Source organism: Streptomyces sp. 2A115 (assembly GCF_052245575.1).
In the GTDB taxonomy this organism is placed as follows: domain Bacteria; phylum Actinomycetota; class Actinomycetes; order Streptomycetales; family Streptomycetaceae; genus Streptomyces.
In genome coordinates, this window is sequence record NZ_JBQQCG010000025.1 from 56,206 (window position 1) to 112,949 (window position 56,744).

Consider the following 56,744-nt stretch of genomic DNA (forward strand, 5'->3'; position numbering starts at 1 on the left):
CGGATCCGGCGAGGGACCGGTTCCTGTTGTCCAAGGGGCACGGGCCGATGGCGTACTACGCGGTGCTCGCCGCCAAGGGCTTCTTACCGGTGAGCTGGCTGCCCGGTTTCGGCACGTACGACTCGCCGCTCGGCCATCATCCGGACCGCGTGCTCGTGCCGGGTGCCGAGATCGGCAGTGGGTCGCTCGGGCACGGCCTGCCGATCGCGGTGGGGACAGCACTGGGTCTGCGAGCCCAGGCGCTGCACGACCCTGCCGTGTGGGTGCTGGTCGGAGACGCCGAGCTGGACGAGGGCAGCAACCATGAGGCGATCGCGTACGCCGGTCCGGCCGGGCTCGACCGGCTGCACACCGTCGTGATCGACAACTCCTCCGCCACTTACGCGCTGCCGGGCGGGATCGCCGCGCGGTTCGAGGCCGCCGGCTGGTCCGCCGAGACCGTCGACGGGCGGGACCACGAGGCCCTGTACGCCGCGTTCAGCGCACCTCACCCGGGACGACCGCGCGTGGTCGTCGCCCAGGTGGCACCGAAGTCGGTCTGAGCCGGTCACCCCACACTCCCCCCAACGCGCACCTTCCCCCTGTCTCTCCCCCTCCTCCCTCCCCCTCCAAAGGATTCTTCGACATGGACACCATGCGTGACCGTTTTGCCCCCGTCGTCTCGCAGCTGATCGACGAGGACCCACGCGTCGCAGTCGTCCTCGCCGAGATCGGACGGACCGATTTCGAGGAGACTCGGCACCGGCACCCGGACCGTGTGATCAACGTCGGCATCCGCGAACAGTTGCTGATCGGGACGGGCGCGGGCCTGGCGCTGACCGGGCTGCGACCCGTCGTACACACCTTCGCGAGCTTCCTGGTCGAGCGGCCCTTCGAGCAGGTCAAGCTCGATCTCGGCCATCAGGACGTCGGCGCGGTGCTGGTCAGCGCCGCGGCGTCCTTCGACTGGCCCTCGGGCGGTTACACCCACATGGCGCCCGGCGATGTCGCCCTGCTCGACACGCTCGACGGCTGGACCGTGCACGTTCCCGGCCACCCGGACGAGGCGGAGACGCTACTGTGGCACGCCGTCACGGCAGGTGACGACAAAGTGTACGTACGGCTGTCCGTGCAGTCGAACACGGAGGCCCTCGCCGTCGACGGCGCACGGTTCCTCACCGTCCGCGAAGGGCGAGCCGGTGTCGTCATCGCGGTCGGGCCGATGCTCGACGCCGCACTCGCCGCCACCGAGGGGCTCGACGTCACCGTGCTGTATGCGACAACCGTGCGCCCCTTCGACTCGGCTGCGCTGCGCCACGCCACGGAGACGGCCGGCACCGACGTCGTACTCGTCGAGCCGTACCTCGCCGGCACATCGACCTCCGCCGCGAACGACGCCCTCGCGGACCTTCCCCACCGCGTGCTCGGCCTCGGCGTCGGCCGCCGTGAGCTGCGCCGCTACGGCGAGATCGAGGAACACGTTGCCGCGTACGGGCTGGACGCGGGGGCGTTGCGGGAGCGGATCGGTGGGTTCCTGGAGGCGGGTGTGGGTGCGCGGAGTGAGGATTTGAGGGTGTGAGCACGGCAGTTCGTGGTGCCGTGCTCGTGCCCTGAAGTCGCGGGTCCACCATGCTCGCGGGTCCCTCCACGAGCCCAACGGCACAGTGCTCGCTCGACGATCACTGGATGGCCAGCCTGGTCGGCCCACTGGTTCAGCCCCCAGCCGGAAGCCCCAACTCCGGGTAGGACTCCAGCAGTCGGGTTGGAGCAGCCTGTCGCCAGGAGTCCGCGAGGATGTCGCGCAGCTCGTCCGTGTCCTCCAGCAACGCGAGCCGCACACGGACCCATGCGAAGCCCGCCTCGTGGTCGGCGATCCAGAACTTCCCGGGCTCCGCCAGGACCAGTTCGTCGCGCTCCACCTTCGGACAGCGCACGGCGATGGAGGTCTCGTCCTCGGGAAGCGTGGCGAACATCTTCCCCGCGACCCGGAAGGTGGGCATGCCCCAGGCGATCTTCTCCGTCGTGTCCGGCAGAGAGAGGGCGATTCGGCGTACGTCTTCGGCTTCCGGCATGGAATGCACCGTAGCCAATCCCACTGACAATCACCTGCTGGGAGCGGGTACCGAAGCCTCGGCCGCCCCCCAACACCCGCCGTACTCCCCGTGCTCCTCCACGTACTTGTAGAAGATCGTCGTCGGGTGCAGCACTCCCGAAGGCGTCCTCGCGTAATCGGGAATGACGCCCGCCCGGCGCCAACCCGCCGACCGGTGAGGGGACTCGGCCGGGCTCCCCGTCTCGGTGTCCAGGTTGAGCAGGGTCAGGCCCGCCTCGGCGGCCGTGGCGCATGTTGTGGCCCACGTAGAGTCGGGTGCCCGTCTCGTCGGCGGTGCGCAGGACGAGGTCGCACCGCTCGATGGTGATGTCCAGGGGTTTCTCGACGAAGACGGGCTTGCCTGCGCGCAGGGCCTCGCAGGCGATGTCGGCGTGCGTGTGGTCCGGCGGGAGGACGAGCACGGCGTCGATGTCCGGATCGTCGATGACCTTGTGGTGGTCGGCGACAGTACGGGCGCCCGGGATTCCGTCGGCGGCCCGATCCCGCAGCGCAGGGTCGTGTTCGGCGACGACGGTCACACGGGAGCCCGGGCCGGGCCGGTGGGCGGTGCGAGCGAGCGAGCCGCGCAGGCCGTAGCCGAGGGCGCCGAGGCGCAGATCGGTCATGGGGTGCCTTCCCATTCGGTGACGAGAAGTCGAGGAGACGGCGTGCGAGCAAGCCCTCGCGATGTGCGAACAAGCCTCACCATGTACGAGCAAGCCTCGCGGCGTACGAAACAGGTCTCGCGGCGTACGAACAAGCCTCGCGCCGTACGAAACAGGTCTCGTGGCGTATGAATCCGGCTCAATTGATCTATCTGCCGCAACGAGCCGTATCCCTCCTCAGAGGAAGCCTGGAAGCTCACCCGGCAATCGAGGAGTCGGAACCCCGTCATGCCCGCACCCCACCTGGCTCTGCCGCCCACCGACCACGTCCTGTCGCCGCGCACCGGCTGGACGCGGGCGCACTGGGAGGCGCTCGCCGACCGGCAGTTGGAAGCGCTGACCCCGTATGCGACGCCGGGCCTGGCGCAATATCGGCTGCCCGGTCGGACCTCCTGGTCGGGGGTGGTGTCGGACGGCCTCGAAGGGTTCGCGCGGTCATTTCTGCTGGCCTCCTTCCGGATCGCCGGGGCGGGCGGCGAGGTCGATCCCCGTCTCGTAGAACGCTACGCGCGGGGACTGACAACGGGCACGGACCGCGACAGCGGCGAGGCCTGGCCCGAGCTCACCGACTGCTCCCAGCAGATGGCGGAGGCCGCCTCGATCGCCGTCGGGCTGCACGAGACCCGCCCCTGGATCTGGGACCGACTGGGCATCGAGGCACGCGAGCGGATCGTGGACTGGCTGTGGGGTTTCGTGGGACGCCGCACCTGGGACAACCACGGGCGCCTGTACCAGGTGGTGGCCGAGCAGTTCCTGGCTTCGGTCGGCGCACCATACCGGCAGGACGACATCGACGGCGGGCTCGACCGCCTCGAGGACTGGTACGTCGGCGACGGCTGGTACAGCGACGGGGAGGGCCGGAGCTTCGACTACTACAACGGCTGGGCCATGCACCTGTACCCGCTGCTGTGGTGCCGGATGACCGGCGGCGAGGGCGGCGGCCGCGGCCGGGTCTACCGGGATCGGCTCGCCCAATTCCTCACCGTCTACCCGCGGTTCTTCGGCGCGGACGGCGCGCCCGTGCACCACGGCCGCTCCCTGACGTACCGTTTCGCCACCACCGCCCCGGTGTGGCTGGGTGCCCTCGCAGGCTGTACGCCGCTGGCGCCGGGCCTCACCCGGCGGCTGGCCTCCGGCACGGTGCGGCACTTCGTGGAGCGCGGGGTGCCCGACGAACGGGGGCTGCTGCCGCTCGGCTGGTACGGCACGTTCCTGCCGATGACCCAGCCGTACTCCGGGCCCGCGTCACCGTACTGGTCGAGCATGGGCTTCCTGGGGCTGCTGCTGCCTCCGGAGCACCCGGTGTGGACCGCCCACGAACTGCCGCTCCCCGTCGAGGAGTCTGACCAGTACACCGCGCTCCCGGCTCCTGGCTGGCTGCTGCACGGCACGAAGCACGACGGCATCGTCCGTCTGGTCAACCACGGCAGCGACCACAACTCGCCGGCCGGGTCCGCCGAGGACGATCCGCACTATGCGAAGTTCGGCTACTCGACGGCGACCGCACCCGAGGCGGGGGAGCACGCCTGGGAGCGGACCATAGACGGGCATGTCGCGCTGGTGGCCCCGGACGGCACGGCGTCACGTCGGCGCAGGATCGTTCCCCTGAGCTGCTCCGGACGCACGGCGACCTCCCGCTACGTCGCCCAACTGCCTGGCAGCGAAGAGGAGTTCCCGATCGAGACGACGAGTGTGCTGCGCGGCCCGTGGGAGATCCGGGTGCACCGAGTGCTCGCGCCGCCCGGCGTGACGGTCCGGGAGGGCGGTTACGCGGTCGCGGCCGAGACGAGACCCACCGCCGAGCGGGGCCACGGTTGGGCGCTGGCCCGCACCGAGAACGGGCTGACCAGCGTGGTCGTGGCGCTGCACGGCTGGGACGAGGACACAGGCATCGCGCGCGAGGTCGAGGCCAACGCCTTCGGCCCCCACTCGGCGACGCCGTACCTCCGGTGCGCGGCCGGCCGCCCGGGAGGCAGCGGTGTGTATGTCACGCTGCTCACTCTGACGCGGGACGCCGTACACCCCCAAGCGCTACGGGAATCGGTGTCCTGCGAGGTCGAGGGGCGCGAGGTCCGGATCACCTTCCCCGAAGGGGACAGCGTCTCCGTATGAGCTGCGTCTACTAGTTACCTGCGCCCACGCTCACATGACCTACGACCCACGGCCTATGGCCTATGGCCTATGGCCAAGAGGACACACATCTCGTACGACCCATGTGTGGCGCCAACACACTCACCAACGCCCCCTCAGATCAGAACCCGCCCTCCCGGACCTCGAGCTGCTCGACGATCTGCTCGACCAGCTCCGCCGCCATCGACTTGATGGTGTCCAGGCCCGCCCTCCCCCACGGCCGGGGCTGGACGTCGATGACGCTCACCGTGCCGAGCACGATGCCCGTACGGTCGATGAGCGGAGCGCCGAGATAGGAGCGGATGCCGAACTCGTCGACGACCGGGTTGCCGGCGAAGCGGGGATAGTCGCGGACGTCCTCCAGGACCAACGCCTTGCGCCGGACCACCACATGAGGGCAGAAGCCGTAGTCGCGGGTCATATAGCGGCCGATCCTGGGTTCCGTACCGTCCGCGTGGTCCGTACGCGCCGTGGTCAGCAGGTCGGCCGGGAGGCTGCCGTACGGAGTGTGCAGGCCTGCGAAGAACTGCCGTTCCTCGTCGATGAAGTTGACCATCGCGTAGGGCACCACGGCGATTTCCGCGAGCCGGTCCGCGAAGACGTCGAGGGCCGGCTCCGGGTGCTCCCCCAGCCCGAGACCACGCAGCCGCCGCGTTCTGGCGGGAGCCTCGTTGTCCTCGGGGGTGAGCAGCAGCCGACCGGCCGGGCGCGGCGGGTCGTACCTCATGTGTGGGCTCCATGGCTGGGGGCGTGCGAGGGCGCGTGGGCGAGCAGGTGGCGGACGAGGGTCAGCAGGGTCTGCACCCCTGAGCTGGAGATCCGGGCGTCGCAGCGCACGACGGGCACCTCCGGGTCGAGGTCGATCGCCGCCCGCACCTCCTCCGGGTCGTAGCGGTAGCCGCCGTCGAACTCGTTGATGGCGAGGATGAATCCCAGGCCACGCTGTTCGAAGAAGTCGACGGCGGCGAAGCAGTCCTCCAAGCGGCGGGTGTCGGCGAGGATGACCGCGCCGAGCGCGCCTTCGGACAGCTCGTCCCACATGAACCAGAAGCGCTCCTGCCCGGGGGTGCCGAACAGGTACAGCACGTGTTCCGGGTCCAGGGTGATGCGCCCGAAGTCCATCGCGACGGTCGTCTCGACCTTGTTCTCGATGCCGTCGAGGTTGTCGGTCGCGGCGCTGACCGTCGTCAGGAGCTCCTCCGTGCTGAGCGGCGCGATCTCGCTCACCGCGCCGACGAAGGTGGTCTTGCCTACCCCGAAACCTCCCGCCACCAGGATCTTCAATGCGGTGGGAAAGGGGTCAGAGCTGTCGTCGTAGTCCATCGAGCACTGCCTCCAGAAGAGACCGGTCAGTGGGGTTGTGGTGGAACGTCGGGGGCTTCGTGGACAGCGCCCCGCAGTCGACCAGATCGGACAGCAGCACCTTGGTCACCGCCGCCGGCAGCTTCAGGTGCGCGGCGACCTCGGCGACCGAGACGGGATCCCGGCACAGTTCGAGTGCCTGGGTGTGTTCAGGGCCGAGATAGCCGAGGGGGGTGGCTCCGGTGGCCATCACCTGCGACAGGAGGTCAAGCGCCGTGCTCGGCCGGGTCCGGCCGTTGCTTACCTGGTAGGGACGCACCAGCCGCCCGGCCGCGTCGTCGAGCCAGGGCCCGTCGCCGGCCGCGGCCACGCTCAAGGCCTCATCGCCGACGGTTCGACGGCGTGCTGCCTCGGCGCGGTCATCAGGTACGGGCGGACGCTCTTGACCAGCATCGCCATCTCGTAGCCGAGCACCGCCGCGTCGGCCTCGCGTCCGGCGAGCACGGCCAGGCAGGTGCCGGAGCCGGCGGTGGACACGAACAGCAGGGTGGAGTCCAGTTCGACGACGACCTGACGCACGTCTCCGCCGTCCCCGAAGCGGACGCCCGCGCTGCGGCCCAGGGAGTAGAGGCCGGAGGCCAGGGCCGCCATGTGGTCGGCGCTGTCGGGGTCGAGGCCGTGCATCGACTTCACGAGGCCGTCGCAGGAGAGCAGGACCGCGCTTCTGGTGTGCGGTACGCGCTGCACCAGGCCGCTCATCAGCCAGTCGAGATCGGATGCGTGGGCGGTCGGCACATCGCTCGCCATGGGGGATCGACTCCTTGAAGTACGAAGGTCTGCGGGAGCGGAAGTGGGCGTAGGGGTGGCGTGGTTCATCCGGCTGGTGTGCTCCCGTCGTGCCGGGCAGTGAGATCGTGACCGGGCGCGGGCGCTGCGTCGCGCGCGGCGTGCACCCCGGGTGGGTCGTGCGCTGTGTGCGCCTCGCCTATGGGCGTTCCGTCCATGTGGGCCGCATCCATGGGCGCCGAGCCCATGTGCCCCACGTTGTTGTGCCCCACGTCGTTGTGCCCCGCATCCCGGTGCGCCGCGTCCCTGTACTGGGCCTCGGCCAGCCCGATGCCGCGCTGGAACGCCGCCATCAGACCGGGGTCGTGACCGATGTGGACCTCGGAGTCCTGCCGGGGTGCGGGTCCGCCGCGCAGCTCGGGCACGATGTGCTCCTGAGCTCGCCGCCTGGGTAGTTGGGGCTTGCCCATGGTGCCGCGCACCGTCCCGTTGCGCGGGGCCGGCGGCGTGGACATGTTCTCCGTGAGCAGTCGCCGATCGTCGGGGCGGAGGCCGGGCACGGCCTCCGCCGGGTTGGGCCGCGTCCGGGCACCGCGCACGGGCAGGGGGGCCGGGCCATCCGTGCCGTTCACGACCGACAGCCCGACGGGCGTACCGTCCCGCCGCGGCTGTGCCGACACTGCGGCCCTCAGGTCGCGGGACGGATACGCCGCGGTCTCCTGCCGCGGCGGATGCGGTACGTCGACGGAGACGCCCGGCACGACACCCTGCACAGGGACTGGCGTTCCGTGAGCGGACGTCCCGTGGACCGGAGAGCCATGTGTTGCAGAGCCATGCGCCGACGTGTCATGGCCCGGAGTGCCGTACAGGGACGTGCCCTGTGCCGCCATGCCATGGGAAGCCGCAGTCCCTTGTGACGGAGCACCATGGGCCGAAGCCCCACGCATCCCCGTCCCGCGGGCCGGAGTGCCTTGGATCGATCCCCCCTGCCCCGACCCCGACGTCCCCTGCCCCGGCGCCCCGTGCGTCGAAGCACCCCCCTCAGGCCCACTCCGCGGCCGCCCCGTCCCCGCCCCCGGCTGCTGCCCCTGCTGCTCCTGTTCGGCACCGAGCAGTGCCTGCGGCACGACGAGGACAGCCTGCACACCGCCGTAGATATTGGTCTGCAGCCGGACCGCGATGCCGTGCCGACGTGCGAGCTGTGAGACCACGAACAGCCCGATACGGCCGTCCTGCAAAAGGCTCGCGACATTCACCTGGTCCGGGTCGGCGAGCAGCGCGTTCATCTTGTGCTGTTCGGCCAGGGGCATGCCGAGCCCGCGGTCCTCGACCTCGACGGCGAGCCCCGAGGTGACGACGTTGGCCCGCAGCAGGACCTGGGTGTGCGGGGCCGAGAACACCGTGGCGTTCTCGACGAGTTCGGCCAGCAGATGGATCACGTCGGCCACGGCGTGACCGCGCACCGTGCCGTCGATCGGCGGTACGAGCTTGACCCGCGAGTACTGCTCGACCTCGGCGGTGGCGGAGCGCAGCACCTCGGTCATGGAGACCGGGTTGCTCCACTGACGTCGTGAGACGGCGCCGCCGAGCACGGCGAGGTTCTCGGCGTGGCGGCGGATACGGGTGGCGAGGTGGTCGACGTGGAAGAGGCCCTTGAGCAGGTCCGGGTCCTCGATCTCGTTCTCCAGCTCGTCGAGGATCGAGATCTCGCGGTGCACGAGGGACTGCAACCGCCGGGCCAGATTGACGAACACCTCGACCTTCTGCTCGCTGCCCGCGTGGCTGGACAGCTGGGAGGCCTGGACGACCGCGGTGACGGCGCCGTCCTGGGCGCGCGCCATGTCGTCGGCGAGCAGGTCGAAGTCGTCGGCGTCCGGGGCGGGTTGGCTGCGTGGACGGCTCGCGGGCGGTCCGTCGCCGCGGCGCAGCGTCTCGACGAGGGTGCGCAGATCGGCCTGGCCACGGACGCTGCTGCGGCGCAGCGTGCCGATGCGATCGCGTACGGACGAAGCGGCGCGGTTGGCGGCCACGGCGGCGATCACGATGCCCGCGAAGGCCACCGCGAAGGCTCCGCCGAGCACGATCCAGAGGGTGGGGCCGGGCCGGGCGGCAGTCGTGCGGACGATGAAGAGCACGGCGGCACTGGCGCTGAGGGCCACCGCGATGGGCGGCAGGATCGCGAGACGGAGGAGCTGGGGCCGTATGTGGGTCTCGGGCAGCGAGGGGGCGGTGCGGGCGACCGGTCGCCCGTGCCGCCCGCCCTCGCGGCGGTCTGCGCGTGCGGCCGGTGCGCGAAGATGAGACATCAATGTCCTCGTGCTGGTGTATCGGGGCCGTGGGGCTCCCGCGGGTCTGCGACTCGGGCATGCGCCATCGCTGCGCCGGTGACGAGAGCCGACAATCCGGCCCTGCGTCGCCCGACGGCCACTCACAGTAGTCGCTGGCGCATCATGCGCGGTGGGCAGTTGACGAAGTCCAGCGGTCAGCGTCCCGCTCTGGTATGAGCGCTCGTACGACAGACCGATAAGCCCCCGGTGCGTGCGCTCCTGAAGCGCATCGAACCGATCAGACCTGGTCAGAAGCGGTCAGCAAAAATCGGCGAGGGCCGAGGAGCAAGCTGCTCCTCGGCCCTCGCCGAACGCTCTGGTGCGCCTTCGAATCACCCCGCCGGGACTGTTTCCGGGTCTCCGGTGTCCTCCGTGGCGTCACCCGGTGCGTCACGGACCGTCTCCACGGCGGCGAGCACCGGCCAGCCTCCGGCCGGCTCGACGGCGACCCCGCGCCACCAGGGATCGGTCGGGACGGTCTCGGCCGTGGGCTCGAAGGGCTCGCCCGGCCGGGGCAGCGCGATCCGCGCGCCGGCCGAGCGGGCGGCGGTGATGGTGCCCTCGCCCGGCTCGGCCCAGGGGTGCGTCGCCAGGTTGAACGTCGCCCAGTGGATCGGCAGCATCACACCGCTGGACTGGCCACCCTGCAGGTCCAGGTGGGCACGCATGCCCTCCTCGGGCGTCATGTGGATGTCGGGCCAGAATTCGCTGTACGCACCGATCTGGATCATCGTGGCGTCGAAGGGGCCGTGCTCGGCGCCGATGTCCTTGAAGCCCTCGAAATAACCGGTGTCGCCGCTGTGATAGATCCGGTGCTCGTCACCCGCCACGGCCCACGAGGCCCAGAGGGTGTGCTGCGTGTTGCGCAGTCCGCGGCCGCAGAAGTGGCGGGCGGGTGTGGCGGTCAGGGAGATTCCGCCGACCTTCGTCGTCTCGTTCCAGTCCAGCTCGCGCAACCGGTCCGCCGAGACGCCCCAGTGCTCCAGGTGGGCGCCGACGCCCAGGGGCACCGCGAACACCGTGTCCGTACCGGCCAGGGCCTTGATCGTGGGCAGGTCCAGGTGGTCGTAGTGGTCGTGCGAGATGACGACCACGTCGACCGGGCCGAGCGCCTCCAGCGGCAGGGGCACGGGATGCAGCCGCTTGGGCCCGGCAAAGGCGAACGGGGAGCAGCGCTCGCCCCAGACGGGGTCGAAGAGCACCCGGTGCCCGTCGATCTCGGCGAGCACACTGGAGTGCCCCATCCACGTCAGCCGCAGCCCGTGGGCCGGAGGCTTGGCGAGGTCGGCGAGTGTCGTGGCGTGCACCGGCACCGTGCCGGACGGGGCGCGGCGCACGCGCTCTTCCTTCCGGAAGAAGGCAGTCGCGAACTCGCGCATGGCGCCGTCGGGCCGGGGAGCACCCTCAGGATTCCGGAAGACTCCATTGGCGAAGTTCGGAGATCTGCGGATGCGCTCCATGCGCTCACCAGTCGGATCCGCGCCGAAAGCGGCGGGCCGCAGAGCTCGGAGCCCGGAGCTCGGGTAACGGAAACCGGTCACAGCACCTCCATGTGGAGTCGGTCGGACAGTCCATTATGGGCGCCGCCTCTGACAGCGCCGGGTCCAGCGTATGACCGCGCGGTGTCCGCACCGGACACCGCAAGATCCACCGCGTACGGCAACAGGCCTACAGCGAAGATCGATTCGGCACGTTGACAGAGTGGTTCCACGCTTCCAATACTGACTGATCATTCAGTAATGACGGGCGCGGACTGCCCCTGAGGAGTTTCCATGACCGCCACGGACACCAGCCCCTTGATGACTCTCACCTGGACCGACCATGTCACCGGCCGTCAGGGGCACCTGGTCGTCGACCGGCTGGTACGCGGCGTTTCCAGTGGCGGCCTGCGGATGCGGGCGGGCTGCACGCTGGACGAGGTCGCCGGGCTCGCGCGCGGCATGACCATGAAGGAGGCGCTGCACTACAACCCCGAGAGCCGCTACATCCCGCTGGGCGGCGCCAAGGGCGGCATCGACTGCGATCCCCGGGACCCGGCGGCGTACGGCCTCCTCGTGCGCTATCTGCGTGCCGTGCGCCCGTACGTCGAGAGCATCTGGACCACCGGCGAGGACCTCGGCCTCACCCAGGACCTCGTCGACCGGGCGGCGGCGGAGGCGGGGCTCGTCTCGTCCATCCAGGCCGTGTATCCGCTGCTCGACGACGAGACGACGGCCCGGCGGCGGCTGGCGGACGCGTTCGCCGTCGAGGTGGACGGCATCGGGCTCGACGAGCTGGTGGGCGGCTGCGGGGTCGCCGAGTCGGCATTGGCGGCCCTGGACCGGGCCGGGACGGCGTACGCGGGGACGCGGGTCGCCGTACAGGGCCTGGGCACCATGGGCGGGGCCACCGCCCGGTTCCTCGCGCGCGCGGGACTCACCGTCGTGGCCGTGGCCGACGTGAAGGGCACGATCGCCAACCCCGAAGGGCTGGACGTCGACGCGCTGCTGGCCGCCCGCGACGCGTACGGAACGGTGGACCGCTCGGCGCTGCGCCCGGCCGACCGCGAACTGCCCGGCGCCGCCTGGCTGTCCGCCGAGGCGGAGGTGCTGGTGCCGGCGGCGGTCTCGTACGCGATCGACGCCGCCGACCAGGAGCTCATCACGGCTCGTTGGATCGTCGAGGCCGCCAACATGCCCGTACTGCCCGAGGCGGAGGAACTGCTCGCCGCGCGCGGGGTCACCGTCCTACCGGACGTCGTCGTCAACTCCGGGACCAACGCCTGGTGGTGGTGGACGCTGTTCGGCGACATCGGCCCCGACGCGGACGAGGCGTTCGCGTACACCCGGCGTTCGATGCGTGCCCTGATCGACCAGATGCTCGCGCGCGCGGAGGCGGACGGGACGACACCAAGGGCGGCCGCGCACGCGATCGTCGCGGAGCGGCTGCCGGTCATCGCGGAGCGGTTCGGATGGTACCGGTGACGGCCCGCGGCGCGGAGGGGAAGCGCCCCTCCGCCGGTGTGGCCCCGGGGGACGGAATAGGGTTGCCCGGTGGCGAGAGTGCGGTTGAGCGTGGCGGAGCGGCGTGAGGAGTTGCTGCGGGCCGCCATCGAACAGATCGAGGAGCGCGGCGTATCCGCGGTGCGGATCGCCGATGTGGCGGCCTCGCTCGGCGTGAGCAACGCGCTGGTGCTCTATCACTTCTCGACGAAGGAGAAACTGGTCGCCGCCGCGTTCACGTACGCCGCCGAGGACGATCTCTCCCGTCTGCGCAAGCTGCTCGGCCGCCGCACGACGGCGCTGCGGCGGCTGCGGGCGGCCGTCCGCTGGTACGCGCCGACCGGGCAGGCAAAGGGCTGGCGGCTGTGGATCGAGGGCTGGGCGGCGGCGCTGCGCGAGCCCGCGCTGCGCGATGTCACCCGTGACCTCGACCGCGAGTGGAAGGCCGCCATCACCGAGGTCATCGCGGAGGGCGTCGCCGCGGGCGAGTTCCACTGCCCGGACCCCACCAGCACGGCGCTCCGCCTCACCGCCCTGCTGGACGGGCTCGCCGTCCAGATGACGGCGTACCCGGGCGCGGTGTCACGGGCTCGCACACAGGAGTGGGTGGACGACGCGCTCGCCCGCGAACTGGGGCTGGAGCGCGAGGCGTTGACGGCACCGGGCGCTTGAGGCGACGTACCGCCACCTTGTCTGTGACGAGTGGCCGGGCACGGCTCAACGCCACCGGTCGAGCCCCGCCCGGCCCTCCTCCAGGCCTGCAAGCCACCGACTTTCAAGCCGTCAGGCCTTCGCCTTCAGCCCTCAAGCCCTCAAGCCACCCGGTCGATCCGCATCTTGATGTCGTCCGGCGACAGGCTCCCCTTCGCCACCACACGGTCCCCGGACGACTCTCCGCGCAGCCGCCGCCCGATCCACGGCACCAGGTACTCGCGCGCCCAGTGGATGTCGTCCCGCCGCACCTCGAGGGTGCCGCGCGGCGGCAGGGGCGGCCACGGCTGGTCCGGGTCCGCGGGCACCTCCAGGCCGAGGACCTGGCCGGCGCGCAGGGCGACCCGGGTATGACCCTCGGGCGACAGGTGGAGCCGGTCGCCGTCCCAGGCCCGCCGGTCCTGGATGGCCTTGAGGGACCACAGGTCGAGTACGGGACAGCCGTACCGGTCGGCGATGGCGCGCACATGCCCGTTGTATGTGGCGATCTTGCCGCGCAAGTGCTTGAGCACGGGGATGCCACGGGTGTCGAAGCCGGTGGTCACGAGCACCGTACCGATGGCCGACGTGAGCTCGGCGACCGCGCGCTCGAACCGCTCGGCGACCTCGTCGGGGTCGGTGCCGGGCCGGAGGATGTCGTTGCCGCCCGCACAGAAGGAGACCATGTCCGGCGCGAGCTCCTTCGCCCGCCGCAGCTGGTCCTCGACGATCTGGTCGAGCAGTTTCCCGCGGACGGCGAGGTTGGTGTAGCCGAAGTCGCCTTCTGGCCGCCGGTCCGCGAGCAGCACCGCGAACCGGTCGGCCCAACCGACAAGTGCCCCGTCAGGGCCGGGGTCGCCGACGCCCTCGGTGAAGCTGTCCCCCACCGCTACGTACGACCCGATCACTGATCTGTTGTCATTCTTCGAATCGTCTGCCACATCGACCCATGATTCCCTTCGGGTGTGAGCTACGCGACCGTAGGAAAGGGTTGACGCGCGGTGAGATAAGCCACTCGTCAAGTATTGGTCAACACCGGAATAAGACTCCGGTCAGGAGTCGTTGAACCGCCGCCACACTCGGAAGTCCGTGATCCTGAAATGGCTCCAGACCGTCCGGAACGCGAAGTGCCCGCTCGTGTACGGCTCCGGGTCCGCGTAGTCGAAGACGAGCCGCCCGTTGTTCCACCACTGGACCGTCGAGCCGTGCGAGACGATCCGGACCCGGTTCGGCTCGTTCGCCGTGAGCAGCGGCTCCGTGTAGTCGTAGATCATCGGTCGGACGCCCGGCTCGCCGACGTAACGGCGCAGGCGAGTGGTCGTGTTGTAGTTCGCGCCGTAACCGGAGTAGTACGTCTTGAGGTAGTCGTACTCGGCGAGCGCGCCGCCGCGCGCCGTCGCGAAGAGGTCGTCCGGGGAACGCACGTCGACGGCGTTCCAGAAGTTGTTGAGGTCCGACACCCGGTCGTTCGCCCCGCCCGCCGAGACCGGCGTGGCGGTGTACTCGATGACGTACGGCCCCTTGAGCTTCCGCTTGAACCAGACGGTCGCGCCGCTCGGCACGTCGATCTCCAGGACACCCAGCGAGGCGGTGACCGTGCCGCCGTCCTGCAACTCGGTGGCCCATTGGCCGAGTCCGTGCCGGAAGTCGTCGTGGGCGATAAGCCGTCCCCTGCGGTGGCGCGTCCCCGCGCTCGCGGTCCCCGCGGGAACGAGCGCCGCGAGGGCGGCGCCGGCAGCCAGGGTTCCTAATGCTCTACGGGTCGTCATGATGCTCCTTCTGTACGGCAAGTACGGCATGTACGGCATGAACGGCGGGTCGCGATGATGGCGAAGCGGGCACCCGCCCGGCCTCGTCGACGGCGAGAAAGCGCTTGCCGAGATCACTGTGCCCTCACCGTCACACCCCTGTCACGCCCCTCTCGACACATCGCCCAGCCATGCCACGCGACGGCAATGCGGCGATCACGGTCCGACCGACCTCGGGCGAATCCCAGGCATGCCGCATGCCGCATGCCGCAGTTGCTCCCAGACAAGCCGAAGGCCGGACCCCGGGGATCAAGGGGTCCGGCCTTCGGAGACGAGCCGGGTGGTCCGGCCCTCGTGGTGAGCTGGGGTGTCAGATGGAAACACCCTTGCCGCGCAGGTACGCCAGCGGGTCCAGGTCCGAGCCGTAGTCCGGAGTCGTACGGATCTCGAAGTGCAGGTGCGGCCCGGTCACGTTGCCCGTCGCACCGGAGAGGCCGACCTGCTGCCCCCCGGTCACGGTCTGCCCGGCCGACACGGAGAGGGAGGACAGGTGGGCGTACTGGGCGTAGCGGCCGTCGGCGAGTTGGAGGACGACCTGGTTGCCGTAGGCGCCGCCCCAGCCTGCGGAGACGACCGTGCCCGCGCCGACCGCCTTGAGCGAGGTACCGGTCGGGGCCGCGAAGTCGACACCGGTGTGGTAGCCGCTGGACCACATGCTGCCCGACATCTTGTAGGGCGTACCGACGGACGCACCCTCGATCGGCAGGGTGAAGCCGGTGGCACTGGCGGTGTCCGCCGCCTTGGGAGCCGCCGCCTTGGGAGCCGCCGCCTTGGGAGCCGCCGCCTCAGGGGCCGCGGTCGCCTTCCTCGGTGACGACTTGGGGGCCGCCTTGGCGGAGCCGGAGCTCGAGCCGGTGCCGGTCTCGGCCGCGGCCTTCTCGCCGATCGTCAGCTTCAGGCCCGGGTGGATGAGCGACGGGTTGCCGCCGATCGCCGTGCGGTTGTCCTCGTACAGCTTCTTCCAGCCGCCGCTGACATCCTGCTCGTCGGCGATCTTCGAGAGATAGTCACCCGACCGAACCGCATATGTCTTGGTCGTCGACTTCGCGGCCGCGGCCTTCTTTTCGGCGGCGGCAGAAGCGGATTCGGCGGCCTTGTTCGAAACAGTGGCACTGCTAGAGACATTCGAGATATTCGCAACCGACTCGGCGGCGGACTGCGAAGTCGCGGCGTTCGCGCCGGTCGCTCCCAGCAGCGGCAGGGCGAGTGCGGCACCACCCGTTCCGGCGACGGCTATGGAGCGTGTGAAACGCTGGGACTTGGGACGGCGGTGCTTACCCTTCGCGGGCATGGCGAATTCCTCTCCTGCGCCTGCGAGGTGAGCTGTCGGGTGCGAGCAGGAGATGCCCGGCCACGCTTTCGCGCAGCTTTACCCCAAGCCGTTCCGGAGACCGGAACAGGCGTTGTACCTGTGGGTCCCCCGCTCCTGCCGTTTCGGGTGAGTGTGCGGATTCCGGGCGGCGGCAGGATTGGGCGTCCGTCCGGATTGGTGGCGAACGTAAGCGACCTGGACGGGCAGGGACAACCTTTGGAGTTTCCTGTGCGCCCGTTCTCTTGATCGATGACCGAAATGTCAGTCACCCTGCGTAAATGAAAGATCTCAATCTCTTCTTAAAGCCCTGGAAACACAGGCGAATTACGTGAACATGGCGACAGCGGACCGTCATGAATATGACGCTGCTCACGAACCGCCGACTTAGGAGCCCGCATTCCAGAGCGAGTTGGAACGAAGGCTCCAATACGGACACAACAGTCACATGCGACGCAGCCGGATAACTGACGCATCAAGGTCCCCACGCAACCCCGTCCGCAGCCCGTGATGCAACAGCACCGCCCCTCGGTGCACTTCGCCCGTTTCGAGGCATTCGTACACAGCTGTCGGGTCGAGGCCACGCAGCCGCACCGGCGCGACCGGCTCGCCGTAGTGCTGGGCCTGGAGCCAGGCGAGGACGACGACCTCGTCGCCGAGGACGTACTGCACGGCGCTCAGTCCACCCTCGGGCGCCCGCAGCCGGTGGAGGTCGCCGCGCTGCACGACGGGCCGGATCTCCTTGTAGAGCTCCACCCAGCCGCGCGCCTCGGCCAGTTCCTCGTCGCTCCACTCGGTCAGGTCGCCGCCGACTCCGAGCACCCCGGCCATCGCGCTCACGAAGCGGAAGCGCAGCGAGCTGACGCGCCCGTTGAGCTGGACGTTCGGGCTGTCGGTGACCCAGGCGGCCATGGCCCGGGCGGGGTGCAGCTGGCTGAAGCCGTGCTGGATGGCGAGCCGGTCGAGCGGGTCGGTGTTGTCCGAGGTCCACACCTGGTCCGTACGCGCCATGATCCCGAGGTCGATCCGGCCGCCGCCGCCCGAGCAGGACTCGAAGGCGACGCCGGGGTGGGCTGCCCGCAGCCGGTCCAACAGGCCGTACAGAGCGTGCACATGGTCGACCCACAACCGCTGCGGGTACGGCTCGCCCGGCCATCCGGCGTCCGTGAAGCAGCGGTTGAAGTCCCACTTCACGTAGTCGATGGGCGCGCTGGAGAGCAGCGCGTCGAGCTGCTCCCACAGGTACTCCTGGACGTCCCCGCGGGCGAGGTTCAGAACGAGTTGATTGCGGAGCTCCGTCCGCTTTCGTCCCGGTTGGAACTGCACCCAGTCGGGATGCGCGCGGTACAGCTCGCTGTCCGGGTTGACCATCTCGGGCTCGACCCAGATACCGAACTGCATGCCGAGCGCGTGCACGTCGTCGGCGAGCGGCTTGAGCCCGGCCGGGAAGCGGGCCGGGTTCGGCGTCCAGTCGCCGAGCCCGGCCCGGTCGCTGGTCCGCGTCCCGAACCAGCCGTCGTCGACCACGAACAGCTCGACCCCCATCGCCGCCGCCCGCCGCGCGAGCGCGCCCTGCTGCTCCTCGGAGATGTCGAACTCGGTGGCCTCCCAGGAGTTGAAGAGCACGGGCCGGTCCTGGTCCGCGTCCGGGATCACGTACGCGCGCTGATACGCGTGCCAGGCGCGGCTCGCCCCGCCGAAGCCGCCGTCGCTCCACAGCCCCGCGAAGACGGGCGTGACGAAGCTCTCCCCCGGCTCCAGTCGCACAAGACCCGAGTCGTCGTACCCGGCCCCGCCGGTGATCTGCACGCGGGCGTCCGGGAGTTGGGCCACGGCGATCCGCCACGACCCCGACCACCCGAGCGCGCACCCGTAGACCTCGCCGCGCTCCTCGGTCGCCGCGCCCTCAACATCGAGCGCGACCCACGGCAGGTGCTGATGCCCGGTGTGGCCGCGTCGGCTGCCGATGACCTTCTCACCGTAGGTGAGATCGGAGCGTACGAGCCGTGACTCCGCGGCCCACCGCCCGTGCAGCTGGGAGAGCCGCCAGTTGTCGCGGTGCGGCAGTGTCCAGGTCGCGGAGTCGGCGCGCAGGACCTCCAGAACGGGCCCTTCGTTGGACAGCGTCACCCACCGCTCGACGACATCGGTCGCGGCCCGCATCCGATAGTGCAGCGTGATGCCGAGCCCCGAGTCGGAGAACCGCAGCCGCAGTTCGTCGCCGTCGGCCTCGTACGCCTCGAAACGCCACTCGGTGCCGCGCCGCTCCTCCGTGCGAACGGACAGCGCGGGCCGTACGAATCGGGGGCCGCCCTCGACCGGGTACTCCTCATGTCCGTCGAGGGAGGCCTCGAAGGGCCAGTACTCCGGGCCGGGGCGCGCGGCGAGTGCTTCGGCGTCGGCGAGGGCGATTCTCGGGCCCCAGTGCAGATGCAGCAATTCGTCGTCCGCGCCGAGCCGTAGGGCGTAACTGCTCGTGGGCCCGGAAAGAACCCACGTACGACCGTCTGCGCCGATCTCCACCATCAAGCCCTCACATATCCGAACAGGCACGCTCAAGTACGAACACCATCATGACCTACGCGTCTCGTCGGCAACGCCTGTGGACAACTCATTGGCCCACGCATCCATGTCGTATCGTCGAGAGCGCGCCCCGCCGACGAGCCGCGTCGGCAGTCGAACAGGAGGAGCCCCGTGACGCAGCAGGTCCCGTCGACCGAGCCCGAACTGGCTGGAGTTCGCAACTTCCGTGATGTGGGCGGCCTGCCGACGACGGACGGCCGACGGGTGGCGTACGGGCGGCTGTTCCGCAGCGGCCACCTCGCGCACGCGACGGAGTCGGACGCCGCGTTCCTCTCCTCCCTCGGGCTGCACACGATCTTCGACTTCCGCAATGCCGCGGACCAGAAGCTGGAGGGGCCCGACGTCGAGCTGCCGGGCGTGCGGAACGTGAACCTGCCGCTGACCGACCCGGCGCACGGTGCCGAGTTCTGGACGATGGTCCGCGACGGCGATCTGGACCAGCTCCGCTCGATCCTCGCGGACGGCAAGGGCGCGAACCGGATGATCACTTCCTACCGCACGATCATCAAGGAGCGCACGCCCGAGCATTCCCAGGTGCTGCACGCGCTGGCCGAGGACAGCGTGCCCGCGCTGATGCACTGTGCGGCGGGCAAGGACCGCGCCGGCCTCTCGATAGCCGTGACGCTCCTCGCCCTCGGCGTCGAACGCGAGGCCATCGAGGCGGACTACCTGGAGTCGAACGCGGCGCACCGCCGCTACAAGGTCCACCGCAGCAGTTCCTCGGCCTCCGCGTACTCGCCCGAGGTGATGGAGCTGCTCCGCCCGCTCTTCGACGCGCGCGCCGAGTACCTGGCGGCGGCCTTCGACACGATCGAGGAGACGTGGGGCGGGGTCGACCCGTACCTGGAGCAGGCCCTCGGCGTGACTCCCGAGATACGCGAACGCCTCCGGAAGCGCTTCCTGGACTGACCGCCCGACGCCCACCGCCTGACCGGCCGGACGCCCACCACCTTCTGACGGCCCACTACCTACTGCATACCTACTACATGTCTACTGCCCCTGGGCTCCGAGCGAGAACAGCAGGTAGAGGAAGGCGGCGAAGAGGTGCCCGACCGCCACGTAGACGATGAGCCGCACCCACAGGGCGCGGGGGAGCTTCTCCTCCATGTCCTTCACGGGGTTTCTCCTGTGATCATGACGTCTCTCCTGTCGTGGTCGGTCCGAGGCACAGCGCGGCCGTAGGGCTCTGCAGCAGGGTGTGTACGAAGAGGAGTTCGACCCCGCCCCGGTCCGCGGCGGCGATCCGGTGCGGGGTCAGCGAGTCGAAGTGCGCGCTGTCGCCGGGCGCGAGCACGTGCGCGGTGTCCCCCAGACGCAGCCGCAGCCGCCCTTGGAGGACGTACAGCCACTCCTCTCCGGGGTGCACCCGCACGATGTCGCCCTGCGCCCCGTACGGGACGTGCACGCGCAGGGACTGCATGCCCCGCCCTGCCGCGCCGGCCTGCCAGTACGTCCAGCCGCCGGCCTTGGTGGGCTCCATGTCGGCAGCGCGCACAACGGCGTCCCGGTCGGCGACCGTCTCGCCGAGCAGCTCCGAGACGGTCGTCCGGTAGATCCGGGCCAGCGCGAGCAGCATCGGGAGTGAGGGCTGGCGCTGCCCGGTCTCCAGACGGGACAGGTGCGCGGGCGAGAGCCCGGCGGAGCGGGCCGCGGACTCCAGGGTGAGTGAGGCACGGCGCCGCAGGGCACGGAGCTGCGGTGCGACGGCGGGCAGCACGTCGGCCGCCCCGAGTTCGGGTGCGCGTTCGGGTACGGGTGCGGGTGCGGTTTCAGGCTCAGCGTCGGCCGCCCCGGGTTCGGAAGGGCTCGTACCCTTGGAAGGGTTCATGCCTTCGATTCAGCCAGATGTTTGCCTGAGCGGCAATTTCCTTGCCTCTCAGGCAAAAGCCTTCTGGTGTCCCTCGACGCTGTCCGTGGATGTCAGCGGTTGGCGACCGCCTGCTTCACCAGCGTCTTCCCGAAGTCCCACATCAGCCCGCCCCCGGTGTGCGCGTCGTCCATCACGTCGGTGAAGGCGTCCACGAACCGGTCCACGTCCCGCTCACCGATGACCAGCGGCGGAATCAGTTTGATCACCTCCAGATGGTCGCCGGATACCTGGGTGAGGATCCGGTGCCGCTGCAACAGCGGAACGACGACCATCTGCGCGAACAGTCCCTTTCGCGCGGCCTGCAGCATCGTCCAACGGCTGCGCAGCTTCAGCGACTTGGGCCGCCCGAACTCGATGCCGATCATCAACCCGCGGCCGCGCACGTCACTGAGCAGTTCGTACTTGTCGACGAGCGCCGCGAGCCGGGACTTCAGCTGCTCCCCGGTCGCACGGGTGTTGGCGACAATCTGCTCGTTCTCCATGACCGACAGCACGGCGAGGCCGGCCGCCATGGCCTGCGCGTTGGACCCGAAGCTCGCGGAGTGGACGAGGACGCGGTCCATGGACGAGTAGACCTTCTTGAAGATCCAGTCCTTGCCGAGGGTCGCGCCCACGGGCACGTACCCGCCGGACAGCGCCTTCGCGACGCACACCAGGTCCGGCTCGACGCCCTCCTCGTGCTGGTAGGCGTAGAAGTCACCGGTCCGCCCGAGCCCGGTCTGCACCTCGTCCGCGATGAGCAGCGCCTTGTGCTTGCGCAGCAACTCCTGTGCCGCGCGCAGATATCCGGGCGGCGACTCGTGTACGCCCTTGCCCTGGATCGGTTCGACGATCAGCGCGGCGACGTCGCCCTTCTTCAGCTCTCTTGCCAGGGCGTCGAGATCGCCGAGCGGGACCGCCGTGTCGGGCAGCAGCGGCGCGAACCCGTCCCGGAAGCCGTCCTCGCCGTTCACGGACAGCGAGCCGGTGGTCAGGCCGTGGAAGGAGTGCGCGCAGTACAGCACGCGCGGCTTGCCGGTCGCGTACCGGGCGAACTTGAGCGCCGTCTCGACGGCCTCCGTACCGCTGTTGCCGAAGAACACCCGGTCCAGGTGCGGGCTGTGGGTGAGCAGCTTCTCCGCCAGCAGCCCGGGCAGGGGCTGGCAGTCGAAGCGGGTGAGATCGGCGAGCGATGCGTCGAGGACGTCGTGCAGCGCCTTGCGGACGACGGGGTGATGGCGGCCCAGACCCATCACCCCGAACCCGGCGAGCATGTCCAGGTACTCGTTGCCGTCCGCATCCCAGAAGTACGCGCCCTCGGCCCGCTCGTAGACCTTGTCGAAGCCGATGGTGTGCAGCATGCGCGGCAGCTGGTGGTTCAGGTGCTTCGCGTGCAGCTCGTAGCGCTCGGCTCCGCGTTCGGCGAGGAGGCCGGCGAGGTCGAACTCCTGGGGCTCGGCCTCCTGGGGCTGGCTGGTGGTCATTCCTGTTTCTCCTTGGACGCGTGCTCCTTGGTGACCTGCTCCTCGGCAGCCTGCTCCTCGGAAGCGTGCTCCGTGACCGCGAACTCCGCCTCCGTGACGGCGAGTTCGGCCTCCGTGACAGTCAGGCTCGCCTCTTGGGTGGCCAGGCCCGCGCTGATCCGCCCCGCGATCTCGACGGGCGTGAGCCCTATGTCGGCCAGCACCTCACCGCGCTTGGCATGCGCGAGGAACTGCTCGGGGATCCCGAACCGCCTTACGGGCACGTCGACTTCGGCGTCACCGAGCGCGAGGGCGACCGCCGCGCCCACACCGGAAGCCCGGCTGTTGTCCTCGACGACTCCGACCATGCGGTGCTCGGCGGCGAGTCCCGGCAGCGCCGGATCGACGGGCTTCACCCAACGCGGGTCAACGACCGTGCAGTTGACGCCCCTGGCCTCCAGCAGTTCGGCCGCCTTGAGACACACCGGAGCCATCACGCCGACGGCGACGAGGAGAACCTCGGGCCGCTCGCCGCGATGCAGCACGTCCACGCCGCCCACCCGGTCGACCGCCGGGATCTCCGGTCCCACCGACTCCTTCGGGAAGCGGATGATCGTCGGCGCGTCGTCCACGGCGACCGCCTCGCGCAGTTGGGCGCGCAGCTGGTCGGCGTCGCGCGGCGCGGCGATCCTCAGTCCGGGCACGACCTGGAGGATGGACATGTCCCACATGCCGTTGTGTGACGCGCCGTCAACTCCCGTGACTCCCGCGCGGTCCAGCACGAAGGTCACCCCGCAGCGATGCAGCGCGACATCCATGAGCAACTGGTCGAAGGCCCGGTTCAGGAAGGTCGCGTACACCGCGACCACCGGATGCAGTCCGCCCGTGGCCAGCCCGGCGGCGGACACCGTGGCGTGCTGCTCGGCGATGCCGACGTCCCACACCCGCCCGGGGAACTTCTCCGCGAACTTCGCCAGGCCCACCGGATGGAGCATGGCCGCCGTGATCGCCACGACGTCCTCGCGCTCCTCCCCGATCCGCACGATCTCGTCGCCGAACACCGAGGTCCAGGAGGGGCCGTTGGAGGGCGCGAGTGGCTCGCAGGTGAGCGGGTCCATCACACCGACCGTGTGGAAGTGGTCCTCCTCGTGCGCGAGCGCCGGTTCGTAACCGCGCCCCTTCTCCGTCAGGCAGTGGATGAGTACAGGCCCGTGGAAGCGTTTCGCGCGCCGCAGCGCCGACTCCATCGCCCCCACGTCGTGCCCGTCTATCGGCCCGACGTACTTCAGCCCCAGATCCTCGAACATGCCCTGCGGCGCGAACGCGTCCTTGAACCCCTTCTTGGCGCCGTGCAGCGACTCGTAGATCGTGTTTCCGATGACGGGCGTCCGCAGCAGTACGTCCTTGCCCCAGGCCAGCACGCGCTCGTAACTGTCGGTGGTCCGCAAGGTCGCCAGATGGTTCGCCAGGCCGCCGATGGTCGGCGAGTACGAGCGTTCGTTGTCGTTGACGACGATGATCAGCGGCCGGTCCTTGGCGGCCGCGATGTTGTTCAGCGCCTCCCACGCCATGCCGCCGGTGAGAGCGCCGTCGCCGATGACCGCGACGACGTGCCCCTTCTCCCCCTGCACCTGGCGGGCTTTGGCGAGCCCGTCGGCCCAGCCGAGCGCGGTGGACGCGTGGCTGTTCTCGATGATGTCGTGCTCGGACTCCTCGCGCGACGGGTAGCCGGAGAGACCGCCCTTGCCGCGCAGCTTGGAGAAGTCCTGACGCCCTGTCAGCAGCTTGTGTACGTAGCTCTGGTGGCCGGTGTCCCACAGGATGCGGTCGACCGGCGACTCGAAGACCCGGTGGAGCGCGATGGACAGTTCCACCACCCCCAGGTTGGGCCCCAGATGTCCGCCGGTCCTGGCGACCGCGTGCACCAGGAACTCCCTGATCTCGTCGGCCAGCCGGCCGATCTCCACCTCGGACAGCGCCTTCAGGTCACGTGGTCCCCGGATGGTCTCCAGAATCGTCACGCCCAGGCCCCCTCTCGGTCCGTGCTGTTGTCAACTCACAGTGACGGATGGTTTCCCCGGCGCTGTGACCTTCGGCTCGCCTGACGCGACGCCGTCCGCCTCCATCTGCTCGGCGATCTTCATCGCCTCGTCGATGAGGGTCTCCACGATCTTCGACTCGGGCACCGTCTTGATGACCTCGCCCTTGACGAAGATCTGGCCCTTGCCGTTGCCCGAGGCGACTCCCAGGTCCGCCTCCCGAGCCTCTCCCGGCCCGTTGACGACGCAGCCCATGACCGCGACGCGCAACGGCACCTCCATCCCCTCCAGGCCGGCCGTGACCTCGTCGGCCAGCTTGTACACGTCGACCTGGGCACGCCCGCAGGACGGGCAGGACACGATCTCCAGGCGCCGCTCACGCAGACCGAGCGACTCCAGGATCTGCATGCCGACCTTGCACTCCTCTGCGGGCGGCGCGCTCAGGGACACCCGGATGGTGTCCCCGATGCCCTCGCTGAGCAGCGCCCCGAAGGCCACCGCGGACTTGATGGTCCCCTGGAAGGCCGGCCCGGCCTCGGTCACGCCCAGGTGCAGCGGGTAGTCGCACTGGGCCGCCAGCTGCCGGTAGGCGTTTACCATGACCACCGGGTCGTTGTGCTTGACCGAGATCTTGATGTCCCGGAACCCGTGCTCCTCGAAGAGGGACGCCTCCCACAGCGCCGACTCCACCAAGGCCTCGGGCGTCGCCTTGCCGTACTTCTGGAGCAGCCGCCTGTCGAGCGAGCCCGCGTTCACGCCGATCCTGATCGGCGTGCCGTGGTCCTTGGCGGCCCGGGCGATCTCCTTCACCTTGTCGTCGAACTGCTTGATGTTGCCGGGATTCACCCGCACCGCCGCACAGCCCGCCTCGATCGCGGCGAACACGTACTTCGGCTGGAAGTGGATGTCCGCGATCACCGGGATCTGCGACTTGCGCGCGATGGTCGCGAGGGCGTCCGCGTCGTCCTGCGTGGGGCAGGCGACGCGGACGATCTGGCAACCGGACGCAGTGAGTTCGGCGATCTGCTGCAACGTGGCGCCGATGTCCGACGTACGCGTCGTCGTCATCGACTGCACCGAGACGGGCGCCCCGCCCCCGACCGCCACCGGCCCGACCTGGATCTGCCGCGACAGGCGGCGTTGCGCGATCGGCCGGACCGGCACCTCGGGGAGGCCCAAGGAAACGGCGGTCATGACGTCACCCGCGGTTCTGCGCGACGGTCTCGCGGGCGGCCCGCAGGGACTCCTTGAGGGAGCCCATGGTGGCCAGGACCGCGGTCGGCTCGTAGCCGCAGTGCGCCATGCAGTTGGCGCAGCGCGGGTCCTTGCCGCGGCCGTACGCGTCCCAGTCGGTGTCCTCGATGAGTTCCTTGTACGTCGTGACGTACCCGTCGCTCATCAGGTAGCAGGGCTTCTGCCAGCCGAAGAGCGAGTAGTTGGGGATCGCCCACGCCGTGCACGGGAAGTCGACCTTGCCCTCGAGGAAGTCGAGGAACAGCGGTGAGTGGTTGAGCCGCCAGCGCCGCCTGTTGCCGCCCGCGAAGGCCTTCTTGAACAGCTCGCGCGTCTGCTCGACGCCCAGGAAGTGCTCCTGGTCGGGTGCCTTCTCATAGGCGTAGGCGGGCGAGATCATCATCTCGTCCACCTTCAGGTCGTCGTTGAGGTAGTTGAGCACCTCAATGATCGTCTGCGGGGTGTCGGTGTTGAAGAAGGTCGAGTTGGTGGTCACCCGGAAGCCGCGCTTCTTGGCCTCCTTGATGGCCTCCACAGCCTCGTCGAACACACCCTCCTTCGCCACGGACTCGTCGTGGCGCTCACGCAGACCGTCGATGTGCACGGCGAACGCGAAGTACGGCGAGGGCGTGAACTTGTCCATCTTCTTGCGCAGCAGCATGGCGTTGGTGCACAGGAAGACGTACTTCTTCCGGGCCACCAGCTGCCGCACGATCTCGTCGATCTTCGGGTGCATAAGGGGCTCACCGCCGGCGATGGACACCATCGGCGCACCGGACTCCAGCACCGCTCCCACGGCCTGGGCCACCGGCATGCGCTGCTTGAGCACTCCGGCCGGGTGCTGGATCTTGCCGCAACCCTCACATGCCAGGTTGCAGGCGTAGAGCGGTTCAAGCTCGACGATCAGCGGAAATTTGTCTCGCTTGCGGAGCTTCTGTTCCATGAGATACGTCGCGACCTTGATGGTCTGGCGGAGCGGCATGGCCATCTGGCTCACCTCCGAGGGAGCAGCAAAGAACGGTGCCATTCGAAAAAAGCGGGAAGGACGGAACGAAGGACACGGAAGGCTGATATTCCACCGCGCACCGTGCCGATCCGGACGAGTTCATGTTCTGGAGCGTCCACGACCACCCGCACGGCCGCAACCGGGCGTGAGCCCGCGCGGACGGCGCTGTGGAGCGTGGCCGCCGACTCCATGTCGACCGCGATCGCGCCGGTCGCGAGCAGATCCGACCGTTCGTGACCGCGGACGACGTGTTCGGAGCCGGTGAGCGGCCCCGTGTGGACGGTGCGCCCGGGCAGGGCACGCACCAGTTCCTTGACGAGCAGATCGGTGCCCACACACGGCGTGACGCCGCGCGGGTCCCGGGTCTCCTCGGCGACGACCAGGTCCCCGGGGTGCATACCGGGGGCGAGCCCGGCGCAGAAGCCCGTGGCCAGGACGGCCGCCCCGCTCAGCTCGGGCCCGGCCAGAGCCCGTGCGACCGCCCGTTCGGCGGCCTTGGGCCCCATGCCCGTACGCAGCACGGTGACCGGGCCGTCGGCGCCGCCCCGGTCCCTGCCGGTGCGCAGGGCGAGGCGCTCGATGCCGAGCGCACAGGCGATCAGCAGCGGGGTAGCGGCCGGCGTCGTGCTCATCAGCTCCCCTTCGCCCGGTGGCCGGCGAACGGTTCGCCGTTGACGTACCGACCGAGCGCCGTGAGTGGGAAGACCTGTCGGTAGAGGTGGTAGTTGATCGAGAAGTCCCACGGGAACCCGGTGCCGGTGAAGTACGGCTCGTCCCAGGAGCCGTCCGCCAGCTGGGTCTCCGCGAGCCAGGTGACCGCGCGCTCCACGGCCTTGGAGTCGCGCTCCCCCGCGGCCAGCAGCGCGAGCAGCGCCCATCCGGTCTGGGAGGCGGTCGAGGCGCCGCGCCCGCTCCACTCGGCGGCGTCGTCGTAGGAGCGCAGATCCTCGCCCCAGCCGCCGTCGTCGTTCTGCACGGTCTCCAGCCATGCCACGGCACGGCGGATCGCGGGATGCGACGCGGGCAGTCCGGCGGCGACCAGCGCCGGCACCACCGACCCTGTTCCGTATACGTAGTTGACGCCCCAGCGGCCGAACCAGGAGCCGTTCGCCTCCTGTTCGGCGAGCAGCCACTCGATACCCCGGCGGGTGCGGGGATCATGGGACAACCCCTCCACGGCCAGCATCTCCACGACGTGCGCGGTGACATCGGCGGACGGCGGGTCGATGACCTCCCCGAAGTCGCAGAACGGCAGCCGGTTCGGCAAGGGGCTGGTGTTGTCGACGTCGAAGGCGCCCCACGCGCCGTTCTTCGACTGCATGCCGAGGTTCCAGCGCACTCCGCGCCCGATGGACTTCTCGACGCGCTCCGGGTCGTGATGCCTGACGCGGCGCAGGGCGAGGACCACCTCGGCGGTGTCGTCGATGTCGGGGTAGTTGTCGTTGTGGAACTCGAACGCCCAGCCACCGGGCGGGAGCCCGGGCCGCTTGACCGCCCAGTCGCCGGGGCGGACGATCTCCTCTCCCAGCATCCAGTCCGCAGCCCTCACCAGCTGCGGATGGTCGGCGGGCACGCCGGCGTCGGCCAACGCGATGGTCGCGAGGCACGTGTCCCACACCGGCGACTGACAGGCCTCGATCATCCGAGCCCCGTCCTCGCGCCACACGGCGAAACGGTCCAGCGACGCCAACCCCTCGCGCATCACCGGGTGTTCGAGGTCGTAGCCGAGCAGGTGCAGCGCGATGATCGAGTACACCGCCGGGGGCTGGATGCCTCCCCAGCAGCCGTCGTTCTCCTGGCGTTCGATGATCCAGCGGGCAGCGGTGTTCATCGCGGCCTGGCGGAGTCTGCGCGGTGCGACCTTTCGGTAGGTGTGCAGTGCCTTGTCGAGACGCTGGAAGACCCCGTCCCAACTCGCCACCGGGGCAAGGGGTTTGACCGGGTTGGGATCCTGGGCGTCGGTGTGCAGCTCGTCGAGCGGGAACGGCGCGGGCCGTACCGGGCGCTTCGCCGAGACAACGGTGAGCGGCACGATGGTCTGCCGGGCCCAGCATCCGAAGTCGTAGATGTTGAGGGGTGCCCACTTCGGGAAGTAGAGGAGCTCCGGAGGGAGTTCGGGAAGGTCGTCCCACTTCCACCAGCCGAACAGGGCGAGCCAGATCCGGGTGAAGACGCGGGCCGCGGCGATCCCGCCCCGCTCCCTGATCCAAGCGGAGGCCTTCGCCATGTGCGGCTCGTCCGGCGCGTCACCGGCCAGCCGCAGGGCGACGTACGCCTCGATGGTGGTGGAGAGTTCGCCCGGTCCGCCGTAGAAGGTGGCCCAGGTGCCGTCCTCGCGCTGCTCGCCCCGGATGAAGAGAGCGGCGGCGTGGGTGGTCGACTCGTCGCGGATTCCCAGGAACTGACGGAGCAGCAGGTCTTCGGCGTCCATCGTGACGTTGGTCTCGAGGTCGCCCTTCCACCAGCCCTGGACGTCCTGTGTGGAAAGCAGGAAGTCGGTGGCGCGCTGTATCGCGCGCGCGGCGGCGTCTCGGGTATCGGCTGTCCCGGCCGCCACGGGAGTCGTCTTGTCGGTTGTTTCGCTGGCCGAGGCAGCGCGGGGCGGCAAAGCCCCGGTGCTTCCGTCGGTCGTCGCTGTCATGGCTTCCCCTTCGTGCAGTGCATACGTCTCTGCTGTGGGTCCGCCGTCGGCCGGTGCTCGTTCTCCCGCGGCACCGGCCGGCGACTACGCGAGGCTTATTCGACCGATAGTGATCATCTCTTTCGTACGACGACGAAGTCTGCGAGCTCCACGAACTGGGCCCGCACCTGTTCCGGCATGTGGATCGTGTCGAGCGCCTCGATGGCGATGGTGTGCTGGCGGCGTGCCTCCTGGGCGGTCCACTCGCGGCCGCCCGCCTCCTCGATGAGTGCGGCGCGCGCGGCGAACTCCTCCTCGGAGAAGGTCTCGAAGTCGCTGCTCTTGGCATCCGCGGCGAGCAGTTCACCGAGGCGCTCGGAGGCCGGGCCGCCCGCGGCGAGCGCGGCCACCACCGGCAGGGACTTCTTGCGCTGGCGCAGATCGCTCCAGGTCTGCTTGCCGGTGGCCACCGGGTCTCCCCAGATGCCGAGGAGGTCGTCGACGGCCTGGAAGGCGAGGCCGAGGTGGTAGCCGTACTTCTCCAGCGTGTCGGCCGTGCGGTCGTCGGCGCCGCCGAGGACCGCACCGATGGAGCAGGCGCAGGCGATCAGGGCGCCCGTCTTGTTGCCCTCCATCTCCAGGCACTCCTCGACGCTGACCCGGTCGCGGTGCTCGTAGGAGATGTCCTGCGCCTGGCCGTCGATCAGCGCGCGTGTGGCGGTGGTCAGGCGGCGCGTGGCGCGGCCCGCCTCGACCGTGCCGAGCTCCAGCAGGATCTCGTTGGCCAGCGCGAACAGGGCGTCGCCGACGAGGATCGCCTGGGCGGGGCCGTGCACCTTCCAGACGGTGTCACGGTGGCGGCGCTGCTCGTCGCCGTCCATCAGGTCGTCGTGCAACAGCGAGAAGTTGTGGACCAGTTCAACGGCGACCGCACCCGTCACGCCCACCTCGGGAGCGGCACCGGCGGCCTGTGCGGACAGAATGGCGAGCGCGGGACGTACGGCCTTGCCGCCGTCGCCCTCGGCGGGGTTGCCCTCGGCGTCGATCCAGCCGAAGTGGTAGGCCGCGACAGTGTCCATAGGAGGTGCGAGGCGGTCGATGGCCGCCCTCAGTACCGGTGTGGCCAGGGTCCGGCCGCGCTCAAGGAGCGCGGTCACGTCCACCGCGTCGGCAGCCTTCGATGCCGGGGGCACAGTGGGCACAGTCTCTCCTCTAATTGCGATACGGGGGGTGCGGGAGCCTTCCGCGCTCAGATCGAGCGTCACGCCGCCTCCTCGAAGAGCTCGAAGAGGTGATCGCGGGGCCGGCCCAGTGCGCTCAGCGCGGCATCCGCCGCGCTCACGCCGCTGCGGACCGCACTCTCCATGGTCGCGGGCCACCCTGTGGCGGTCCACGCTCCGGCCAGGTAGAGGCCGGGTGCCTTGGTGCGGGCGCCGGGCCGCAGCCGTCCGACGCCGGGGGTCGGAGCGAACGTCGCCGTACGCTCCCGGGTGACGAAGAAATCCCTGACCTCGGCGCCACGCGTGCCGGGCAGCAGCCGCTCCAGCTCCGGCAGATACCGCTCGCGCAGCGACGACACGGGTTCGTCGATCTCGTCCTGCGCGGCCGACTGGGACAACGCGAGGTACTGGCCCTCCGCGAGCCCGGACGCCTCGGTCCGGTCGAAGACCCACTGCACCGGAGAGCCCAGCGCCGCGAAGAACGGCCGGCTGAGGACCTTCCGGTCGTACACGACATGGATGTTGAGGATCGGCGCCGTGCCGATCTCCAGCAACCGCTCGGGGGCGTCCAGCGCGCCGGCGGGCAGCAGACCGTGTGCCTCGCGTTGCGGTACGGCGAGTACGACCGCGTCGGCGTCGAGCGTCTCGCCGGGAACCTGAACGGTCCAACGTCCGTTCTCGTTAGGGAGGATGGAGGTGACGCGTGTTCGGAGTTCGGTACGGACGCCCGCGGAGTCGAGCGCCTTGCGAGCCAGAGTGTCGTGCAGTTCGCCCAGCGGGACACGCGCCCAGCCGATGTCGGCCGCGCCCGGGTCGGACAGCAGACCGGTCTTGAACACCATCGCGGCGAGCCCGAGCGAGGAGTCTTTGGCCACCGCGTTGAGGGTGGCGACCCCCACGAGGTCCCACAGTGCCTCGACGGCACGCTCGGACTGACCGTGCGCGGCCAGCCAGCTGCCGAAGTTCTGCGCGTCGAGCGCCGGATCGGCGAGGTCGAGTCCCTTGAGTGCCAGTGCGGCACGTCCCACCTTGGCCCGCTCGGTGAGCGACAGATGCGGATACGTGGCGAGGCTGCGCGCCAGATGCAGCGGCACGGGCAGCGCCGTGCGCCCGATTCTGCCGAGCCGCCGCCCGGGTTTGCCCTCGGCGTCGAGCACGGGCACGTCGAGACGATCCTGCAAAGGTGCGAGTTCGGCTCCGTCGACACGGTCGAGGAACCAGCGGTACGCCGTACAGCAGCGCAGATACACATGCTGCCCGTTGTCCACGGTGAGCCCGCCGCGCTGGAACGAGAAGGCGAGCCCGCCCAGCCGCGGCCGGCCTTCGAGGAGCGTGACGCGCACCCCGGCGTCGGCGAGCGCGAGCGCGGCGGTGATCCCGGCGAGCCCTCCACCGACTACGACGGCCTCCCGCCCGTCGCCCGCCACCACCCCTTCGAGGAAGCGCTTCGCGCCTTTCTCTTCGGGGCGGCCGGGACTGTCCGCGTCGAGCCCCTCGGCCTGTGTGCTGTCGTTCATCGTGCGTCCTCCCCCGCGGCCTCGCCGTGCTGATCGAGCGGTACACGGCCGGCCGTTGAAGTCAGGGACGCCGTCTCCGACCGGAGGGTTGCGCGCCGTTTCCCGGCGCCCCCGTCATCTTGGCCCAGAGTGTCCATCAAGCGCGCCTCCTGATGGTTCGGCGGGCAACGTGCCGGGCGTCGAGACCGGACAGGCCCCGCACGGCGACGTACGCCTTCTCGTGCCCGGGCAGCGAGACGCGGCCGCGCAGCACGGCCTCCGGCTCGCGCTCGATGCGGTCGAGGAGACGGCGGTAGATGCCGGCCATCGCGGCGACGCAGGCGCCGCTGCGTCGGTCCAGCATCGGCAGCAGTCCGTAGCCCTCCGCGAAAAGCGCGCGGGCCCGTCGCACTTCGAAGTGCACGAGGCCCGCGAAGTCGGAGCCCTCGGGCGGCTTCGGCCCGCTGAACCCCGCCGAGCAGCCGAACTTCGCGAGGTCGTCGGCGGGCAGATAGGTCCGCCCGCCCTCGGCGTCCTCACGAACGTCCCTGAGGATATTGGTGAGTTGCAGTGCGAGCCCGAGCGTGTCGGCATACTCCGGCGCTCGCTCGACTCCGCGCGCCCCGGGTTCCGTACCGAACACGCCGAGCGAGAGCCGTCCGATGGCCCCTGCCACACACCGGCAGTAGACCTTCAGGTCGTCCCAGGTCTCGTAGCTCTCGCCGCGGACATCCATCAGGACACCGTCGATGAGCTCGTCGAGGCCGTCGAGCGGGACCGGGAAGTGGTCCGCCGTGTGGCTGAGCGCGACCGCGACCGGGTCGGTGTCGTCCTCCTCCACGGAGCGGTCGCGGATCCGGGCGAGCAACGCCCGGGTGTCCTCGAGCCGCGCGACCTTGACGTCGGGCTTGAGCGCGCCGTCGCCGATGTCGTCGACGCGTCGCGAGAACGCGTACAGCGCCGACATGGCGCGGCGCTTGGGCGTCGGCAGCAGTCTGATGCCGTACGCGAAGTTGCGGGCCTGCTGCCCGGTGATCGCCTCGCAGTAGCTGTAAGCGGCGAGTACCGGTGCGGACGTGCGTTGTTCCGACTCCACGGTCCGGATCACCCCTCTCCTCGCAGAGTCACTCCCACCTCGCGCAGCAACTGGATCTTGCCGGGCTTGGGCGGGCCTGGAAGTACGTCGTATTCGGCGGCGGCGATCGCATGGATTGCCGCCCTTCCTCCTGCCACGAACCCCGCGAGCAGCAGCTTCAGCCTGCCGTGGACGCTACCCACGAGTGGGGTGCCTTCATTCAGAAGGTTCCGGGCGCGTTCTGCTTCGTATGCAACCAGTACGCGCGCCGACGCGCCTGCCGTGGTCGTGGCGAGATCCGCCTCTTGGACATGAAAGCGCTTCATGTCCTCGGCGGGCAGGTAGATGCGGTCGCGGCCGAGATCCTCGGCGACGTCCTGGAGGTGTTCGACGATCTGCAGTGCCGTGCAGACCGCGTCGGAGCGGCGGACGCGCTCCGGGGTCGAGGTGCCGGTGACCGAGAGGACCAGGCGGCCGACCGGGTTGGCGGACAGCTCGCAGTAGGCGAGCAGGTCGTCGTAGGTCTCGTACCGCTTGACGAGCTGGTCCTGGCGGTTCGCCGCGATCAGGCCGAGGAAGGGCTCGGGGGTGAGGCCGGTGCGGCGGACCGTCGGCTGGAGGCGGCGCAGGAGCGGGTGGCGCGGGGTCGAGTCGAAGACCTTGCGGAGGTCGGTCTCGAAGGCGTCGAGGAGGAGCAGCCGGTCCTCGGCCTCTTCGGGGGACACGCCCAGAAGGCGGGCGTCGGCGCCGCCGGGGGCCAGGTCGCCGTCACCGATGTCGTCGACCAGGCGCGCGAAGCCGTACACGGCCATCAGGTCGGCACGCCAGGCCTTGGGCAGGAAGAACGGCGCCACGGGGAAGTTCTCGCCCGCGGCCTTGTCGAGGGTGCTGCGCTCCGGGTCACCGGCGCGCGCCGTCCCGGCTGGCGTCACCGCTCGCTGCCCGGTACGAGGACGGCACACGCACAGCGCAGCTGGAGAGTTTCCGTAGCCATTGCCGTCACACCTCCCGTTCTACACTGCCGACCCAATAGTGACTATTTCGGACACGCCGCCCAGCCGTCCGCGCGGCAGACCCTATGCCGGGTGTCGCGCATTATCGCCCCACTTGCCGCGAATCAGCACCGGTACAGCTTACGTTGTACAACGCGGCGCGCCTCGTCGGGGTGTCCTGCACATCACAACAACACACCGATTGGCTTCAAGATTCCTAAGCACGCCCGGAGTTGGCGTTTCCTTTGCAGACGCAGGGCCCCGCCGAACCGTTCCGACGGGGCCCCGGGCGAATGTCGGGCTACTTGCCCGTGAACTTCTCGTACTCCTTGAGGACCTCGCCGGTCGGGCCGTCCATGCGCAGCTCACCGCGCTCCAGCCACAGGACGCGGTCGCAGGTGTCGCGGATCGACTTGTTGTTGTGACTGACGAGAAACACCGTGCCCGCGTCCTTGCGCAGCTCGCGGATGCGGGCCTCGGAGCGCTTCTGGAAGGAGCGGTCGCCGGTCGCCAGAGCCTCGTCGATCATCAGGACGTCGTGGTCCTTGGCGGCCGCGATCGAGAAGCGGAGCCGGGCGGCCATGCCGGAGGAGTAGGTGCGCATCGGGAGGGTGATGAAGTCGCCCTTCTCGTTGATGCCCGAGAAATCGACGATGTCCTCGTAGCGCTCCCGGATCTCCTCGCGGGACATACCCATCGCCAGTCCGCCGAGAATGACGTTCCGCTCGCCCGTGAGGTCGTTCATCAGAGCCGCGTTGACGCCGAGGAGCGAGGGCTGGCCGTCGGTGTAGACGTGGCCCTTCTCGGCGGGGAGCAGGCCCGCGATGGCGCGCAGCAGGGTGGACTTGCCGGAGCCGTTGGAGCCGATCAGTCCGATGGCCTCGCCCCGGTAGGCGGTGAAGGAGACGCCCCTGACGGCGTGCACCTTGCGCACGCCGCGCTCCTCGCCGCCGCGCTTCAGTATGCGGCTGAGGGCGGCGGTGGCGCTGCCCTTGCCGGTCTTGGCGCCGTTGACGCGGTAGACGATGTGCAGCTCGTCCGCGATGACGGTCGGGATCAGGTTCCCGGTGTTCTGCTCAGCCACGGCCGTAGCGCTCCTCAGCCTTCCAGAAGTACACGAAACCGCCGACGGCGACGAGGAGTGCCCAGGCACCGGCGACCGCCCAGACGTGCGGGGGCAGGTTCTCGGAGCCGTAGCCGTCGATCAGCGCGAAGCGCATCAGGTCCATGTAGATGGCGGCCGGGTTCCACTGGAGGACGTCGGCGATCCACTCGGGCCTGCCCTCGAGCATCACCGGGATGGAGAACATCACGCCGGACCCGTACATCCACGTACGCATCACGAACGGCATGAGCTGCGCGAGGTCAGGGGTCTTGGAACCCATCCGAGCCATGATCATCGCGAGGCCGGTGTTGAAGAGGAACTGCAGGGCCAGGACCGGGACGATCAACACCCAGGACAGCTTCGGATAGCTCCCGAATCCGACCGCCACGACGAACAGCACGATCATCGAGAACAGCAGCTGCTGGAGCTGCTGCAGTGAGAACGAGATGGGCAGCGAGGCGCGCGGGAAGTGCAGCGCCCGGACCAGGCCGAGGTTCCCGGAGATCGCACGTACGCCCGCCATCACCGAGCTCTGCGTGAAGGTGAAGACGAAGACACCCGTCACCAGGAACGGGATGTAGACCTCGCGGGGCATGCCACGGTCGGCGCCCAGGATCAGGCCGAAGATCAGGAAGTACACGAGCGCGTTCAGCAGCGGCGTGGCCACCTGCCACAGTTGGCCGAGTTTGGCCTGGCTGTACTGGGCGGTGAGCTTCGCCTGTGAGAAGGCGAGGATGAAGTGACGCCGTCCCCAGAGCTGGCGGACGTACTCGACGAGTCCGGGCCGGGCGCCGCTCACGGCAAGCCCGTACTTGGCGGCGAGGTTCGCCGCGGAGAGCCCTTCATCGGGCGACGGAGGGGCGCTCACCGCGACACCGCCGTCATGCGTTGTCTCACTCACAAGTGGAAACTTTCGTCTTCTTAAGTGCGCAGCCTGGTCGGGCATGGGCATAGGCATGGGCCAGGGACCGGAGTACGGCCCGAATGCTCTCAGATATCGAGCTTGTCAGATGACGGGAGGTCGGCCCAGTCTGGTCAGGCGCCACACCGTACGCCACTTCATGGGGCGCCGGGGGCCGCACGGGCTTGTCCAGCCCTCTTTGAAACCGCCGAACCAGGCCTTCAGGGCGGGGCGCGAGGGGCGGCGGGCGAGGGTCAGCAGCATCCACACGCCGAGGTACACGGGGACCAGGAGCACGGGCAGGTTGCGGCGGGCCAGCCAGACGCGGTTGCGGGCGACCATCCGGTGGTAGACCGCGTGCCGCGAGGGGGCGGTCGTGGGGTGGTACAGCACCATGTCCGAGCGGTAGTCGATCATCCAGCCCGCGTCGAGGGCACGCCAGGCGAGGTCGGTCTCCTCATGGGCGTAGAAGAACTCGTCCGGCAGTCCGCCGACTTCGGCCAACACCTTCGTACGGACGGCGTTGGCGCCGCCGAGGAAGGTGGTGACGCGGGAACTGCGCATCGGGTCGGCGGCGCGCAGGCGTGGCACGTGGCGTCGCTGGGTGATCCCGGTCTCCGGGTCGGCGATGCGGAAGCTGATGATGCCGAGTTCGGGGTCCGCCTCGAAGGCCTGGCGGCACAGTTCGGCGGTGTCGTGGTGGGCGAGCAGGCCGTCGTCGTCCAGGAAGAGGAGGATGTCGACGTCGGTGCCGCCGGGGCCGAACGCCTCGATGCCGACGTTGCGGCCGCCGGGTATGCCGAGGTTCTCCGGCAGCTCGACCGTGCGGATGCCCTCGGGGACGTCCGGTACGGGCGAGCCGTTGCCGACCACGACCACCTCGACCGAGTCGCCGTCCTGCTTGGCGACCGAGTCGAGGAGGGCGCGGAGTTCGTCGGGGCGGTTGCCCATGGTGATGATCACCGCGCCGACCTTCATGCCCGTGCTCACTTCAGCCTGCTCGACGCGAGGATGGACACGAGGTGCAGCAGGGTCTGCAGGATCGCGATGCCGGCCAGGACCGCGATGCCGAGGCGGGTCCAGAACAGGCCGTCGCCGACCGCCATGTCGAGGATCGCCACGAACAGGATGAAGAGGCTGGCCTCGACGCCGCCCACCAGACGGTGGAACTTGAGCGCGGCCGCGGCCTTACGGGCCAGGGCCACACCCGAGGAGCGGGGCGTGGCCGCCTCCTCCTTGACCGCGGGCAGACCGCTGCGGGCCCGCGCCACGTCGACCAGGTCCGTCTCGGCCTTGATCAGGATCGCGCCGAGCGCGGCGAGCGTGCCGAGGAAGGCCCACAGCCACTCGGGGCTCTCCGACCCGTCGAACAGGTCGGCGCCGCGCAGGCCGAAGCCGACGAGCAGGGCCGCCTCGGACAGGTAGTGGCCGACGCGGTCCAGGTAGACGCCCGTGATGGACGTCTGCTTGCGCCAGCGTGCGATCTCGCCGTCGACGCAGTCGAGCAGCAGGTACAGCTGGATGAGGACGGCACCGAGGAGCGCCCCGGCCAGGCCGGGCACGAGGAGTGCCGCGCCCGCCAGGACACCCGCGACGACCATCAGATACGTGAGCTGGTTGGGCGTGATCCTGGAGTTGGCCAGGTACGGGTCGATGTGCAGCGAGATCTCTCGCATGTACAGGCGTCCCGCCCAGTGCTCACCGCTGCGCCGGTCCTTGACCCCTTCGGGGTGAACGACGGGGCGGAGTTCAGCTACCGATGGCCTTGGCATAGTCGGCGTATGCGTCCTTGATCTGGTCGGTGGTCAGGTCGAGGTGTTCGAGGATCGTGTAGCGCCCGGGCCGGGTCTGCGGAGCGAACTCCACGACCTCGACGAACTCGTCCACCGTGAAGCCGATCTCCTCGGGCAGTACGGGCAGCCCGTGGCGGTGCAGCACCTCGGCCATGTACGCCGACTCCTCGCGCGCCCCGCGCAGGTGCATCGCGAAGGCCGCGCCCAGACCGCACTGCTCGCCGTGGCTGGCCGCGCGCTTGGGGAAGAGCAGGTCGAAGGCGTGGTTGATCTCGTGGCAGGCGCCGGACGCGGGGCGGGAGTCTCCCGCGACCGACATCGAGATGCCCGTGAGGACCAGGCCCTCGGCGAGCACCTGCAGGAAGCCGTCGTCGCCGACTCCGCCCGGGTGCCGCAGCACGGCCTCGCCGGCCTGGCGGGCCATCGCGGCGGCGAGACCGTCGATCTGCTCGCCCTTCTCGCGGTTGGCCAGCTCCCAGTCCGCGACGGCGGAGATGTTGGACAGGGCGTCGCCGATGCCGGAGCGCACGAAGCGGACCGGGGCCTCGCGGATCACGTCGAGGTCGATGACGACCGCGATCGGGTTCGGTACACCGTAGGAGCCGCGGCCCGCGTCGTTGTCGAGGGTCGCGACCGGCGAGCACAGACCGTCGTGCGAGAGGTTCGTGGCGACGGCGACCAGCGGGAGGCCGATGCGGGCCGCGGCGAACTTCGCGCAGTCGATGATCTTGCCGCCGCCGAGCCCCACGACGGCGTCGTAGTGCCCGGACTTCATGGCGTCCGCGAGCTTGATCGCGTCATCGAGGGTGCCGCCGCCGACCTCGTACCAGGTCGCGCCCGGCATCGCGGGAGCGAGCCGCTCGCGCAGCTTCGCCCCGGAACCGCCGCTGATCGCGACGGCCAGCTTGCCCGAGTGCGAGATGCGCTGGTCGGCGAGAACGGCCGCCAGGTCGTCCAGTGCCCCCGGACGGATGTCGACGACGACCGGCGAGGGGATGAGCCTCGTCAGTACTGGCACGCGATCACGCGTCCCTTGGCGAGGTCCTCGTGGTTGTCGATCTCGACCCAGTTGACGTCGCCGATGGGCGCGACGTCGATACGGAAGCCACGGTTCACGAGCTCCTGATAGCCGTGCTCGTAGAACTGCTGCGGGTCGGCCTCGAAGACCGTCTTCAGCGCGTCGGCGAGCTCGTCGGCGGCCTCGCCCTCGATGAGGGTGACGCCGATGTACTCACCGGTGGCCTCGGCCGGGTCCATCAGCTTGGTGATCTTCGTCATGCCGCCCTCCGGGCCGACGACGACCTTCATCTCCTCGTCGGCGAGGGACTTCACCGTGTCGAGGGCGAGGATGATCTTCTTGCCGTCGCCGCGGGCGGCGAGCAGGGTCTTCTCGACGGAGACCGGGTGCACGGTGTCGCCGTTGGCGAGGATCACCGAGTGCTTGATGGCGTCACGGCCGCACCACAGGGAGTAGGCGTTGTTCCACTCCTCGGCCTTGTCGTTGTCGATCAGGGTGATCTTCACGCCGTACTTGGCCTCGAGCGCCTCGCGGCGCTCGTACACGGCCTCCTTGCGGTAACCGACGATGATCGCGACCTCGGTCAGGCCGATCTCGGCGAAGTTGCCGAGGGTGAGGTCGAGCACGGTGATGCTGTCCTCGTTGCCTTCGGGTCCCACCGGCACCAGTGCCTTGGGCAGGGTGTCGGTATAGGGGCGCAGACGCCGTCCGGCGCCGGCCGCCAGCACGAGGCCGATCATGCGGGTTCTCCTTCATCGTGTACGGCGGGTGCGCCGAGTTTGTGCGCGGTCACCCAGAAGCGGATGCTCTCGACGAGCACCACCAGTGCCACGGCCACGGCGAGAGCCGTGAGCGCGAGCTTGAAATCTGTGGCGGCGAGCAGCGCGGCCAGAACGGTGACCAGCAGCGTCCTGCCTTCGTGCCCGCCGATCGCCCGCACCAGCCAGTGCGGCGGCACGCCGGCGTTGCCGCGGATGCGGTACACCGTGTCGTAGTGATGGTAGGCGACAGCCGCCACCAGCCCGAAAGCCGCGGGAAGGGCTCCGTTCACATCGGCTTTGGCCGCCAGCACCAGAACCGTGCCGTATTCGGCGGCGCGGAACAGCGGCGGAACCAGCCAGTCCAGGGCTCCCTTGAGGGGCCGCTGCAGGGCGACGGGCGACAGGAGTACGTAGCCGACGGCGCCCAGGACGGGCCACCAACTGCCGTACGGGGCAAGCCAGGCGGCCGTCACCACGAGGGCTCCGGCGACGAGGGCGAGGAGTTGGGCGGGGCCGCGGCTCGTGACTCCGCGAGTGACGCGGGTCAGGAACTCGGCGAGCGGGCCCGAGTCGGTGAGGTCGGCGAGCGCCTGGGCGGCGCGGTCGGTGCGCTGTGCCTTGCGGGTCAGCGAGCGCAGCACCCGGCCCGCCGTCGTGTACGTCGCCGCGAAGGCGCACCCGATGAGCAGCGCGTACAAGGTGATACGGGGCGTTGTGAGCGCCGTGAGCACGGCGATCATCGCCCAGCGTTCGCCGATGGGCAGGACGATCATCCGGCGTATCCAGACCGTCCAGCCGACGCTGTCGAGCTTGTCGGAGAGGGCGGCGGTGGGGCTGGTGTTGGCGGTGGCGTCGTGATTCGCCTCGTTGAAGGAGAAGTCGACGACGTGCCGGCAGGTCTGCAGGACCATCGCGCCGAGGGCCAGCGCCCATACGTCGTCACCGCCGCGGGCCGCTCCGAGGGCGAGGCCCGCGTAGTAGGCGTACTCCTTGGCGCGGTCGAAGGTCGCGTCGAGCCAGGCGCCGAGCGTCGAGTACTGCAGGGAGTAGCGGGCGAGCTGTCCGTCCGTGCAGTCGAGGACGAAGGAGAAGAGCAGGAGCAGACCGGCGGCGACGTAGCCGGCGCGGGTGCCGGTCGCCGCGCTGCCCGCCGCGATCAGCGCCGTGATCAGCGAGGCCGTGGTGACCTGGTTCGGGGTGAAGCCGCGGCGGGCGCACCAGCGGGCGAGGTAGCGGGAGTACGGGCTGATGCAGTAGGTCGTGAAGAAGCCGTCGCGGGACTTCACGGCTGTCCGCAGCCGGATCGCCTCGTCGTCCACCGTGGAGACGGCCTGCCGGGCCTCGTTGCGAGCTTGCGGGTCCCTCGGAACCTCGGCGACGAGGTCGCCGAGCTCGGGACGGTGCAGATCGGTGTCCAGCGCCTCCGCGACGCGGTCGGCGACGATGCCGACCACCACGGAACCGTTCGAGGCTTCACCGGAGGCGGTGCGCAGCGCGCGGGCCAGCGCCGGACGGGCCGCGGGCCGGGCGGTGACGGCGCCGGGGATCGCGGCGGCGTCGAAGCGGGGGTCGGTCAGGCCGAGCCGCAGTGCGTGGACGTGCCCCACGAAGCGGGTGTCGACGACGGCGACCCGCTGGTCCGCGGGCACGGCGGAGAGGAGCGTCTCGGCGTCGGCCGCGTCAGTGGCGACCCGCACGTCGAAGCCGAGCGACCGCAGATCGCCCTCGAGCGACGACCCGGGGACCGGCTGACCGGTGAGGATGGCGGTCGACAGACGAACTCACTCCCTGGGTCCCGACGCGTCCGCTGCGCCAGGCATGTGCGTGATGGGGGACGCCCCAGGCCGGGGCGGCCGGGCGGCGTGTCGGCAGAGGCTATCGGATGAATGGAAGCAGCCGTTCACCGGCCGTTCACGGCCCGATCAGCACGGTCTGAGTGCCGCGTCCGCCACGATCATCATCATGGATCCGGGCCCCGCGCCCCAAATCGCGGCCCCAGACCCACGCAATTCACGGCATCGCAGGAAGTCCGCTCTGCACCGGATCGGCCCGGCATAGGGTGAACCTCCATGACATGGCTGATCACAGGTGGAGCTGGATATATCGGGGCGCATGTGGCGCGCGCCATGGCCGACGCGGGAGAGCGCGTGATCGCGCTCGACGACCTCTCGGCCGGCGTCCCCGCGCGACTGCCGTCGGACATCCCTCTCATTCAGGGCTCATCGCTCGACGGCGATCTACTGAAGCGGACTTTCGCTGAACACACGGTGACGGGTGTGGTCCATCTCGCCGCGCGCAAGCAGGTCGGCGAGTCCGTGGCCCAGCCCACGCGCTACTACCAGGAGAACGTGGGCGGACTCGCCACGCTTCTCGACGCGGTCGCCGGCGCGGGCGTCCAGCGCTTCCTCTTCTCCTCGTCGGCGGCCGTGTACGGCAACCCGGATGTGGATCTCATCACGGAGGGCACTCCCTGCGCCCCGATGAGTCCGTACGGCGAGACGAAGCTCGCCGGTGAGTGGCTGGTGCGGGCCGCGGGCCGCGCCCACGGCATCGCGACCGTGTGCCTGCGCTACTTCAACGTGGCGGGCGCGGCCGCGCCCGAACTGGGGGACACCGGTGTCTTCAACGTGGTGCCGATGGTCTTCGACCGGCTCACCCGCGACGAGGCCCCACGGATCTTCGGCGACGACTATCCGACGCCGGACGGCACGTGCGTACGCGACTACATCCATGTCGCCGACCTCGCGGACGCGCATCTCGCGGCGGCCCGACGGCTCACCCCGGCGGGCGCCTCGGGCGACCTGACGGTGAACATCGGCCGCGGTGAGGGTGTTTCGGTACGGGAGCTCGTCACGCTCATCGGTGAGGTCACCGGCGACACACGTCCCGCGCTCGTCGAGCCGCGCCGTCCCGGTGACGCCCCGCGCGCGGTCGCTTCGGCCGCCCTGGCCGCCGAGGAGCTGGACTGGAGGGCGCGGCGCGGGTTGCGCGAGATGGTCGAGTCGGCCTGGCAGGGATGGCGGCTGGCGCACCACTCCGGATGATCTTGTCAGCGCTCTGACCTGCGGCTCGTTTCCGCAGGTCAGAGCATACGACAACGGTGTTCAGTACCGCGTTGCACATACCCCCCACCCGTAGTTCACTGGGGACCGCCGACAGGCTTCGGGCCGATATTCGAAGGGCGGTTCTCATGGGGGCTGGGCACGAGCACGGACAGGCGTACGCCGCGGCCGGCGGAGGTACGGCGGCAGCGGCGTACCGCGGGAGACTGCGCGTCGCGCTCTCCATCACGCTCACCGTCATGGTGGTCGAGGTCGTCGGCGGGATCGTCGCGGATTCACTCGCGCTCATCGCGGACGCGGCGCACATGGCTACGGACGCGCTCGGCCTCGGCATGGCGCTGCTCGCGATCCACTTCTCCAATCGCCCGCCGAGCGGGAGCCGCACATTCGGCTACGCGCGCGCCGAGATCCTCGCCGCGCTCGCCAACTGTCTGCTGCTGCTCGGGGTCGGCGGATACATTTTGTACGAGGCCGTCCAGCGCTTCGTGCTGCCGACGGAGACCGAGGGCGGGCTGACCATCGCCTTCGGCCTGTTCGGCCTGGTCGCGAACATGGTCTCGCTCGCGCTGCTCACGCGCGGGCAGAAGGACAGCCTGAACGTGCGCGGCGCGTTCCTGGAGGTCCTCGCCGACACGCTGGGCTCGCTGGCCGTACTGGTCTCCGCCGTCCTCGTCCTGGCCACCGGCTGGACCGCCGCCGACCCGATCGCCTCGATCGTCATCGGCCTGATGATCGTGCCGCGTACGTGGAAACTGCTACGGGAGACCCTGAACGTTCTCCTGGAGGCGGCGCCCAGGGACGTCAACATGGTGAAGGTGCGGTCGCACATACGTGCCCTGCCGGATGTCGAGGGCGTGCACGATCTGCACGCCTGGACGATCACCTCGGGGCTGCCGGTCCTCTCCGCGCATGTGGTCGTGGACTCCGAGGCGCTGAACGCCATCGGCCACGAGAGGATGCTGCACGAGTTGCGGAGGTGCCTCGGCGATCACTTCGACGTGGAGCACTGCACCTTTCAGCTGGAGCCGGGCGGTCACGCGGAGCACGAGGCGAGGCTCTGCCATTGAGGCCTCCCCGGCGGTGAGCCCGTGTGAGCCGGGGTACGCGCGGTGGCGGAGGCGGTACGCGGGCGTGTGGAGCGGTTCCGAGGACGCGGCGTAGCTACTTCGGGCTACGGCATCCGGCCCGGTTTCCGGTGTCGGACGAGGCGGCGACTGACCTGTATTGGACGGTTCCACGCCGGTACGTGCGGGCACGATCAGGTGTCCGGCCGCTTTCGGCGTCCGATCGGTGTTGGCCGTGATGTCCGGTTCGGCCGCGCGGCGGAACCGGACATGCGGGACGCCGCGTGGTGCCGGGAGTGCCGGTTTCGTACGGCAGACTTGAGGCTTGAAGACCGATGCGAAGGATGGGTATGCCGATCACACCTGCCACCGCGACGCACAGCTCGTCGAACGGCACCGCCGAAGCCATCTTGCTGGAACTGGTCGATGAGGACGGCACCACGATCGGCACGGCCGAGAAGCTCACAGCCCACCAGCCGCCCGGGCAGTTGCACCGGGCGTTCTCCGTTTTCCTGTTCGACGAGCGGGGCCGGCTGCTGCTCCAGCAGCGGGCGCTGGGCAAGTACCACTCCCCCGGTGTCTGGTCCAACACGTGCTGCGGCCACCCGTACCCCGGTGAGGCGCCCTTCGCGGCGGCCGCGCGGCGGACGTACGAGGAGCTCGGTGTGTCGCCCTCGCTGCTCGCCGAGGCGGGCACGGTTCGCTACAACCACCCGGACCCGGAGTCCGGGCTGGTGGAGCAGGAGTTCAACCACCTCTTCGTCGGGATGGTGCAGTCGCCGTTGCGGCCGGATCCGGAGGAGGTCGGTACGACGGCTTACGTGAGCGCGGACGAGCTGGCGGAGCGGCATGTCAAGGACCCGTTCTCGGCGTGGTTCATGACCGTGCTGGACGCGGCCCGGCCGGCGGTCAGGGAGCTGACGGGCACGGCCGCGGGCTGGTAGCGGAGCGAACGCTCCGCGGGGGGCCGTGGGTAGACCGCGGGTCGGCCGTGGCTGGTCCCGCCCACGATGCGCCCCCGCTCGTGGGGTCCCCCCGCCCGATCGAAGCCGGAGTGGGGGGACGCCGCACAAATCACCGGTCCCGTGCCTCTACGGGGCCCTGAGTTTGAGTGGCAAGGCCGACCAGATCACCTTGCCGCCGCTCGCCGTGTGCTCTACGTCGCAGACCCCGCCCGCCTCCTTCGTGATCTCGCTCACCAGGAGGAGGCCTCGGCCGCCGGTCTGGCCGTGATCGGCCTCCAGGGCGGTCGGGCGATAGGGGTGGTTGTCCTCGACGGAGACCCGCACCCACTCGGCTCCGACCGCGACCTCCACAGCGAGCATCGGAGAGAGCAGTGCCGCGTGCCGGACCGCGTTGGTGACCAGTTCGGAGACGATCAGCAGCAGGCCCTGGATCAGGTCGTCCGAGACGGGTACGCCCTGGCGGGCCAGCAGGTCACGGACGGCGTGCCGCGCCTGTGGCACCGAGGCGTCGACGGCGGGAGCGGTGAACCGCCAGACCCCCTCGTACGGCAGCGGGCCGGGCGGTCCTCCGTCAGGGAGCACGTCCCCGTCGCCTTCAGGACGTGGGCCGGACCCCCGCCCATGGTCGTCCATCGTCCGGTCGCCACCCTTGCGCTCGATTGTCACCACACGTCGAGTGTTGGTAACGCGCTGGTCCGTACCGAATGACTGAACAGAAGTCAGCGCCTATCGACGATTTCTGTTCGCCGACGCATGACACCGTTAGTCGTGAGACTGCTCCTGTCCGTCTTGTGCCGAATCCGGAACTCTTCGGGTTGTACTGGTTTGGTCCGAGACGAGACGGACGACGCGTCGGCCGCCGAACCCGGTCGCCACCAGGCCCAGCCCGTCGAAGAGCAGGGCGAGCGAGAAGAAGCCGCCGATGACGTACCTGCTGCTCGGCCACGACGCGAGCACGAGGATGCCGAGGAACAGGCCGAAGGCGCCCTGCACGAGGGTCCAGCCGAACTGGGAGCCGCGTACCACCAGGCTGCCGACCAGCCGGACGACGCCGCCGGTCAGGAACAGCAGCGCGGCGACCATGGTCAGCGCCTCGGCGGCCGCCTCGGGCCTGCGGATGATCACCACGCCGGCCGCGAGGTTCAGGGCCGCGACCACGGCACCGAGCCAGAAGAAGTGGGAGTCGCGCGCCAGGACCGCGTGCAGCAGGCCGACAGCGCCGCCGATCAGCAGGAGCCAGCCGAACAGCAGCATCGAGGTCAGCGTGGCGAGGCCGGCGTAGACGAGGCCGACAAGCCCCGCCAGCACGAGGACCACGCCGAGCGCGGCGAGCCACCCGAAGCTGCGGCTGAGCTTGGCGCTCCGGCTGCTGCCCCTGGGCTCGAAGGTCGACTTGAGCCTGCGCCTGGACATCAGCACCTCCTCGGGCCTGCCCCGCTTCTCCTGGCGCCCGCCCCTTCTTGATCGTACGTTCGAGGGGTGCGGATAGCATCCGACACATGGAGCCGCAGCTGCTGCACAGCGTCGACGACGGGGTCGCCACCGTCGTCATCCACCATCCGGCCAAGCGCAACGCCATGACGGCGGACATGTGGCGAGCGCTGCCGCCCCTGCTCGACGCACTGGCCGCCGACGCCGCCGTACGGGTGCTCGTGCTCACCGGCGAGGGCGGGACCTTCTGTGCCGGGGCCGACATCTCCTCGCTGCGGGGCTCGTCCGGGGAGGCGCAGGGGCTGGCCGTGCGGGCGGAGGAGGCGCTGGCCGCGTTTCCCAAGCCGACCCTCGCGGCCGTACGCGGCTACTGCGTGGGCGGCGGGTGCCAGCTCGCGGCGGCGTGCGATCTGCGGTTCGCGGACGAGGAAGCGTCGTTCGGGGTCACTCCGGCGAAGCTGGGGATCGTATATGCGGCATCGTCCACACGGCGGTTGGTGTCCCTCGTGGGTCCCGCCACCTCCAAGTACCTGCTGTTCTCGGGCGAGTTGATCGACGCTGAGCGTGCGCTGCGTACCGGGTTGGTGGATGAGGTGCTGTCCGGCGGTGAACTCGACAAGCGGGTCGCGGAGTTCACGCGGGTGCTCGCGGTGCGTTCGCAGTTGACGCAGGCGGCGGCCAAGGAGTTCGCGAACGGGCGCACGGACCGGGACGCGTACTGGACCGAGCAGGCGCGCGACGGCGGCGACACCGCGGAAGGGGTCGCCGCCTTCCTGGAGCGCCGACAGCCCGACTTCACCTGGACCACGTCGGCGGCTGCGACCCCCTTCATTTCCACTTCTACGTCCACGTCTACGTCAGGTTGAAGGGGCCCCTTTCCGGCCGTGGCCGCTTCTGATCGATGCCCTGGCATTCCCAGCGTACCGACCAGTCGGTAACGTGCGGGGCATGACCACAGCCCTGCCGGAGCGCGCCGGACGCCGATGTCACAACGTGCTCAACCCGTTGCACTCGACCCACTACTTCTCGCCGGACCTCGGCGAACAGCTGGCCGGGGTCGGCGTCACGGACCGCGACGCCGCGTACTTCGCCGTGCGGGCCGCCGCCATGGGGGCGGTGGGCGCGGGCACGGTGACGGCGACCTTCTACAACTTCCGCCACGAGCTGGTGGCGCGGCACGTGCCCGAGGTGTGGCGGACCGCGTCTCCGTCGGTCGTCCTCGCGGCACGCGCGCGTGCCGTCGACGCGACGCTCCGGCGGCTGCTCGGTGACGAGGCGATCGGGTCCAAGGAGGTCGCGGAGGCGGCGGAGCTCGCGCTGCGCGCGGCCGAGGCATGCACCCGGGCCACGCGCCCCCTGTACGCGGCACACGCCGATCTGCCCGTCCCGGACCAGCCGCACCTGGCGCTCTGGCATGCGGCCACTCTGCTGCGCGAGCACCGCGGGGACGGGCATCTCACGGTGCTGCTCGGCGCGGAACTCGACCCGGTGGAGGCGCTCGTGAGCCACACCGCGACCGGCAAGGGCATGGCGCCGAAGTGGGTCCTCGCCACGCGCGGCTGGACCCGCGACGACTGGGACGCGGCGGCCGGCCGGCTCCGGGAGCGTGGGCTGCTGGACGCCGAGGGCGAGTTGACGGAGGCAGGTGTAGCCCTGCGCAAGGAGGTCGAGTCGCAGACGGACCGCCTCGACCGGGCTCCGTACGAGCACCTGGGGGCCGCGGGCGTCGAGCGCCTCAGGGAGCTGGCGACGGGGCTGCTCATGACGGCGTTCGCCGCGGGAGCGTTCCCCGAGGGCATGACCGGCAAGGGCTGAGCGGGCCGCTCCCGGCGGACCGGCGCGCGACGTCAGACGGCCCCATCAGGGCCGGACTGGTGGCATGTCCGGCATTCGGCGTATACCGGGCCGGGATTCGAACCCCGGCCCCGAGGTACCCGTACGTCGCCCGGCCGTCCAGGCCGGTAGACGAAAGGGGAAGCACGTGTTCCGTGCGATCGCAGACGTGTTGCGTCAGATCGGCGCGGCCGTCGCCACCGTGGTGACGCTGCCGTTCCGGGCCCTGGCCCGGCTGTTCGGCGGCGCCTCGGCGTCGACGCGGCGCGGCGGGCGGGCCCGCCGGGTCTGACCCGCGACCGCCCCCGGAGCCGGGCGCGCCGAGGGCGTGCCCGGCTCCCCTCGTGTCCGGCCGCCCGACACCTGTTGGCCGCCCTGATCCCCCGTTGTCGGTGCCACCTGCCACAATTGCCGCGCAACCTCAGTGAAGAAGGCGGTACGGGATCGTGACGACACCCCTCGTAGGGTCCATCGAAGGCAGGATCGCGGAGGAGCTCGGCGTACGGGAGCGGCAGGTCAAGGCCGCCGTCGACTTGCTCGACGGCGGTTCGACGGTGCCCTTCATCGCCCGCTACCGCAAGGAAGCGACCGAGATGCTCGACGACGCGCAGCTGCGCACGCTCGAGGAGCGGCTGCGCTATCTGCGGGAGCTGGAGGAGCGGCGGACCGCGATCCTCGACTCGGTGCGCGAGCAGGGCAAGCTCACCGAAGAGCTGGAGACGCAGATCCGCGGCGCCGAGACCAAGGCGCGGCTCGAGGACATCTATCTGCCGTTCAAGCCGAAGCGGCGGACCAAGGCGCAGATCGCCCGCGAGGCGGGGCTCGAACCGCTCGCCGAGGGACTGCTCGGCGACCCGTCCGTCGACCCGATCGCCGCGGCCACGGCCTTCGTCGACGCCGACAAGGGCGTCGCCGACCCGCAGGCCGCGCTGGACGGCGCCCGGGCGATCCTGACCGAGCGGTTCTCGGAGGACGCCGACCTGATCGGCGAGCTGCGCGAGCGCATGTGGGTGCGCGGGCGCCTGGCCGCCAAGGTGAAGGACGGCAAGGAGGAGGCCGGCGCCAAGTTCGCCGACTACTTCGACTTCGCCGAGCCCTTCAAGGAGCTGCCCTCGCACCGCGTCCTCGCCCTGCTGCGCGGCGAGAAGGAAGATGTCCTGGACCTCGTCCTGGAGCCGGAGGAGCCCACCGAGGGGCCCTCCTCGTACGAGGGAATCGTCGCCCATCGCTTCGGCATCGCCGACCGGGGCCGCCCCGCCGACAAGTGGCTGACGGACACGGTCCGCTGGGCCTGGCGCACCCGCCTCCTCGTGCACCTGGGCATCGACATGCGGCTGCGGCTGCGGACGGCCGCCGAGGACGAGGCGGTCAACGTCTTCGCGTCGAACCTGCGCGACCTGCTGCTCGCCGCCCCGGCGGGCACGCGCGCGACGCTGGGGCTGGACCCCGGGTTCCGTACGGGTGTGAAGGTGGCCGTGGTCGACGCCACCGGCAAGGTCGTCGCGACGGACGTGATCTACCCGCACGTCCCGCAGAACAAGTGGGACGAGGCGCTGGCCAAGCTCGCCCGGCTCGCCAAGGAGCACGCGGTCGAGCTGGTCTCCATCGGCAACGGCACGGCGTCCCGCGAGACGGACAAACTCGCCGGTGAACTCATCGCCAAGCACCCGGAGTTGAACCTCACCAAGGTGATGGTGTCCGAGGCCGGGGCGTCCGTGTACTCGGCGTCGGCGTTCGCCTCGCAGGAGCTGCCCGGCATGGACGTGTCGCTGCGCGGTGCCGTCTCCATCGCCCGCCGCCTCCAGGACCCGCTCGCCGAGCTGGTGAAGATCGACCCGAAGTCGATCGGCGTCGGGCAGTACCAGCACGACCTGTCCGAGGTGAAGCTCTCGCGCTCCCTCGACGCGGTCGTGGAGGACTGTGTGAACGGTGTCGGCGTGGACGTGAACACGGCGTCGGCGCCCCTGCTCTCCCGGGTGTCCGGCATCACCTCCGGACTCGCCGAGAACATCGTGGCGCACCGCGACTCGAACGGGCCCTTCAAGTCCCGGACGGCGCTGAAGAGCGTGGCGCGGCTCGGGCCCAAGGCGTACGAGCAGTGCGCGGGCTTCCTGCGGATCCGGGGCGGGGACGACCCGCTGGACGCGTCCAGCGTGCACCCGGAGGCGTATCCGGTGGTGCGGCGCATGGTGAAGACGGCGGGCAGTGAGGTCACGTCACTGGTCGGCAACACGGCGGTGCTGCGTTCGCTGAGGCCGGACGACTTCGTGGACGAGACATTCGGTCTGCCGACGGTGACGGACATCCTGAGGGAGCTGGAAAAGCCGGGGCGCGACCCGCGGCCCGCCTTCAAGACGGCCACCTTCAAGGAGGGCGTGGAGAAGATCTCCGACCTGGCCTCCGGGATGGTGCTGGAAGGGGTCGTCACGAATGTGGCCGCCTTCGGTGCCTTCGTGGACGTCGGCGTTCACCAGGACGGTCTCGTGCACGTCTCCGCGATGTCCAAGACGTTCGTCAAGGACCCGCGGGACGTGGTGAAGTCCGGGGACATCGTCAAGGTGAAGGTGCTGGACATCGACATTCCGCGGAAGCGGATCTCGCTGACGCTGCGGCTGGACGACGAGGCGGCTCCGCCGGATCAGCAGGGCGGGGGTGAGCGCCCCCAGCGCGGGGGACGGCCGCCGCAGCAGCGTCAGGCACGTGGCGGTGCGGGAGCGCGCGGCGGTGCGGGAGGTGGCGGTGCCGGGGCGCGCGGCGGTGCGGGAGGTGGCGGTTCGCGGCAGGCTGCGCCGCCGCCCGCCAATAGCGCGATGGCTGACGCGCTGCGGCGTGCGGGGCTTGTGGACCCGAAGAAGGGCAGGCGTTGAACTGCGGGTAGTTCGTGGCTGGTCGCTCCCCCACTCTCGGCTTCTCCCCCACTCTCGACTTCGCTTGAGCGGAGAGACCCCCATGAGCGGGTGGGACCCCATGAGCGGGAGGGGGACCCCATCGCAGCAGAGCCGCATGTGTCAGAGCCCCGCGCCTCTTACGGGGCACCGCGCGAGCCCGGACTTTCTGACGCGCGGAAGGTTCGGGCCGCTCCTAAAGTGACCGCATGGCCACCTCGCGCGTCATCACCTGGGAAGTCACACCGAGCAAGGGGTACGAGACCGCTTGGCTCGTGCTCGCCGACGGCACGTTGCAGGCGCATGGACGTGCCGTCGGGACGACCCCGGAGCCCTACTGGCTCTCGTACACACTCGACGTCGCCGAGGGCTTCGTGACCCGTCGGCTGTGTGTGACGGTCGAGATGGCCTCGATCACCCACGCTCTTGACCTGCGGCACGACGGCGAAGGCCGCTGGACCACCGACGGGGAACGGCTGCCCGACGTCGACGGCGCCCTCGACTGCGACCTCGGCCTGTGCCCGCTCACGAACACCATGCCCGTGCTGCGCCACGGGCTCCATCTGGCCCCCGGCCAGCGGGAGTTCCTGATGGCCTGGGTGTCCGTGCCGGACCTGACCGTGCACGGGTCACGGCAGACGTACACGCATCTCGCACGGAGCGACGACGGCGGACGCGTCAGCTACGCCTCAGGAGACTTCCGCAGCGACCTGGAGTTCGACGCGGACGGGTGCGTCGTCGACTACCCCGGCCTGGCGCGGCGCCTGGCCACCACCTAGGTCAGCGTCCCTGAGTTGGCGTCCCTGGGCCGGCCTCAGCGTTCCGTCACCTTCCCCGCCGCCACCTCCACACGCCGCGTGGTGCGGACGGCGTCGAGCATCCGGCGGTCGTGGGTCACCAGCAGGAGCGTGCCCTCGTACGAGTCGAGTGCCGACTCCAGTTGCTCGATGGCCGGCAGGTCGAGGTGGTTCGTCGGCTCGTCGAGGACGAGGAGGTTGACGCCGCGGCCCTGGAGGAGCGCCAGCGCCGAGCGGGTGCGTTCGCCCGGGGAGAGCGTCGCGGCCGGGCGCATGACATGGTGGGCCTTGAGGCCGAACTTGGCCAGCAGCGTGCGGACCTCGGCGGGCTCGGTGTCGGGGACGGCCGCGCAGAACGCGTCGAGCAGCGCCTCCGGACCGTGGAACAGTTTGCGGGCCTGGTCGACCTCGCCGACGATCACGCCGGAGCCGAGCGTGGCGTGGCCGGCGTCCAGGGAGACCCGGCCCAGCAGGGCACCGAGCAGCGTCGACTTGCCCGCGCCGTTCGCGCCGGTGACGGCCACCCGGTCCGCCCAGTCGATCTGGAGCGTGGCCGGTCCGAAGGTGAAGTCGCCCCGCCGGACCTCGGCGTCCCGGAGGGTGGCGACCACGGCACCGGAGCGTGGCGCGGCCGCGATCTCCATGCGCAGTTCCCATTCCTTGCGCGGCTCGTCGACGGTGTCGAGCCGCTCGATCATGCGCTGGGTCTGCCGGGCCTTCGCGGCCTGCTTCTCGCTGGCCTCGCTGCGGAACTTGCGGCCGATCTTGTCATTGTCGTTGCTCGCCTTGCGCCGGGCGTTCTTGACGCCCTTGTCCATCCAGGAGCGCTGCATCTGGGCGCGTCCTTCGAGCGCGGCCCGCTTGTCGGCGTACTCCTCGAAGTCCTCGCGGGCGTGCCGGCGGGCCACGTCCCGCTCCTCCAGGTAGGCCTCGTATCCGCCGCCGTACAGGGTGATCTGCTGCTGCGCCAGGTCGAGTTCGAGGACCTTGGTGACCGTGCGCGTGAGGAACTCGCGGTCGTGGCTGACGACGACCGTGCCCGCGCGCAGGCCGGAGACGAACCGTTCCAGGCGCTCCAGGCCGTCGAGGTCGAGGTCGTTGGTCGGCTCGTCGAGCAGGAACACGTCGTAGCGCGAGAGGAGGAGTGAGGCGAGTCCGGCGCGGGCGGCCTGGCCGCCGGACAGGGACGTCATCAGCTGGTCGAGGCCCACGCCGAGTCCGAGCGAGTCGGCGACCTCCTCGGCCCGATCGTCGAGGTCGGCGCCGCCGAGCCCGAGCCACCGCTCCAGGCTGTCCGCGTACGCGTCGTCCGAGCCCGGCACCCCGTCGACCAGCGCCTGCGTGGCCTCGTCCATCACGCGCTGGGCCTCGGCGACACCCGTGCGGCGCGCCAGGAAGTCCCGTACGGTCTCGCCTGGCCGCCGTTCCGGCTCCTGCGGCAGGTGCCCGACGGTCGCGGCCGGCGGGGAGAGCCGCAGCTCGCCCTCTTCGGGCTTGAGCAGCCCGGCGAACATCCGCAGCAGCGTGGACTTGCCCGCGCCGTTGGCACCGACGAGACCGATCACGTCGCCGGGCGCGACGACGAGGTCGAGCCCGGAGAAGAGCGAGCGGTCGCCGTGGCCGGCGGCGAGATTCTTGGCGACGAGAGTGGCAGTCATAAGGGGCTGATCCTAATCGCCAGTCCCGCGGGCGAGCGCCCGGTTTAGCGCGCCAACCGGCCCCGTCAGGGGCGCGGGGCTGTGTCAATGTGCGGCTCCGCCGCGTGGGCGCGACCAGCCCACCACAACCCGCACTCGCCCACGAACTCAGCCCACCACCCCCGTAGGAGGCGCCCGCCCACCCACCGGAGGTCACCGCGCCATCGCCTCCACCAGCACACCCCCCGAGGTCCGCGCCACGATGAAGGACTCACCCTTCGTGGCCTTGGTGTCCAGCGGGAGCCGGTGGCGGCCCGCTTCCAGAACGCCGTCGAATACCTCGTACATGTGCGTGCGGTACAGGCGGTCAAGGCGGTACGCGGTCAGCTGGACCCGGCAGGTGGAGGTGACCTCGACGCCCGCCTCGCCGTCGGCTGCGACCAGCCGGGTCAGTCGGCGCTGTTCCTGAGGGCTGCGGTCCAGGGCGTGTTCTATCTGGGCGACCAGGAGCGGGATGATCGGGGCCATGCCCTCGACGTACGCCACGTCGACGCCGGCGCGGTCGAAGGACTGCCGTACGACGGCACGTTCCTGCTCGGTGACGGCGCGGCCGAAGGCGACGGCGCCGTAGGTGCGCAGTTCGTCGGCGGGGACGTCGGCGGCGTCGCGGGTGATCTCGGCGCCTATGCCGATGATGCGCAGGGCGGCGGCGAGCTTGGCCAGGACGGCGGCGCGGGCGCCGATGAGCAGGACGCGGCGGCGTTCGCCCGCTGAGCCGGTGAGCAGCGAGCTCAGGGCGGTGCGGTACTCGTCGCCGCGGAAGCGGAACGGGCCGATGCCGTGATAGCCGTTCCGCTCCAGATCCGCGTGTTGGTCGGTCTGCCAGGCGAAGTCGCGCCACACGAAGTCGTCGCCATGCCGTTCGATCATGGCGGTCACGGCACCGCAGGCGAGGTCCTCGCACTCCGGGCAGCCGTAGATGACGTACCGGCCGCCCTCCAGCGGGGCGTCGGCTTCGAGCAGCAGACTGCGCACCTGTGCGGTGAAGATCGCGGGCGGTACGTCGGAGGCGAGGGGGGACACGGCGTCGAGGTCGGAGAGCTCGTACAGCAGCGGGCGTCCGTCGACAATGAAGTCCACGAAATCCCGGTGCGCTTGGTAGTCACCATTGGCCAGGACGCCACCGGCACGCATCGCCGGTGCCAGGCCGAAGGTCGCGTACTCGGCAGACATGCTGTGAGTATCCCCAGAGTGGGGGTGTTCTGAGCACGGCATGACATATTCCGCTAGCGTCGCCGGGTGGCGAGGGTTCAGAGCAGTGATGTGATCGTGGTCGGCAGCGGCGTTATCGGGCTGACGGCGGCCGTCGTTCTGGCCGAGAGCGGCAGGTACGTACGGGTCTGGGCGCGCGAGCCCGCGGAGGCGACGACCTCGGCGGTCGCCGGCGCGCTGTGGTGGCCGTACCACATCGAACCGGAGGCACTCGCCGGCGAGTGGGCCCTGCGGTCACTCAGCGTGTACAAGGAGTTGGCGGCGCGGCCCGAGGAGACGGGCGTACGCATGGTCGAGGGCGTACTGGGTGAGTCGCGGCTGGACGCGCAGGGCCCGTGGGTCGCCGGAGTGCCGGGGCTGCGGGCGGCGACGGCCGAGGAGTACGCGGGGACGGGGCTGTGGGCGCGGCTGCCGCTGATCGACATGCCGGTGCATCTGCGGTGGCTGCGCGAGCGGTTCCTGCGGGCGGGCGGGACGATCGAGGCGCGGACCGTGGCGGATCTGGCGGAGGCCGAGGCGCCGGTCGTCGTCAACTGCACGGGGCTCGGCGCCCGCGAACTCGTGCCGGATCCGGCGGTGCGGCCCGTACGCGGACAGCTCGTGATCGTGGCGAACCCCGGCATCCGCACCTGGCTCGTCTCGACCGACCCGGTCGCCGGGACCACCACGTACCTCTTTCCGCAACCGGACCGGCTGGTCCTGGGCGGCACGGCCGACGAGGACGACTGGTCGCTGACGCCTGATCCGGCGGTTGCCGCGCGGATCGTGGAACGGTGCGCGGCGCTGCGTCCCGAGGTCGCCGGGGCGCGCGTGCTCGATCACCGGGTGGGGCTTCGGCCGGCCCGGGACACGGTTCGGCTGGAGCGCGAACTCCGGCCCGACGGACGGGTGTTGGTGCACAACTACGGGCACGGCGGTGCGGGTGTGACCGTGGCGTGGGGCTGTGCGCTGGAGGCGGCGGGGCTGGCCGAGGGCCCCGCCTAGCGCCCCGCGGGAAGGGCGGTTCGTTGGCTGCGGGCCGTCTGTGGCTGGTCGCGCAGTTCCCCGCGCCCCTTAAAGCAGTTCCCCGCGCCCCTTAAAAGGGGCGCGGGTACCGGACTTCGTCGAGACCGTTCAAGCGTGGTCGTGTCCGAGCGGGTCGCCCTCGGTTTCCGTGCCGGCCCCCGGGCCGACCTTGATCTCGAAGTCGCCTGCGTACTGCTTGTGTCCCTCGATCACGGCGAGTCCGACGGCCTCGGAGCCCATTTCGCGGCGCACGATGACCGGGTCACTGCGCAGGTCGCGCATGAGGGCGACGCACATGCCGATCATCACGAGGGCGAATGGGGCCGCGGCCAGGATCGTGAGGTTCCGCAGACCGGTGAGCGCGTCGGCCTTGCCGCTGCCGATGAGCAGCATGATTGCGGCGACGCCTCCGGTCACCACGCCCCAGAACACCACGACGAAGCGGCCGGGTTCGAGGGCGCCCTTCTGGGAGAGCGTGCCCATCACGATGGACGCGGCGTCGGCTCCCGAGACGAAGAAGATGCCGACGAGGATCATCACGAGCAGGCTGGTGGCGGTCGCGATGGGGAACTCGTGCAGAACCCCGAAGAGTTGACCCTCGGGGGTCGTCTCACCGCGCAGCTGTCCGCCCTCCGCCAGCTTCATCGACGCACCGCCGAAGACCGCGAACCAGATCAGGCTGACGGTGCTGGGCACGAGGATGACGCCGCCGACGAACTGACGGATGGTGCGGCCGCGGCTGATGCGGGCGATGAACATTCCGACGAACGGCGTCCAGGAGATCCACCACGCCCAGTAGAAGACGGTCCAGCTGGCCAGCCAGGCCGCGACGCCCTCTCCGCCGCTGGCATCGGTGCGGCCGGCGAGCTGGGGCAGGTCACCGAGGAAGGAGAAGATCGAGGTGGGCAGCAGGTCGAGGATGATGATCGTCGGTCCCGCGACGAAGACGAACAGGGCGAGCGCCAGCGCCAGGACCATGTTGATGTTCGACAGCCACTGGATGCCCCTTTCGATGCCCGAGACGGCGGAGGCGACGAAGGCCAGCGTCAGCACGGCGATGATGGCGACGAGCAGGCCGGTGCTGACGTCGTCCATCCAGTCCAGCTCCTGGAATCCGGAGCCGATCTGGAGCGCGCCCAGGCCGAGTGAGGCCGCGGAGCCGAAGACGGTGGCGATGATCGCGAGGATGTCGATCGCGCGGCCGGCGCCGCCGTTGGCGTGCTTCTCGCCGATGAGCGGGGTGAAGACCGCGCTGATGGTCTGGCGTCGGCGTTTGCGGAAGGTGCTGTAGGCGATGGCGAGGCCGACCACCGCGTAGATCGCCCAGGGGTGCAGCGACCAGTGGAAGAGGGTGGTGGCCATCGACGTCTCCATGCGCTCGGCGGAGTCGGCGGGGCTGGTACCCGGTGGAGGGGTCGTGTAGTGCGAGAGCGGCTCACTCACGCCGTAGAACATCAGGCCGATGCCCATGCCGGCGCTGAACATCATCGCGACCCAGGACACGGTGCGGAACTCGGGCGCCTCGTCCTCCGCGCCGAGGCGGATCGCACCGTAGCGGCTGACCGCGAGC

General features: G+C 70.1%; 51 protein-coding genes, 1 pseudogene and 1 riboswitch (2 of these 53 only partly in view). Of the genes and pseudogenes, 15 read left to right on the forward strand and 37 right to left on the reverse strand.

Going from position 1 to position 56,744, the window contains the following annotated elements:
* Both ACTWQR_RS22735 and ACTWQR_RS22740 read left to right on the forward strand, forming a co-directional pair.
* Window positions 1–542, forward strand: partial view of a transketolase gene (locus tag ACTWQR_RS22735; protein ID WP_443228966.1) — the 3' portion only. 163 nt of this gene lie to the left of the window's left edge; only the last 542 of its 705 coding nucleotides appear in the window; its start codon lies beyond the left edge, outside the window; the stop codon is at window positions 540–542.
* An 83-nt stretch (window positions 543–625) separates the two neighbouring features.
* Entirely contained in the window at window positions 626–1,558 is a 933-nt protein-coding gene (locus ACTWQR_RS22740) for a transketolase family protein (RefSeq protein ID WP_443228967.1), read from the forward strand.
* 133 nt (window positions 1,559–1,691) lie between these two features.
* On the opposite strand, the gene ACTWQR_RS22745 is transcribed toward ACTWQR_RS22740, so the two are convergent.
* Together ACTWQR_RS22745 and ACTWQR_RS22750 are read right to left on the reverse strand one after the other, a co-directional pair.
* Window positions 1,692–2,051, reverse strand: coding sequence for an MmcQ/YjbR family DNA-binding protein (locus ACTWQR_RS22745; protein ID WP_443228968.1), 360 nt, complete (start codon window positions 2,049–2,051; stop codon window positions 1,692–1,694).
* A gap of 265 nt (window positions 2,052–2,316) precedes the next feature.
* Window positions 2,317–2,697, reverse strand: a pseudogene (locus tag ACTWQR_RS22750) (Gfo/Idh/MocA family protein); the annotation flags it as partial.
* A 267-nt stretch (window positions 2,698–2,964) separates the two neighbouring features.
* Between ACTWQR_RS22750 and ACTWQR_RS22755 the strand changes: the two are divergent.
* A complete protein-coding gene (locus ACTWQR_RS22755; protein ID WP_443228969.1) occupies window positions 2,965–4,848 on the forward strand; it encodes a DUF2264 domain-containing protein in 1,884 nt (627 codons plus the stop codon).
* A gap of 139 nt (window positions 4,849–4,987) precedes the next feature.
* On the opposite strand, the gene ACTWQR_RS22760 is transcribed toward ACTWQR_RS22755, so the two are convergent.
* From ACTWQR_RS22760 to ACTWQR_RS22785, 6 genes are all read right to left on the reverse strand, one after another.
* A complete protein-coding gene (locus ACTWQR_RS22760) occupies window positions 4,988–5,593 on the reverse strand; it encodes a GAF domain-containing protein (protein ID WP_443228970.1) in 606 nt (201 codons plus the stop codon).
* Complete coding sequence (locus tag ACTWQR_RS22765; RefSeq protein ID WP_443228971.1) at window positions 5,590–6,189, reverse strand: GTP-binding protein; 600 nt, start codon at window positions 6,187–6,189, stop codon at window positions 5,590–5,592. Before ACTWQR_RS22765 ends, ACTWQR_RS22760 begins: the two co-directional genes overlap by 4 nt.
* On the reverse strand, window positions 6,167–6,538 hold the full coding sequence (locus tag ACTWQR_RS22770) for a DUF742 domain-containing protein (RefSeq protein WP_443228972.1): 372 nt from the start codon (window positions 6,536–6,538) through the stop codon (window positions 6,167–6,169). The genes ACTWQR_RS22765 and ACTWQR_RS22770 overlap by 23 nt, the downstream gene beginning before the upstream one ends.
* A 2-nt stretch (window positions 6,539–6,540) precedes the next feature.
* A complete protein-coding gene (locus ACTWQR_RS22775) occupies window positions 6,541–6,975 on the reverse strand; it encodes a roadblock/LC7 domain-containing protein (RefSeq protein WP_443228973.1) in 435 nt (144 codons plus the stop codon).
* Window positions 6,976–7,040: 65 nt separating this feature from the next.
* Window positions 7,041–9,260, reverse strand: coding sequence for a sensor histidine kinase (locus ACTWQR_RS22780; protein WP_443228974.1), 2,220 nt, complete (start codon window positions 9,258–9,260; stop codon window positions 7,041–7,043).
* Window positions 9,261–9,613: 353 nt separating this feature from the next.
* Window positions 9,614–10,822: an MBL fold metallo-hydrolase gene (locus tag ACTWQR_RS22785; protein ID WP_443228975.1), complete on the reverse strand. Its 1,209-nt coding sequence runs from the start codon at window positions 10,820–10,822 to the stop codon at window positions 9,614–9,616.
* A gap of 231 nt (window positions 10,823–11,053) precedes the next feature.
* On the opposite strand from ACTWQR_RS22785, the gene ACTWQR_RS22790 reads away from it, so the two are divergent.
* Together ACTWQR_RS22790 and ACTWQR_RS22795 are read left to right on the forward strand one after the other, a co-directional pair.
* The gene (locus ACTWQR_RS22790) at window positions 11,054–12,244 is read left to right on the forward strand and encodes a Glu/Leu/Phe/Val dehydrogenase dimerization domain-containing protein (RefSeq protein ID WP_443228976.1); all 1,191 of its coding nucleotides are present in this window, start codon (window positions 11,054–11,056) and stop codon (window positions 12,242–12,244) included.
* A 69-nt stretch (window positions 12,245–12,313) separates the two neighbouring features.
* Window positions 12,314–12,934 carry a TetR/AcrR family transcriptional regulator gene (locus tag ACTWQR_RS22795; protein WP_443228977.1) on the forward strand — a complete coding sequence of 207 codons (621 nt, stop codon included), beginning with the start codon at window positions 12,314–12,316 and terminating at the stop codon, window positions 12,932–12,934.
* A 140-nt stretch (window positions 12,935–13,074) separates the two neighbouring features.
* On the opposite strand, the gene ACTWQR_RS22800 is transcribed toward ACTWQR_RS22795, so the two are convergent.
* The 4 genes from ACTWQR_RS22800 to ACTWQR_RS22815 form a co-directional block, all read right to left on the reverse strand.
* The gene (locus ACTWQR_RS22800; protein WP_443228978.1) at window positions 13,075–13,860 is read right to left on the reverse strand and encodes an SGNH/GDSL hydrolase family protein; all 786 of its coding nucleotides are present in this window, start codon (window positions 13,858–13,860) and stop codon (window positions 13,075–13,077) included.
* A gap of 144 nt (window positions 13,861–14,004) precedes the next feature.
* Entirely contained in the window at window positions 14,005–14,724 is a 720-nt protein-coding gene (locus ACTWQR_RS22805) for a DUF6250 domain-containing protein (RefSeq protein WP_443229027.1), read from the reverse strand.
* 346 nt (window positions 14,725–15,070) lie between these two features.
* Window positions 15,071–16,051 carry a M23 family metallopeptidase gene (locus ACTWQR_RS22810; protein ID WP_443228979.1) on the reverse strand — a complete coding sequence of 327 codons (981 nt, stop codon included), beginning with the start codon at window positions 16,049–16,051 and terminating at the stop codon, window positions 15,071–15,073.
* A 4-nt stretch (window positions 16,052–16,055) separates the two neighbouring features.
* Window positions 16,056–16,219: riboswitch (cyclic di-AMP (ydaO/yuaA leader) on the reverse strand.
* 294 nt (window positions 16,220–16,513) lie between these two features.
* Entirely contained in the window at window positions 16,514–18,595 is a 2,082-nt protein-coding gene (locus ACTWQR_RS22815; protein WP_443228980.1) for an alpha-galactosidase, read from the reverse strand.
* A 168-nt stretch (window positions 18,596–18,763) separates the two neighbouring features.
* Between ACTWQR_RS22815 and ACTWQR_RS22820 the strand changes: the two genes are divergently transcribed.
* Window positions 18,764–19,561: a tyrosine-protein phosphatase gene (locus ACTWQR_RS22820; protein WP_443228981.1), complete on the forward strand. Its 798-nt coding sequence runs from the start codon at window positions 18,764–18,766 to the stop codon at window positions 19,559–19,561.
* An 81-nt stretch (window positions 19,562–19,642) separates the two neighbouring features.
* On the opposite strand, the gene ACTWQR_RS22825 is transcribed toward ACTWQR_RS22820, so the two are convergent.
* The 20 genes from ACTWQR_RS22825 to ACTWQR_RS22920 form a co-directional block, all read right to left on the reverse strand.
* Entirely contained in the window at window positions 19,643–19,759 is a 117-nt protein-coding gene (locus ACTWQR_RS22825) for a DUF6126 family protein (protein ID WP_443229028.1), read from the reverse strand.
* A 25-nt stretch (window positions 19,760–19,784) separates the two neighbouring features.
* Window positions 19,785–20,480 (reverse strand): helix-turn-helix domain-containing protein, encoded by a 696-nt coding sequence (locus tag ACTWQR_RS22830; protein ID WP_443228982.1) that lies wholly within the window; start codon window positions 20,478–20,480, stop codon window positions 19,785–19,787.
* 92 nt (window positions 20,481–20,572) lie between these two features.
* On the reverse strand, window positions 20,573–21,985 hold the full coding sequence (locus ACTWQR_RS22835; RefSeq protein WP_443228983.1) for an aspartate aminotransferase family protein: 1,413 nt from the start codon (window positions 21,983–21,985) through the stop codon (window positions 20,573–20,575).
* Window positions 21,982–23,985 carry a 1-deoxy-D-xylulose-5-phosphate synthase gene (dxs, locus tag ACTWQR_RS22840; RefSeq protein WP_443228984.1) on the reverse strand — a complete coding sequence of 668 codons (2,004 nt, stop codon included), beginning with the start codon at window positions 23,983–23,985 and terminating at the stop codon, window positions 21,982–21,984. The genes ACTWQR_RS22835 and dxs overlap by 4 nt, the downstream gene beginning before the upstream one ends.
* A 30-nt stretch (window positions 23,986–24,015) precedes the next feature.
* Window positions 24,016–25,197, reverse strand: coding sequence for a flavodoxin-dependent (E)-4-hydroxy-3-methylbut-2-enyl-diphosphate synthase (gene ispG / locus ACTWQR_RS22845; RefSeq protein WP_443228985.1), 1,182 nt, complete (start codon window positions 25,195–25,197; stop codon window positions 24,016–24,018).
* Between the two features lie 4 nt (window positions 25,198–25,201).
* Window positions 25,202–26,224 carry an adenosyl-hopene transferase HpnH gene (gene hpnH / locus ACTWQR_RS22850; protein WP_443228986.1) on the reverse strand — a complete coding sequence of 341 codons (1,023 nt, stop codon included), beginning with the start codon at window positions 26,222–26,224 and terminating at the stop codon, window positions 25,202–25,204.
* Between the two features lie 5 nt (window positions 26,225–26,229).
* Entirely contained in the window at window positions 26,230–26,874 is a 645-nt protein-coding gene (locus ACTWQR_RS22855; RefSeq protein ID WP_443228987.1) for a phosphorylase family protein, read from the reverse strand.
* Window positions 26,874–28,883, reverse strand: coding sequence for a squalene--hopene cyclase (gene shc / locus ACTWQR_RS22860; RefSeq protein WP_443228988.1), 2,010 nt, complete (start codon window positions 28,881–28,883; stop codon window positions 26,874–26,876). Before shc ends, ACTWQR_RS22855 begins: the two co-directional genes overlap by 1 nt.
* Window positions 28,884–28,996: 113 nt before the next feature.
* A complete protein-coding gene (locus tag ACTWQR_RS22865) occupies window positions 28,997–30,064 on the reverse strand; it encodes a polyprenyl synthetase family protein (RefSeq protein WP_443228989.1) in 1,068 nt (355 codons plus the stop codon).
* 59 nt (window positions 30,065–30,123) lie between these two features.
* Window positions 30,124–31,599: a hydroxysqualene dehydroxylase HpnE gene (hpnE, locus tag ACTWQR_RS22870; RefSeq protein WP_443228990.1), complete on the reverse strand. Its 1,476-nt coding sequence runs from the start codon at window positions 31,597–31,599 to the stop codon at window positions 30,124–30,126.
* Entirely contained in the window at window positions 31,596–31,736 is a 141-nt protein-coding gene (locus ACTWQR_RS22875; RefSeq protein WP_443228991.1) for a DUF6380 family protein, read from the reverse strand. Before ACTWQR_RS22875 ends, hpnE begins: the two co-directional genes overlap by 4 nt.
* Entirely contained in the window at window positions 31,736–32,686 is a 951-nt protein-coding gene (gene hpnD, locus ACTWQR_RS22880) for a presqualene diphosphate synthase HpnD (RefSeq protein WP_443228992.1), read from the reverse strand. The genes ACTWQR_RS22875 and hpnD overlap by 1 nt, the downstream gene beginning before the upstream one ends.
* A complete protein-coding gene (hpnC, locus tag ACTWQR_RS22885; RefSeq protein ID WP_443228993.1) occupies window positions 32,683–33,585 on the reverse strand; it encodes a squalene synthase HpnC in 903 nt (300 codons plus the stop codon). Before hpnC ends, hpnD begins: the two co-directional genes overlap by 4 nt.
* A 361-nt stretch (window positions 33,586–33,946) precedes the next feature.
* A complete protein-coding gene (locus ACTWQR_RS22890) occupies window positions 33,947–34,729 on the reverse strand; it encodes an ABC transporter ATP-binding protein (RefSeq protein ID WP_443228994.1) in 783 nt (260 codons plus the stop codon).
* Window positions 34,722–35,651 carry an ABC transporter permease gene (locus tag ACTWQR_RS22895; RefSeq protein WP_443228995.1) on the reverse strand — a complete coding sequence of 310 codons (930 nt, stop codon included), beginning with the start codon at window positions 35,649–35,651 and terminating at the stop codon, window positions 34,722–34,724. The genes ACTWQR_RS22890 and ACTWQR_RS22895 overlap by 8 nt, the downstream gene beginning before the upstream one ends.
* Window positions 35,652–35,756: 105 nt before the next feature.
* Entirely contained in the window at window positions 35,757–36,629 is an 873-nt protein-coding gene (locus tag ACTWQR_RS22900) for a glycosyltransferase family 2 protein (protein ID WP_443229029.1), read from the reverse strand.
* 8 nt (window positions 36,630–36,637) lie between these two features.
* The gene (locus tag ACTWQR_RS22905) at window positions 36,638–37,423 is read right to left on the reverse strand and encodes a CDP-alcohol phosphatidyltransferase family protein (RefSeq protein WP_443228996.1); all 786 of its coding nucleotides are present in this window, start codon (window positions 37,421–37,423) and stop codon (window positions 36,638–36,640) included.
* Window positions 37,401–38,462, reverse strand: coding sequence for an iron-containing alcohol dehydrogenase family protein (locus ACTWQR_RS22910; RefSeq protein WP_443228997.1), 1,062 nt, complete (start codon window positions 38,460–38,462; stop codon window positions 37,401–37,403). The genes ACTWQR_RS22905 and ACTWQR_RS22910 overlap by 23 nt, the downstream gene beginning before the upstream one ends.
* Complete coding sequence (locus ACTWQR_RS22915; RefSeq protein ID WP_443228998.1) at window positions 38,450–39,202, reverse strand: phosphocholine cytidylyltransferase family protein; 753 nt, start codon at window positions 39,200–39,202, stop codon at window positions 38,450–38,452. Before ACTWQR_RS22915 ends, ACTWQR_RS22910 begins: the two co-directional genes overlap by 13 nt.
* A complete protein-coding gene (locus tag ACTWQR_RS22920; RefSeq protein WP_443229030.1) occupies window positions 39,199–40,998 on the reverse strand; it encodes a DUF5941 domain-containing protein in 1,800 nt (599 codons plus the stop codon). The genes ACTWQR_RS22915 and ACTWQR_RS22920 overlap by 4 nt, the downstream gene beginning before the upstream one ends.
* A 294-nt stretch (window positions 40,999–41,292) precedes the next feature.
* Between ACTWQR_RS22920 and galE the strand changes: the two genes are divergently transcribed.
* From galE to idi, 3 genes are all read left to right on the forward strand, one after another.
* Entirely contained in the window at window positions 41,293–42,267 is a 975-nt protein-coding gene (gene galE / locus ACTWQR_RS22925) for a UDP-glucose 4-epimerase GalE (protein WP_443228999.1), read from the forward strand.
* A gap of 146 nt (window positions 42,268–42,413) precedes the next feature.
* Window positions 42,414–43,352, forward strand: coding sequence for a cation diffusion facilitator family transporter (locus tag ACTWQR_RS22930; RefSeq protein WP_443229000.1), 939 nt, complete (start codon window positions 42,414–42,416; stop codon window positions 43,350–43,352).
* A gap of 347 nt (window positions 43,353–43,699) precedes the next feature.
* On the forward strand, window positions 43,700–44,293 hold the full coding sequence (gene idi / locus ACTWQR_RS22935) for an isopentenyl-diphosphate Delta-isomerase (RefSeq protein ID WP_443229001.1): 594 nt from the start codon (window positions 43,700–43,702) through the stop codon (window positions 44,291–44,293).
* Between the two features lie 147 nt (window positions 44,294–44,440).
* Here the strand turns inward: idi and ACTWQR_RS22940 are convergent, their stop codons facing one another.
* Together ACTWQR_RS22940 and ACTWQR_RS22945 are read right to left on the reverse strand one after the other, a co-directional pair.
* Window positions 44,441–44,947, reverse strand: coding sequence for an ATP-binding protein (locus tag ACTWQR_RS22940; RefSeq protein WP_443229031.1), 507 nt, complete (start codon window positions 44,945–44,947; stop codon window positions 44,441–44,443).
* A gap of 129 nt (window positions 44,948–45,076) precedes the next feature.
* The gene (locus ACTWQR_RS22945; RefSeq protein WP_443229002.1) at window positions 45,077–45,727 is read right to left on the reverse strand and encodes an HdeD family acid-resistance protein; all 651 of its coding nucleotides are present in this window, start codon (window positions 45,725–45,727) and stop codon (window positions 45,077–45,079) included.
* 86 nt (window positions 45,728–45,813) lie between these two features.
* Between ACTWQR_RS22945 and ACTWQR_RS22950 the strand changes: the two genes are divergently transcribed.
* The 5 genes from ACTWQR_RS22950 to ACTWQR_RS22970 all read left to right on the forward strand — a co-directional run bounded on the left by ACTWQR_RS22950 (window position 45,814) and on the right by ACTWQR_RS22970 (window position 51,242).
* Window positions 45,814–46,611, forward strand: coding sequence for an enoyl-CoA hydratase/isomerase family protein (locus tag ACTWQR_RS22950; protein WP_443229003.1), 798 nt, complete (start codon window positions 45,814–45,816; stop codon window positions 46,609–46,611).
* An 82-nt stretch (window positions 46,612–46,693) separates the two neighbouring features.
* Window positions 46,694–47,560: an SCO6745 family protein gene (locus tag ACTWQR_RS22955; RefSeq protein WP_443229004.1), complete on the forward strand. Its 867-nt coding sequence runs from the start codon at window positions 46,694–46,696 to the stop codon at window positions 47,558–47,560.
* Between the two features lie 166 nt (window positions 47,561–47,726).
* Window positions 47,727–47,870 (forward strand): LPFR motif small protein, encoded by a 144-nt coding sequence (locus ACTWQR_RS22960; protein WP_443229005.1) that lies wholly within the window; start codon window positions 47,727–47,729, stop codon window positions 47,868–47,870.
* Between the two features lie 154 nt (window positions 47,871–48,024).
* Complete coding sequence (locus ACTWQR_RS22965; RefSeq protein ID WP_443229006.1) at window positions 48,025–50,445, forward strand: Tex family protein; 2,421 nt, start codon at window positions 48,025–48,027, stop codon at window positions 50,443–50,445.
* A 227-nt stretch (window positions 50,446–50,672) separates the two neighbouring features.
* Window positions 50,673–51,242, forward strand: coding sequence for a putative glycolipid-binding domain-containing protein (locus ACTWQR_RS22970; RefSeq protein ID WP_443229007.1), 570 nt, complete (start codon window positions 50,673–50,675; stop codon window positions 51,240–51,242).
* Between the two features lie 35 nt (window positions 51,243–51,277).
* Here ACTWQR_RS22970 and ACTWQR_RS22975 read toward each other — a convergent pair whose 3' ends face one another.
* Both ACTWQR_RS22975 and ACTWQR_RS22980 read right to left on the reverse strand, forming a co-directional pair.
* A complete protein-coding gene (locus ACTWQR_RS22975) occupies window positions 51,278–52,918 on the reverse strand; it encodes an ABC-F family ATP-binding cassette domain-containing protein (RefSeq protein WP_443229008.1) in 1,641 nt (546 codons plus the stop codon).
* A 192-nt stretch (window positions 52,919–53,110) separates the two neighbouring features.
* Complete coding sequence (locus ACTWQR_RS22980; protein WP_443229009.1) at window positions 53,111–54,130, reverse strand: oxidoreductase; 1,020 nt, start codon at window positions 54,128–54,130, stop codon at window positions 53,111–53,113.
* Between the two features lie 66 nt (window positions 54,131–54,196).
* Between ACTWQR_RS22980 and ACTWQR_RS22985 the strand changes: the two genes are divergently transcribed.
* The gene (locus tag ACTWQR_RS22985; RefSeq protein WP_443229010.1) at window positions 54,197–55,153 is read left to right on the forward strand and encodes an FAD-dependent oxidoreductase; all 957 of its coding nucleotides are present in this window, start codon (window positions 54,197–54,199) and stop codon (window positions 55,151–55,153) included.
* Between the two features lie 129 nt (window positions 55,154–55,282).
* Here the strand turns inward: ACTWQR_RS22985 and ACTWQR_RS22990 are convergent, their stop codons facing one another.
* Window positions 55,283–56,744, reverse strand: the 3' portion of a protein-coding gene (locus ACTWQR_RS22990) for a BCCT family transporter (protein WP_443229011.1). It continues 248 nt past the right edge of the window; 1,462 of the gene's 1,710 nt are visible here — the last part of the coding sequence; its start codon lies off the right edge, out of view; its stop codon occupies window positions 55,283–55,285.

What these genes read in the sequence shown, in the direction of transcription:
- ACTWQR_RS22740 (WP_443228967.1), top strand. Translation starts at nt 626, where the DNA reads ATGGACACCATGCGTGACCGTTTTGCCCCCGTCGTCTCGCAGCTGATC.
- ACTWQR_RS22745 (WP_443228968.1), bottom strand. Translation starts at nt 2,051, where the DNA reads ATGCCGGAAGCCGAAGACGTACGCCGAATCGCCCTCTCTCTGCCGGAC.
- ACTWQR_RS22755 (WP_443228969.1), top strand. Translation starts at nt 2,965, where the DNA reads ATGCCCGCACCCCACCTGGCTCTGCCGCCCACCGACCACGTCCTGTCG.
- ACTWQR_RS22760 (WP_443228970.1), bottom strand. Translation starts at nt 5,593, where the DNA reads ATGAGGTACGACCCGCCGCGCCCGGCCGGTCGGCTGCTGCTCACCCCC.
- ACTWQR_RS22765 (WP_443228971.1), bottom strand. Translation starts at nt 6,189, where the DNA reads ATGGACTACGACGACAGCTCTGACCCCTTTCCCACCGCATTGAAGATC.
- ACTWQR_RS22775 (WP_443228973.1), bottom strand. Translation starts at nt 6,975, where the DNA reads ATGGCGAGCGATGTGCCGACCGCCCACGCATCCGATCTCGACTGGCTG.
- ACTWQR_RS22780 (WP_443228974.1), bottom strand. Translation starts at nt 9,260, where the DNA reads ATGTCTCATCTTCGCGCACCGGCCGCACGCGCAGACCGCCGCGAGGGC.
- ACTWQR_RS22790 (WP_443228976.1), top strand. Translation starts at nt 11,054, where the DNA reads ATGACCGCCACGGACACCAGCCCCTTGATGACTCTCACCTGGACCGAC.
- ACTWQR_RS22810 (WP_443228979.1), bottom strand. Translation starts at nt 16,051, where the DNA reads ATGCCCGCGAAGGGTAAGCACCGCCGTCCCAAGTCCCAGCGTTTCACA.
- ACTWQR_RS22815 (WP_443228980.1), bottom strand. Translation starts at nt 18,595, where the DNA reads ATGGTGGAGATCGGCGCAGACGGTCGTACGTGGGTTCTTTCCGGGCCC.
- ACTWQR_RS22825 (WP_443229028.1), bottom strand. Translation starts at nt 19,759, where the DNA reads ATGGAGGAGAAGCTCCCCCGCGCCCTGTGGGTGCGGCTCATCGTCTAC.
- ACTWQR_RS22830 (WP_443228982.1), bottom strand. Translation starts at nt 20,480, where the DNA reads ATGAACCCTTCCAAGGGTACGAGCCCTTCCGAACCCGGGGCGGCCGAC.
- ACTWQR_RS22835 (WP_443228983.1), bottom strand. Translation starts at nt 21,985, where the DNA reads ATGACCACCAGCCAGCCCCAGGAGGCCGAGCCCCAGGAGTTCGACCTC.
- ispG (WP_443228985.1), bottom strand. Translation starts at nt 25,197, where the DNA reads ATGACCGCCGTTTCCTTGGGCCTCCCCGAGGTGCCGGTCCGGCCGATC.
- hpnH (WP_443228986.1), bottom strand. Translation starts at nt 26,224, where the DNA reads ATGGCCATGCCGCTCCGCCAGACCATCAAGGTCGCGACGTATCTCATG.
- ACTWQR_RS22855 (WP_443228987.1), bottom strand. Translation starts at nt 26,874, where the DNA reads ATGAGCACGACGCCGGCCGCTACCCCGCTGCTGATCGCCTGTGCGCTC.
- shc (WP_443228988.1), bottom strand. Translation starts at nt 28,883, where the DNA reads ATGACAGCGACGACCGACGGAAGCACCGGGGCTTTGCCGCCCCGCGCT.
- hpnE (WP_443228990.1), bottom strand. Translation starts at nt 31,599, where the DNA reads ATGAACGACAGCACACAGGCCGAGGGGCTCGACGCGGACAGTCCCGGC.
- ACTWQR_RS22875 (WP_443228991.1), bottom strand. Translation starts at nt 31,736, where the DNA reads ATGGACACTCTGGGCCAAGATGACGGGGGCGCCGGGAAACGGCGCGCA.
- ACTWQR_RS22900 (WP_443229029.1), bottom strand. Translation starts at nt 36,629, where the DNA reads ATGAAGGTCGGCGCGGTGATCATCACCATGGGCAACCGCCCCGACGAA.
- ACTWQR_RS22905 (WP_443228996.1), bottom strand. Translation starts at nt 37,423, where the DNA reads ATGCCAAGGCCATCGGTAGCTGAACTCCGCCCCGTCGTTCACCCCGAA.
- ACTWQR_RS22915 (WP_443228998.1), bottom strand. Translation starts at nt 39,202, where the DNA reads ATGATCGGCCTCGTGCTGGCGGCCGGCGCCGGACGGCGTCTGCGCCCC.
- galE (WP_443228999.1), top strand. Translation starts at nt 41,293, where the DNA reads ATGACATGGCTGATCACAGGTGGAGCTGGATATATCGGGGCGCATGTG.
- ACTWQR_RS22930 (WP_443229000.1), top strand. Translation starts at nt 42,414, where the DNA reads ATGGGGGCTGGGCACGAGCACGGACAGGCGTACGCCGCGGCCGGCGGA.
- idi (WP_443229001.1), top strand. Translation starts at nt 43,700, where the DNA reads ATGCCGATCACACCTGCCACCGCGACGCACAGCTCGTCGAACGGCACC.
- ACTWQR_RS22940 (WP_443229031.1), bottom strand. Translation starts at nt 44,947, where the DNA reads ATGGACGACCATGGGCGGGGGTCCGGCCCACGTCCTGAAGGCGACGGG.
- ACTWQR_RS22945 (WP_443229002.1), bottom strand. Translation starts at nt 45,727, where the DNA reads ATGTCCAGGCGCAGGCTCAAGTCGACCTTCGAGCCCAGGGGCAGCAGC.
- ACTWQR_RS22950 (WP_443229003.1), top strand. Translation starts at nt 45,814, where the DNA reads ATGGAGCCGCAGCTGCTGCACAGCGTCGACGACGGGGTCGCCACCGTC.
- ACTWQR_RS22955 (WP_443229004.1), top strand. Translation starts at nt 46,694, where the DNA reads ATGACCACAGCCCTGCCGGAGCGCGCCGGACGCCGATGTCACAACGTG.
- ACTWQR_RS22970 (WP_443229007.1), top strand. Translation starts at nt 50,673, where the DNA reads ATGGCCACCTCGCGCGTCATCACCTGGGAAGTCACACCGAGCAAGGGG.
- ACTWQR_RS22975 (WP_443229008.1), bottom strand. Translation starts at nt 52,918, where the DNA reads ATGACTGCCACTCTCGTCGCCAAGAATCTCGCCGCCGGCCACGGCGAC.
- ACTWQR_RS22980 (WP_443229009.1), bottom strand. Translation starts at nt 54,130, where the DNA reads ATGTCTGCCGAGTACGCGACCTTCGGCCTGGCACCGGCGATGCGTGCC.